Annotated in this window: 50 protein-coding genes and 2 tRNA genes (1 of these 52 running past the window's edge); 14 read left to right on the top strand and 38 right to left on the bottom strand. The window is 65.0% G+C overall.

The features are described from left to right. Positions 1-115: 115 nt before the first annotated feature. Positions 116-511 (bottom strand): type II toxin-antitoxin system HicB family antitoxin, encoded by a 396-nt coding sequence (locus CFB24_RS14695; RefSeq protein WP_088521383.1) that lies wholly within the window; start codon positions 509-511, stop codon positions 116-118. 28 nt (positions 512-539) lie between these two features. Continuing rightward, complete coding sequence (locus tag CFB24_RS14690) at positions 540-734, bottom strand: type II toxin-antitoxin system HicA family toxin (RefSeq protein ID WP_088521382.1); 195 nt, start codon at positions 732-734, stop codon at positions 540-542. A gap of 523 nt (positions 735-1,257) precedes the next feature. On the opposite strand from CFB24_RS14690, the gene CFB24_RS14685 reads away from it, so the two are divergent. The 3 genes from CFB24_RS14685 to CFB24_RS14675 all read left to right on the top strand — a co-directional run bounded on the left by CFB24_RS14685 (position 1,258) and on the right by CFB24_RS14675 (position 2,880). Then, positions 1,258-1,569, top strand: a complete 312-nt coding sequence (locus tag CFB24_RS14685; RefSeq protein WP_141098456.1) for a hypothetical protein — start codon at positions 1,258-1,260, stop codon at positions 1,567-1,569. 326 nt (positions 1,570-1,895) lie between these two features. Further along, positions 1,896-2,057 (top strand): Flp family type IVb pilin, encoded by a 162-nt coding sequence (locus CFB24_RS14680; RefSeq protein ID WP_088521380.1) that lies wholly within the window; start codon positions 1,896-1,898, stop codon positions 2,055-2,057. Between the two features lie 382 nt (positions 2,058-2,439). Next, entirely contained in the window at positions 2,440-2,880 is a 441-nt protein-coding gene (locus CFB24_RS14675; RefSeq protein ID WP_158255258.1) for a BLUF domain-containing protein, read from the top strand. 11 nt (positions 2,881-2,891) lie between these two features. Here CFB24_RS14675 and CFB24_RS14670 read toward each other — a convergent pair whose 3' ends face one another. Next, on the bottom strand, positions 2,892-3,677 hold the full coding sequence (locus CFB24_RS14670) for an SDR family oxidoreductase (protein WP_088521378.1): 786 nt from the start codon (positions 3,675-3,677) through the stop codon (positions 2,892-2,894). 152 nt (positions 3,678-3,829) lie between these two features. On the opposite strand from CFB24_RS14670, the gene rnd reads away from it, so the two are divergent. Further along, the gene (rnd, locus tag CFB24_RS14665; protein ID WP_088521377.1) at positions 3,830-4,987 is read left to right on the top strand and encodes a ribonuclease D; all 1,158 of its coding nucleotides are present in this window, start codon (positions 3,830-3,832) and stop codon (positions 4,985-4,987) included. Positions 4,988-5,017: 30 nt separating this feature from the next. Here the strand turns inward: rnd and CFB24_RS14660 are convergent, their stop codons facing one another. The 10 genes from CFB24_RS14660 to pufB all read right to left on the bottom strand — a co-directional run bounded on the left by CFB24_RS14660 (position 5,018) and on the right by pufB (position 15,147). Beyond that, on the bottom strand, positions 5,018-6,025 hold the full coding sequence (locus tag CFB24_RS14660; protein ID WP_088521376.1) for a zinc-dependent alcohol dehydrogenase family protein: 1,008 nt from the start codon (positions 6,023-6,025) through the stop codon (positions 5,018-5,020). Between the two features lie 37 nt (positions 6,026-6,062). Then, positions 6,063-6,962, bottom strand: a complete 900-nt coding sequence (locus CFB24_RS14655) for an EamA family transporter (protein WP_088521375.1) — start codon at positions 6,960-6,962, stop codon at positions 6,063-6,065. Further along, entirely contained in the window at positions 6,959-8,461 is a 1,503-nt protein-coding gene (ppx, locus tag CFB24_RS14650) for an exopolyphosphatase (protein WP_088521374.1), read from the bottom strand. Before ppx ends, CFB24_RS14655 begins: the two co-directional genes overlap by 4 nt. Before the next feature lies 1 nt (position 8,462). Beyond that, positions 8,463-10,730 carry an RNA degradosome polyphosphate kinase gene (locus CFB24_RS14645; protein WP_088521373.1) on the bottom strand — a complete coding sequence of 756 codons (2,268 nt, stop codon included), beginning with the start codon at positions 10,728-10,730 and terminating at the stop codon, positions 8,463-8,465. Positions 10,731-10,758: 28 nt separating this feature from the next. Continuing rightward, a complete protein-coding gene (locus tag CFB24_RS14640; RefSeq protein ID WP_088521372.1) occupies positions 10,759-11,445 on the bottom strand; it encodes a P-loop NTPase family protein in 687 nt (228 codons plus the stop codon). Next, a complete protein-coding gene (locus CFB24_RS14635) occupies positions 11,442-12,548 on the bottom strand; it encodes an AI-2E family transporter (protein WP_088521371.1) in 1,107 nt (368 codons plus the stop codon). The genes CFB24_RS14640 and CFB24_RS14635 overlap by 4 nt, the downstream gene beginning before the upstream one ends. Positions 12,549-12,572: 24 nt before the next feature. Next, entirely contained in the window at positions 12,573-13,118 is a 546-nt protein-coding gene (locus CFB24_RS14630) for a CDP-alcohol phosphatidyltransferase family protein (protein ID WP_088521370.1), read from the bottom strand. A gap of 83 nt (positions 13,119-13,201) precedes the next feature. Then, positions 13,202-14,599 carry a PucC family protein gene (locus tag CFB24_RS14625; RefSeq protein WP_088521369.1) on the bottom strand — a complete coding sequence of 466 codons (1,398 nt, stop codon included), beginning with the start codon at positions 14,597-14,599 and terminating at the stop codon, positions 13,202-13,204. A gap of 200 nt (positions 14,600-14,799) precedes the next feature. Beyond that, positions 14,800-14,985, bottom strand: coding sequence for a light-harvesting protein (gene pufA, locus CFB24_RS14620; RefSeq protein ID WP_088521368.1), 186 nt, complete (start codon positions 14,983-14,985; stop codon positions 14,800-14,802). Positions 14,986-14,997: 12 nt separating this feature from the next. Then, complete coding sequence (gene pufB, locus CFB24_RS14615) at positions 14,998-15,147, bottom strand: light-harvesting antenna LH1, beta subunit (RefSeq protein WP_088521367.1); 150 nt, start codon at positions 15,145-15,147, stop codon at positions 14,998-15,000. A 433-nt stretch (positions 15,148-15,580) separates the two neighbouring features. Here pufB and CFB24_RS14610 point away from each other — a divergent pair, with 433 nt between their 5' ends. Then, positions 15,581-16,738: a hypothetical protein gene (locus tag CFB24_RS14610; RefSeq protein WP_088521366.1), complete on the top strand. Its 1,158-nt coding sequence runs from the start codon at positions 15,581-15,583 to the stop codon at positions 16,736-16,738. A gap of 108 nt (positions 16,739-16,846) precedes the next feature. On the opposite strand, the gene CFB24_RS14605 is transcribed toward CFB24_RS14610, so the two are convergent. Both CFB24_RS14605 and CFB24_RS14600 read right to left on the bottom strand, forming a co-directional pair. After that, positions 16,847-17,845 (bottom strand): NAD(P)H-binding protein, encoded by a 999-nt coding sequence (locus CFB24_RS14605; RefSeq protein ID WP_088521365.1) that lies wholly within the window; start codon positions 17,843-17,845, stop codon positions 16,847-16,849. A gap of 80 nt (positions 17,846-17,925) precedes the next feature. Continuing rightward, on the bottom strand, positions 17,926-18,147 hold the full coding sequence (locus CFB24_RS14600) for a Flp family type IVb pilin (protein ID WP_088521364.1): 222 nt from the start codon (positions 18,145-18,147) through the stop codon (positions 17,926-17,928). A gap of 313 nt (positions 18,148-18,460) precedes the next feature. On the opposite strand from CFB24_RS14600, the gene purM reads away from it, so the two are divergent. Both purM and purN read left to right on the top strand, forming a co-directional pair. Beyond that, positions 18,461-19,534, top strand: a complete 1,074-nt coding sequence (gene purM / locus CFB24_RS14595) for a phosphoribosylformylglycinamidine cyclo-ligase (protein ID WP_088521363.1) — start codon at positions 18,461-18,463, stop codon at positions 19,532-19,534. Beyond that, positions 19,531-20,193, top strand: coding sequence for a phosphoribosylglycinamide formyltransferase (gene purN, locus CFB24_RS14590; protein ID WP_088521362.1), 663 nt, complete (start codon positions 19,531-19,533; stop codon positions 20,191-20,193). The genes purM and purN overlap by 4 nt, the downstream gene beginning before the upstream one ends. Positions 20,194-20,204: 11 nt before the next feature. Here purN and CFB24_RS14585 read toward each other — a convergent pair whose 3' ends face one another. Continuing rightward, positions 20,205-20,999 (bottom strand): SDR family NAD(P)-dependent oxidoreductase, encoded by a 795-nt coding sequence (locus tag CFB24_RS14585; RefSeq protein WP_088521361.1) that lies wholly within the window; start codon positions 20,997-20,999, stop codon positions 20,205-20,207. Positions 21,000-21,151: 152 nt separating this feature from the next. Next, positions 21,152-23,200: a hypothetical protein gene (locus CFB24_RS14580; protein ID WP_088521360.1), complete on the bottom strand. Its 2,049-nt coding sequence runs from the start codon at positions 23,198-23,200 to the stop codon at positions 21,152-21,154. 73 nt (positions 23,201-23,273) lie between these two features. Between CFB24_RS14580 and CFB24_RS14575 the strand changes: the two genes are divergently transcribed. After that, entirely contained in the window at positions 23,274-23,591 is a 318-nt protein-coding gene (locus CFB24_RS14575; protein WP_141098455.1) for a hypothetical protein, read from the top strand. Positions 23,592-23,723: 132 nt separating this feature from the next. Here CFB24_RS14575 and CFB24_RS14570 read toward each other — a convergent pair whose 3' ends face one another. Further along, positions 23,724-25,652 carry a methyl-accepting chemotaxis protein gene (locus tag CFB24_RS14570; protein ID WP_158255259.1) on the bottom strand — a complete coding sequence of 643 codons (1,929 nt, stop codon included), beginning with the start codon at positions 25,650-25,652 and terminating at the stop codon, positions 23,724-23,726. Positions 25,653-25,779: 127 nt separating this feature from the next. Here CFB24_RS14570 and CFB24_RS14565 point away from each other — a divergent pair, with 127 nt between their 5' ends. Next, a complete protein-coding gene (locus tag CFB24_RS14565; protein WP_206605482.1) occupies positions 25,780-26,289 on the top strand; it encodes a hypothetical protein in 510 nt (169 codons plus the stop codon). 15 nt (positions 26,290-26,304) lie between these two features. On the opposite strand, the gene CFB24_RS14560 is transcribed toward CFB24_RS14565, so the two are convergent. The 11 genes from CFB24_RS14560 to CFB24_RS14510 form a co-directional block, all read right to left on the bottom strand. Further along, positions 26,305-26,661, bottom strand: a complete 357-nt coding sequence (locus tag CFB24_RS14560; protein WP_276556651.1) for a septal ring lytic transglycosylase RlpA family protein — start codon at positions 26,659-26,661, stop codon at positions 26,305-26,307. Between the two features lie 349 nt (positions 26,662-27,010). Continuing rightward, positions 27,011-27,433 (bottom strand): nucleoside-diphosphate kinase, encoded by a 423-nt coding sequence (ndk, locus tag CFB24_RS14555; protein ID WP_088521356.1) that lies wholly within the window; start codon positions 27,431-27,433, stop codon positions 27,011-27,013. Between the two features lie 71 nt (positions 27,434-27,504). Beyond that, the gene (locus tag CFB24_RS14550) at positions 27,505-28,608 is read right to left on the bottom strand and encodes an amino acid ABC transporter permease (protein ID WP_088521355.1); all 1,104 of its coding nucleotides are present in this window, start codon (positions 28,606-28,608) and stop codon (positions 27,505-27,507) included. Beyond that, positions 28,605-29,552 (bottom strand): ABC transporter permease subunit, encoded by a 948-nt coding sequence (locus CFB24_RS14545; protein ID WP_170068167.1) that lies wholly within the window; start codon positions 29,550-29,552, stop codon positions 28,605-28,607. Before CFB24_RS14545 ends, CFB24_RS14550 begins: the two co-directional genes overlap by 4 nt. Before the next feature lie 4 nt (positions 29,553-29,556). Next, on the bottom strand, positions 29,557-30,582 hold the full coding sequence (locus CFB24_RS14540) for an amino acid ABC transporter substrate-binding protein (protein WP_088521354.1): 1,026 nt from the start codon (positions 30,580-30,582) through the stop codon (positions 29,557-29,559). A 97-nt stretch (positions 30,583-30,679) separates the two neighbouring features. After that, positions 30,680-31,990 carry a Hint domain-containing protein gene (locus tag CFB24_RS14535; RefSeq protein WP_088521353.1) on the bottom strand — a complete coding sequence of 437 codons (1,311 nt, stop codon included), beginning with the start codon at positions 31,988-31,990 and terminating at the stop codon, positions 30,680-30,682. Between the two features lie 214 nt (positions 31,991-32,204). Continuing rightward, a tRNA-Pro gene (locus CFB24_RS14530) sits at positions 32,205-32,281 on the bottom strand. Positions 32,282-32,356: 75 nt separating this feature from the next. Next, positions 32,357-32,830 carry a DUF192 domain-containing protein gene (locus tag CFB24_RS14525; protein WP_088521352.1) on the bottom strand — a complete coding sequence of 158 codons (474 nt, stop codon included), beginning with the start codon at positions 32,828-32,830 and terminating at the stop codon, positions 32,357-32,359. Between the two features lie 52 nt (positions 32,831-32,882). Next, positions 32,883-33,464 carry a cold-shock protein gene (locus CFB24_RS14520; protein ID WP_088521351.1) on the bottom strand — a complete coding sequence of 194 codons (582 nt, stop codon included), beginning with the start codon at positions 33,462-33,464 and terminating at the stop codon, positions 32,883-32,885. Between the two features lie 239 nt (positions 33,465-33,703). Further along, positions 33,704-34,789 carry a hypothetical protein gene (locus tag CFB24_RS14515; RefSeq protein ID WP_088521350.1) on the bottom strand — a complete coding sequence of 362 codons (1,086 nt, stop codon included), beginning with the start codon at positions 34,787-34,789 and terminating at the stop codon, positions 33,704-33,706. 10 nt (positions 34,790-34,799) lie between these two features. After that, a complete protein-coding gene (locus tag CFB24_RS14510; RefSeq protein ID WP_104469667.1) occupies positions 34,800-36,008 on the bottom strand; it encodes an OmpA family protein in 1,209 nt (402 codons plus the stop codon). 205 nt (positions 36,009-36,213) lie between these two features. Between CFB24_RS14510 and CFB24_RS14505 the strand changes: the two genes are divergently transcribed. Then, a tRNA-Ser gene (locus CFB24_RS14505) sits at positions 36,214-36,307 on the top strand. 105 nt (positions 36,308-36,412) lie between these two features. After that, positions 36,413-36,754: a hypothetical protein gene (locus CFB24_RS14500; RefSeq protein ID WP_088521348.1), complete on the top strand. Its 342-nt coding sequence runs from the start codon at positions 36,413-36,415 to the stop codon at positions 36,752-36,754. Between the two features lie 49 nt (positions 36,755-36,803). Here the strand turns inward: CFB24_RS14500 and CFB24_RS23395 are convergent, their stop codons facing one another. Beyond that, on the bottom strand, positions 36,804-37,637 hold the full coding sequence (locus tag CFB24_RS23395) for a transcriptional regulator (RefSeq protein WP_088521347.1): 834 nt from the start codon (positions 37,635-37,637) through the stop codon (positions 36,804-36,806). Between CFB24_RS23395 and CFB24_RS14490 the strand changes: the two genes are divergently transcribed. After that, on the top strand, positions 37,606-38,454 hold the full coding sequence (locus tag CFB24_RS14490) for a hypothetical protein (protein ID WP_088521346.1): 849 nt from the start codon (positions 37,606-37,608) through the stop codon (positions 38,452-38,454). The two genes, CFB24_RS23395 and CFB24_RS14490, sit on opposite strands and share 32 nt — an antisense overlap. Before the next feature lie 400 nt (positions 38,455-38,854). Here the strand turns inward: CFB24_RS14490 and gatB are convergent, their stop codons facing one another. The 5 genes from gatB to CFB24_RS14465 form a co-directional block, all read right to left on the bottom strand. Beyond that, the gene (gene gatB, locus CFB24_RS14485) at positions 38,855-40,324 is read right to left on the bottom strand and encodes an Asp-tRNA(Asn)/Glu-tRNA(Gln) amidotransferase subunit GatB (protein WP_088521345.1); all 1,470 of its coding nucleotides are present in this window, start codon (positions 40,322-40,324) and stop codon (positions 38,855-38,857) included. Further along, complete coding sequence (locus CFB24_RS14480) at positions 40,321-40,635, bottom strand: chorismate mutase (protein ID WP_244593250.1); 315 nt, start codon at positions 40,633-40,635, stop codon at positions 40,321-40,323. Before CFB24_RS14480 ends, gatB begins: the two co-directional genes overlap by 4 nt. A gap of 5 nt (positions 40,636-40,640) precedes the next feature. Continuing rightward, positions 40,641-42,122 (bottom strand): Asp-tRNA(Asn)/Glu-tRNA(Gln) amidotransferase subunit GatA, encoded by a 1,482-nt coding sequence (gene gatA / locus CFB24_RS14475; protein WP_088521344.1) that lies wholly within the window; start codon positions 42,120-42,122, stop codon positions 40,641-40,643. A gap of 11 nt (positions 42,123-42,133) precedes the next feature. Continuing rightward, positions 42,134-42,421, bottom strand: coding sequence for an Asp-tRNA(Asn)/Glu-tRNA(Gln) amidotransferase subunit GatC (gene gatC, locus CFB24_RS14470; protein ID WP_088521343.1), 288 nt, complete (start codon positions 42,419-42,421; stop codon positions 42,134-42,136). Positions 42,422-42,528: 107 nt separating this feature from the next. Then, a complete protein-coding gene (locus CFB24_RS14465) occupies positions 42,529-43,227 on the bottom strand; it encodes a metal-dependent hydrolase (protein WP_088521342.1) in 699 nt (232 codons plus the stop codon). 60 nt (positions 43,228-43,287) lie between these two features. Here CFB24_RS14465 and ruvX point away from each other — a divergent pair, with 60 nt between their 5' ends. Together ruvX and CFB24_RS14455 are read left to right on the top strand one after the other, a co-directional pair. After that, the gene (ruvX, locus tag CFB24_RS14460; RefSeq protein WP_088521341.1) at positions 43,288-43,773 is read left to right on the top strand and encodes a Holliday junction resolvase RuvX; all 486 of its coding nucleotides are present in this window, start codon (positions 43,288-43,290) and stop codon (positions 43,771-43,773) included. 360 nt (positions 43,774-44,133) lie between these two features. Next, positions 44,134-44,436 (top strand): hypothetical protein, encoded by a 303-nt coding sequence (locus CFB24_RS14455; protein ID WP_088521340.1) that lies wholly within the window; start codon positions 44,134-44,136, stop codon positions 44,434-44,436. Positions 44,437-44,465: 29 nt separating this feature from the next. Here CFB24_RS14455 and dprA read toward each other — a convergent pair whose 3' ends face one another. The 3 genes in view from dprA to pyrC are tightly spaced (each overlapping or abutting the next) and all read right to left on the bottom strand, a layout consistent with a single transcriptional unit that may run on beyond the window. Next, on the bottom strand, positions 44,466-45,659 hold the full coding sequence (gene dprA, locus CFB24_RS14450; protein WP_088521339.1) for a DNA-processing protein DprA: 1,194 nt from the start codon (positions 45,657-45,659) through the stop codon (positions 44,466-44,468). Continuing rightward, positions 45,656-46,246 (bottom strand): glycerol-3-phosphate 1-O-acyltransferase PlsY, encoded by a 591-nt coding sequence (gene plsY / locus CFB24_RS14445; protein ID WP_088521338.1) that lies wholly within the window; start codon positions 46,244-46,246, stop codon positions 45,656-45,658. Before plsY ends, dprA begins: the two co-directional genes overlap by 4 nt. Beyond that, positions 46,243-46,565, bottom strand: the 3' portion of a protein-coding gene (gene pyrC / locus CFB24_RS14440; RefSeq protein WP_088521337.1) for a dihydroorotase. Its footprint extends 994 nt past the window's final position; 323 of the gene's 1,317 nt are visible here — the last part of the coding sequence; its start codon lies beyond the right edge, outside the window; its stop codon occupies positions 46,243-46,245. Before pyrC ends, plsY begins: the two co-directional genes overlap by 4 nt.

Raw genomic sequence — 46,565 nt, 5'->3', positions numbered from 1 at the left:
CCGTCAAAGGGTTCGCGCCGCTTCCATCCTCCCGGAGGCTTACGCCGGCGCGAACTAGGGAGACTTGGCCCGGCGCTTCGGCGTCGGGCTTTTTTATTATATGCGCCGGCGATCTTCAGACGCGAGCCAGTTTCTCTCGCGCGGCGCTCGCAATGAAGGCGGAACGGGTGACGCCACCACGGGCGGCGGCATCGTCGATCGCCTCCAGGAGGCCAGCGTCCATGGTGAGATTGGCGCGCACACTCCGGCCGGCATCAAGCACGAGGGGCACGAGAACAGCGGTTTCGCCCTCGCCGATTTCGCCGCGCGCCAGCACATCCGCCACAGACGAGGGCGCGGGCACCGGATGATCGCCGTTTCTTTTGTAAGCGATGACGTCGCGCAGCGCGGCGATCACATCGGCCAGAGCGGCTTCTGGCGTTTCCCCAGCGCCGACGCAGCCGTCAATGTCCGCGATCCGCACGCCCCAATTATTCTCCGCGCCGTCGAGGATGCCGACGTAATAGGCCATTTTGCTCCTCCTTGAGCGATCTGGCGGGTCAGAACCAACCCGCCGCCTTGGCTATCGAGCGCGCCGTTCCGGGCGTCAGTTCACGGTGGCGGGGCACCGGGATCATGATGCCCGGCCGATCATCATGAACAAAACGATCATGGCTTCCGCCGCCGACGTTGTACCAGCCTTCAGCCTCAAGCCGAGCGATGATCTTGCGGGTGTTGGTCTCTGGCTTCGGCATGTCGCGCGCCCTTTCTGTGCAAATATATGCACGCATGTTCTGCGCGCGTCAAGGCAAAGCGTGCAAAATAATGCACGCTATTTGCGCCACGTTCGTTTGAGCGTTGCCGAAAAGAACCAGCTTTGAGCTTTAGCTCGTCAGGACAGCGGTGTTTTCGAACCCACTACCTCTGGCCCGCCAAGCAAGGCTGCTAATCGCCCTCCCCGCCGCCCTTCGCATCGTCAAAAGGTGCGGCGCGTCTCGAAAATTGCCATTACATTTCAATGAGGGAAAAAGCCGCCGCACCTTGACCTAAGGCTTTGAAATATATAGGCGCGTGGCACTTCTGTCGGGGTCGCCACCTCCCTCGAAAACTCTCGACGCCGTGCGCCCCCCGCGCGGAATGGACCTGATCAGCCCGCCTCGGCTTCGGCCGGCGCTGGTTTTTGCGTCTTCTATGTATTTTTCGGCGCCAAAACCCTCGCGGCATTGCGAAAAGCCCGGAGTTTTTCAGCAGCGCCTTTTGGCAGCCTCGGCGCAGGTCATGATTGGCCCCTTCGCGTTGGAGGGCGTTGTTTTGAATATCGCCGAAAAGTTTTTCAGGTCTCCGGATACGGTTCATATCATCGGCAAGAAACAGGTCGAGCCGTTCATCAAGACGATTGAAATGTGCCAACGCGCGGGCAAGAGCGATTTGCACTACGCCTATTATTACATGCGGAGCGTGAACGGCGGCGTGTGCCTCGACGACGCCGCCCTGAAATTCATCGAGGAAGGTTTTTGGGACTCCAATACCCTGGGCGATCCGCCGCAATCGCGAAATCCGCTCTACCGCATCTGCAATCGCAAGGCGTGACCGGCCGCCATCGTCCGGCTCGCAAGATTTGAGCGGCAATCGGCGCAGGCGTTCTTTCCGCGCCGCCGAGGCGCGCATCGTTTTCGCTCACTCGGCGCGGAATGAATAATCCCGCCTGCCCAAGGGTTGTAAAAAATGCCCATTCAACCTTTGATTTTATAAAATACGGCAGAAAGCCGGATTATAAGTGCTTTTGCCCATCGCATAAATACGTATGCCAATGTCCTGAAATTTATTCAATTTAAACATAATTTAAACCTATTTAATTCAATCTCGCTCCGTGTCGCAGCGCACTTTAAATTCGCGCATTAAAAAAGGAGCACCTCATGAAGACGCTGATGTCATTTTTCAAGGACGAATCCGGCGCGACCGCCATCGAATACGGCCTGATCGCCGCCCTTATCTCTGTTGTGGCCATCGCAACATTGACCACGGTCGGCACGAAGCTGAACGCCAAGTTCGAGGGCGTCTCGAACGGGCTCAACTGATCGCGACATTCAACGGCGACTCATGTCTTTTTCTTGATAATTCTGCTCGATCTCGCGCAGGATCCCGCCGGGGTCCGCGCGAGTTTTCGTCAGCATCAATCCAGGCGCGGGGGAGAAGGCGGCGTCCGCGCCGCAAAAATAAGAGCGCCCGCCAGTGCATCCGTGGCGAGCGCTCTCTCAAGTTCGCCGGCCGGGCCCTTAGCTCCCGACCGATCTGTTAACATTAATCGGTGAATCTTGCGCGAGCCTTGCCGGGCGACAGGCGCGCCGGACCGCAACCGCCGGCGCCCGAGCGATGGCTCCGCTTCGCCGCACGCCGTGCTTACGAATTGTTTATTCTGCTGCTTCAGCTTGGCGGCGCCCTCTCGAATCGGAACACCCCGTGCCGCCCGCGCAAAACTATGGCGAGCTTGTCCAGATCGTCTACATCAGCCGCAGCCTGGTCCGTGGAACGACGGCGGAGGTTGCGGCGGAGCTTGCCGATATTCTGGCGGTCTCGCGCCAACATAACCTGCGTGAGGATATTACCGGCGCGCTGTTCTTCAATGGGCGAGGCTTCGCGCAGACGCTCGAAGGCGCGCCGCTGGCCATCGCCGATTGCTACGCCAGAATCCTGAGGGACAAGCGCCACGAAGACGTGCGCCTGATCCAGCACGAATATATCGGCGCGCGCGGTTTCGCGGGCTGGGCCATGGCCTATTTCGCCGATGTCGGCGGCGCCGGCTTCACCCTTTCGCCCAATTTCCTGCATGAGATCATCGCCCGCAACGCCGACGCGGCCCCGGTGCTCGAACTGATGCGCCATCTGATGCGCGGCGCCTGAGGCCGCGACGCTTACGCGTCGTGACCCGCCGTCTCCATCATCGTGTTGAACTGGGCGAACAGCTCGTCGTAGCCGCCGCGGCGTTCGGCTTCGCGCAGGGGCAGCACGCGCTCGACCAGAATTTCCGGCGCGTCGGGATCGGCCTCCAGCGCGGCGAAGGTTTCGGCGACATAGTCCTCCAGCGCCATCGCCCGGGGATCGGCGGCCTGGCGCGCGCCGGTCAGCCCGGTGCGGACGTAGGGCGGCGCGATCTCGTGGACCTTGACCGGACTGGCGCGCAACTGCCAGCGCAGCGACTGGCTCCAGGAATGCAGAGCCGCCTTGGTGGCGCAATAGGTCGGCGTCTGCGCCAGCGGCAGGAAGCCCAGCCCCGAAGTGACATTGACCACGGCGGCCTCGGCCTGCGCCATCAACTGCGGCAGCAGCGCCAGCGTCAGCCGGATCGGACCGACCAGGTTGGTGGCGACGATGGCCTCGGCGGTCGCCAGCGCCGCCGCCGCGGCGGCGGGATCGCGCAGGTTTTCGGTCTGCATCATCCCGGCGTTGTTGATGAGCACGTTGAGGTCCGGCAGGATTTCTTTCGCCTGCGCCGCCAGACGCGCGATCGAATCGGGGTCGGTCACGTCGGCCGCCAGGATTTCGAGGCCGGGATGGGCGGCCGCCGCCTGCTCCAGGGTTTCGCGCTTGCGCCCGGCGATCAGCACGCGATTGCCCCGGTCGACAAAGCCCGTGGCGAGCCCGAGGCCGATCCCCGTTCCGCCGCCGGTGACGAGGATGGAATTGCCCGAAAGCTTCATCGCGAATTCTCCTATCGCAAACGCCCTTCATTTACGCTTTGACGCCGCAAAAGGTCCACCGTCCGTCCCACCGCAGCGTCTTCGCCAAATTGCTTACGTTTTCGGGCATTCAAGACTTGGCGGCGCCGGGTTGGCTGGATTAAAGAAGGCTCATGAGCCTTGTGACCGATTCCGGCGAACTTGCGGATCTCTGCCGCGAATTCGCCCAATATGAATTCGTGACGGTCGATACGGAGTTTCTCCGCGAGACGACCTTCTGGCCGAAAGTGTGCGTCATCCAGATGGCGTGCGACGCCAAAGCCGTCGCCATCGACGCGCTGGCGGACGGCCTCGACCTCTCGCCCTTCTTCGCCCTGATGGCCGACGAAAAGGTCACCAAGGTGTTTCACGCGGCGCGGCAGGATCTGGAAATCATCTGGAACCTCGCCAAGCTGATCCCGTCGCCGCTGTTCGACACCCAGGTCGCCGCCATGGTCTGCGGCTATGGCGACCAGATCGCTTATGGCGAACTGGCGCAGAGCCTGTGCAAGGTCACGCTCGACAAAAGTTCGCGTTTCACCGACTGGTCGCGGCGGCCGTTGTCGGAGGCGCAGGTGCATTACGCCATCGCCGACGTCACCCATTTGCGCGACATCTATCGCGCCTTGAAGCAGAAGCTGGAGAAGACCGGGCGTCTGCATTGGCTGACCGACGAAATGGCCACCCTGACCAACCAGGATTCCTATGAGATGCGGCCGGATCGCGCCTGGGAGCGCTACGCCCACCGCGCCCGCAAGCCGCGCGACCTCGCCGTGCTGATGGAGCTAGCGGCTTGGCGGGAGCAGGAGGCGCAGACCCGCGACGTGCCGCGCTCGCGCGTGCTCAAGGACGATATTCTGACCGAACTCGCGCTGGCGGCGCCCCGCACCGCCGACGCGCTCGGCAATCTGCGCGCCTTTCCGCGCGGCATGGAGCGTTCGCGCGCCGGCGCCGAGATTCTCGCGGCGATCGAACGCGGCCTCGAACGCGACCCCAAAACCCTGCCGAAGATCGACCGCGAGCGTCGCGGCAATGGCGCCGGCGCCACGGTCGAACTGTTAAAAGTGCTGTTGCGGCAGGTGGCGGAGGCGCAGGGCGTCGCCGCCAAGATGATCGCGACCACCGACGATCTCGAAGCGCTGGCCCATGACGACGACGCCGACATCGCCGCCCTCAAGGGCTGGCGGCGCGAGTTGTTCGGCGCCAAGGCCGTGCAATTGAAGCACGGCAAGCTGGCGTTGACCGTCGAGAACAACCGCGTGGTGACGCTGGAATATCACGACGGGGAATAGCCCCGTCGCGGCGGCGCGGGCGGCGCCGCGTCAAATCTCCAGGCAGATCTTGCCGAAATGCTTGTTGCTTTCCTGATGGCGGAAGGCCGCGACGATCTCCTCCAACGGAAACACCCGGTCGATCACCGGTTTTAGCCCGCTGGCGTCGATGGCGCGGATCATGTCTTGCTGCTGGCGGCGGCTGCCGACCAGCACCGCCTTCAGCTGCAACTGCCGAAGCAGCGCATTGACCAGCGGGAAATCCCCGGCGAGGCCGGTCAGAATGCCGATCACCGAAATATGGCCGTGCACGCGCGCGGCGATCATGCTCTGCGCCAGCGTCGCGGGTCCGCCGACCTCGATGACGTGATCGACGCCGCGCCCGTCGGTGAAATCGCGCACCTTCTCGCCCCATTCCGGCGTGACGCGATAGTTGATGAGGTGATCGGCGCCCAGCGCCTTCAACTTCTCCAGCTTGCGCTCGCTGGACGAGGTGGCGATCACCGTGGCGCCGGCCTGTTTGGCGAATTGCAGCGCGAAAATCGACACGCCGCCTGTCCCCTGCACCAGCACGGTGTCGCCGGCCTTGACGCGGCCTTCCTCATGCAGCGCGCGCCAGGCGGTCAGGCCCGCCGTGGTCAGTGTGGCGCTCTCCACCGCGCTCCAGCCTTTTGGCGCATGGGTGAAACCGCGCGCGGGCGCCGTGACGACTTCTCTTGCAAAGCCGTCGACGCCGTCGCCGGGGGTGGTGGCGAAGCCGTCCACCTCGGGCTCGCCGTCGAGCCAGGTCGGGAAGAACGTGCTGACCACGAGATCGCCAGCCTTGAATTCGGTCACGCCCGGGCCGACCGCCACGACCTCGCCGGCGCCGTCGGCCATGGGGATGCGCGGCTCGGTCGGCCCCCACATGCCGCTGACCACGGCGTAATCGTGATAATTGAGCGAGGAGCCGCGCAGCCGCACCTGGATGTCGCCGCATTGCGGCGTCGAGGCCGGACGCCGCTCCACGATCACGTTGTCGAAACCGCCGCCCGGCTGCACCACAATCGCTTTGGTCATAACGCCTCCCTGTTTTGTCGTATTTGACCGCAGATGTTCAATCGGCGCGAGTCGACGTTGGTACAGTCGCGCGGCGCGGAGCAAAAACGGCGATGGCGAGGCCCATCAGCACCACGGCGATGCCGGCGAGTGTCGCCGCGTTGAGGGTTTCCCCGAAGATCAACGCGGCGCTCGACAGGCCGAACACCGGAACCAGCAGCGAAAACGGCGCGACCAGCGCGACGGGGTGACGGCTGAGCAGCCAAGACCACAAGCCGTAGCCGACCATGGTGGGGCCATAGGCCAGGAACGCCGCCCCGCCCCACACAGTCAGGCTCGGATGCGTCACGGCGCGGACGATCGCGGAATGATCCTCCAGCGCCCAGGACAGCGCCAGCAGCGGCGCCGGCGAAAACAGGCTCGACCAGACGATGAAGCCGAGCATGTGGACCCGGCCCGCCCGGATCGAGAACAGGTTGCCCGCCGCCCAGAACGCGGCGGCGGCGACCACGGCGACGAAGGGCAGGACGGGAGAAGCGGCGCCGCGAGAAACCGCGATCAGCGCGACCCCGGCCAGGGCGACTCCGGCGCCGAGCATTTGCGCGGCGCGCGGCTTTTGCCGGAGAAACGCCCAGGCCAGCAGGATGGTGAAGACGGACTGGATCTGGATCACCAGCGAAGCCAGCCCCGCCGGCATCCCAAACTTGATCGCGGCGAACAGCAGGCCGAACTGGCCGACGCCAATGCACAGGCCATAGCCGGCGAGATCGAACAGCCGCGCCTTGGGCCGGGGAACGAACACCACCAAGGGAACGGCGGCGAGAAAAAACCGCAGCGCCGTAAACGCGAGCGGCGGCGCCTCGGCGACGCCCGCCTTGATGGCGATGAAGCTGAAGCCCCACAGCGCCGCGATCAGCACCGCGAGCGCCAAATCGCGCGGCGACAGCCTGTCCGTCACGCCACCGCCAGGATCGGCTTGCGCCCGAGCAGCCGCGCCAGCTGCTTGAGCCGGCCGTTCAGCCTTTCGCCGGCGAGATCGGCCAGGTCGGGCGGCAGGGTCAACAGCAGTTCGCCGCGCGCGCAGGTCAATTTTACACGGGGCAGCACTCCTGGGGTGGAGGCCGAAACGATATAGGCGACGCGTTGCAGCGCGCCCATGATGCGGGCGCGATCCATCAGGCGCGGCGTGGCCAGCCCCCGGATCAGCGGATTGACGTCCTCCTCCATGCCGATATGGCGATAGGCCACGGCCATGCCGAGATAGGCGCGTCCGGGATGATCGACGCCCATGGTCGGCGTGTTCGCCAGCAGATCCATGGCGAAATCGGCGCGATGATCCGGCGAGGTGCGCCAGCCGATGTCGCCGTACAGGCAGGCGGCGTGGCGCAGCCGTTTCTCCTCCGCCGTCTCGTTGAGCTGGCTCGACGCGAAAAAGGCGTCGGTCCAGTGAATCATGTCCTCTCCGTGTCCCGGAGCGCGCGAGCGCAACAGATTATACGTGCGCGCCGCCTCCAGCAGCGGGTCGAGCGCGCGGGTCGCGGCGTCGAGCTGGTTGTAAAGCAGGCCTTCGCGCACGCCGCCGATCGACACCACCACCCGCGCCGGCTTGCCGCGCCGGATGATCTCCTCCAGCGCCACCGCGCCATAGGCCAGCGACGGCCGGCGCTGCTGCGACACCACGCCGACGGCCACCAGCGCCTCGCAGTCCACGCGCTCGACCAGCGTGGCGAAATCCAGCGCGTCGCGCGCCGGAATTTCATAGCCGTGCATCACCCCGAGCGGATAATTACGCTGGTGCATGTGCAGCTTGGCCAGCGCCCGCCACGTGCCGCCCACGGCGTAAAAAGTTCGCCCGCGCAAACCTTCCAGCGGCGCCGCCTCCGCCAGCGCGGCGCGCGCGATCTTGGCCGCCGCCTTGGGCGAGGCGCCCGAGGCGTCCATCAGCGCGAGAGCGCCGAGCTTGAGCGACACGCCCGGGCCGGGCCGGCCGTCCTTGATGTCGATCAGCTCCAGCGAGCCGCCGCCGAGATCGCCGACCACGCCATCGGCTTGATGAATGGTCGAGATCACGCCGAGCGCCGAAAGCTCGGCCTCGCGGGCGCCCGAAATCAGCTCGATCGGCCGGCCGATGGCCTCGCCGGCGGCGGCGAGAAAGGCCGGGCCATTGGCGGCGTCGCGGGCGGCGGCGGTGGCGATCGGCCTGATGTCCTCGATCTTCATGATGTCGCACAGCTTGCGAAAGCGCCGCAGCGCCGCCAGCGCCCGGTCCATGCTTTCAGCCGCCAGTTCGCCGGTGGTGGCGACGCCGCGCCCCAGGCCGCACATCGCCTTTTCGTTGAAGATCGGCGACGGCGAGCGCGTCACGCCCTCATAGGCGACCAGACGCACCGAATTCGAGCCGATATCGACGATGGCCGCCGGCTTGACGCCCGGCAGCCTGCCTTGACCTTGAGACATTTCAGTTCCGCTCGCGCTTCTTGAACAAGGGCTTGGGGCTCGACTCGCGCAAGCTCTTGCCCCGTCCCGACAGCGACGGATTGGTCATGAAATATTTATGCAGGTTGAACGGCTCCTCGTTCGGCGCGCGCTCCAGATGCACCGAGGAGCCGTCGGGCAGAATCCGGTAGGATTGCTGGTTGTCCATCATATTGGCGACGAGAATCTGGTCGAGCACCTGCTCGTGCGTGGTGGGATTGGTCACCGGCAGCAACGATTCGACGCGGCGGTCGAGATTGCGCTGCATCAGGTCGGCCGAGGAAATGTAGACATAGGCCTTCTTGTGCGGCAGGCCGTGGCCGCCGCCGAAAGCGTAGATGCGGGTGTGCTCCAGGAAGCGCCCGATGATCGACTTGACCCTGATGTTTTCCGACAGCCCCGGCACGCCCGGCCGCAGACAACAAATGCCGCGCACCACGAAATCAATGGAGACGCCGGCCTGGCTGGCGTCATAAAGCGCGTCGATCATTTCCGGATCGACCAGGGCGTTGCACTTGCCCCAGATCGCCGCCGGGCGGCCCGCCTTGGCATGGGCGACCTCCTCGGCGATATGCTGCAGCAGCTTTTTCTTGAGCGAGATCGGCGACACCGCCATGCGCTCCAGCCCGACTGGCTCGGCGTAGCCGGTGATGAAGTTGAAGATGCGCGAGACGTCGCGGCCGACAGCGGGATCGGCGGTGAACAGCGAGACGTCGGTGTAAATCTTGGCGGTGATCGGATGATAATTGCCGGTGCCGATATGGCAATAAGTGGCGAGCCCGCCGCTCTCTCGCCGCACCACGATCGACAATTTGGCGTGGGTTTTCAGCTCGATGAAGCCGAACACCACCTGCGCGCCGGCGCGTTCGAGGTCGCGCGCCCAGCGGATGTTGGCCTCTTCGTCGAACCGCGCCTTGAGTTCGACCAGCGCCGTCACCGACTTGCCGGCCTCCGCCGCCTCCACCAGCGCGCGCACGATCGGGCTGTCGGAGGAGGTGCGGTAGAGCGTCTGCTTGATGGCGACGACATTGGGGTCGCGCGCCGCCTGCATCAGGAATTGCACCACCGCGTCGAAGCTCTCATAGGGGTGGTGGACGACGAGATCCTTCTGCTTGATCGCCAGCAGAATGTCGCCGCCGTTTTCGCGCACGCGCTCGGGAAAGCGCGGCGTGTACGGTTTGAACTTCAGGTCGACGCGCGGCAGGCTCACCACTTCGGACAAATCCTTCAGCGCCAGCATGCCGTCGAGCGCGATCACCTCGTCGGCCTCGACGTCCATCTCCTCCGCGACAAAAGCGCGCAGGTCGGCGGGCATTTGCGCATCGGTCTCCAGCCGGATCACCGAACCGCGCCGGCGCCGCTTCAGCGCGGTCTCGAACAGCCGCACGAGATCCTCGGCCTCTTCCTCGATTTCGATATCGCTGTCGCGGACGATGCGGAACAGGCCCTTGCCCTTCACCGCATAGCCCGGAAACAGTTTTTGGATATGGGTGAGGATCAGCGTCTCCATCGCCACCAGGCGGAACCCGCCGGGCAGATCCGGCAGGCGGACGAAGCGCTCGATGTTCTGCGGCACGCGCACCAAAGCCTTCATGCGCTCGACGCCGGCGCTGTCCTGGAAGGGATGGCCGCCGCCTTCCTCAAGGTCGAGCGCCAGCGACAGGCCAAGATTGGGAATGAACGGGAAGGGATGCGCCGGGTCGATGGCGAGCGGCGTCAGGATGGGAAAGACATGCTGGAAGAAATAGTCGTCCAGCCAGAGTTTTTCCGCCTTGTTCAGCTCGTCGGGATTGACGATGGCGATGCCCTCGCCGAACAGCTCCTCCTGCAGGTCGAGCCAGCGCCGGGTCTGCTCGCGGGCGAGCAGGCTGACGCGCGCGTGGATCAGCGGCAGGTTCTCGGCGGGGGTCAGGCCGTCGTCGGACGGGGTCTCCACCCCGCTGCGCAATTGGCCGCGCAGGCCGGCGACGCGCACCATGAAGAATTCGTCGAGATTGTTGGCGGAAATCGACACGAAGCGCACCCGCTCCAGCAGCGGATGGCCGGGATTGGAGGCCTCCAGCAGAACGCGGCGGTTGAATTCCAGCCAGGACAATTCGCGATTGATGAAGCGCTTGGGCGAAAGCCGGAGATTCTCGTCCGCCAGCGCGGCCTCGGCCGGCTCGGTCATGGCGGTTACGGGTTCCATCGCCTCGGTCATCTCACGCTCTTTCGGTTTGGCCTGGACGGCTGCGGCATAATGTCTCCCCATCCTTCGACGCGTCAATCGTTCACCTGTGTCATAATTCCTCGTCTTCGCCGCCAAATTGCGGATGGGCGCGCAAAAATTCGCCGGCGAAGGCGCGCGTCACCGCCCGCCCCCGCGCCAAAGCCTCGCGGTCGAGCGCGCACACCAGTTCGCCGCAGGCGGCGAGCGACCGCTCCATGCGCGCGGCCAGATAGGCGATGGTGGCGGCGTCGACGCGAATTTGCCGATCGTCGAACAGTTTGACCAGAATCGCGTGCAAAAACGCTTCGTCGGGCGCGGCGATCTGCGCCTGCGGCATCCGGCGCAGGCGCGACAGCAGATCCGGCGTCCGCACGCCCCAAAGATCGGGCGCGCGCGCCGCCGTCAGCATCAGCCCGGCGCCGCTTTCCATGAACAGGTTGAGCAGGTGGAACAGCTCCTTTTCCGGCGCGTTCTCGGCGTCCTCCAACAGCAGCGCCCCTTCTCCGGCGAGGAGCGGCGGGCTGGCGGCGTCCATGTCGCGGCCCTGAAAAATCCGCGCGCCCGCCCGCGCCGCCCAAATGGCGCCGAGATGGCTCTTGCCCGCGCCCGAAGGGCCGGTGAGGAGCAGCATCCGGCGCGGCCAGTCGGGCCACAGCCGCACCAGCGCCAGGGCCTCGGCGTTGCAGGGGCTTTCAAGGAAATCCTGTTCGCCGAACCGGGGCGACAGCGCCAGATCCAGCGGCAATTGGCGGGTCATGTCGGATCGAGATCCATGCCGTGAAACAGCGCGCTTTGCTTGTAGCGCCGCGCCGCGAAACGCACGAGAACGCCCGCGGCCGCCGCCGCGGGGACGGCGAGGATCATGCCGGCGAAGCCGAACAGGCTGCCAAACGCCAGCAAGGCGAAGATCAGCCAGACCGGATGCAGCCCGACCGACTCGCCGACCAGTTTGGGCGTGAGGAAATTGCCCTCGAGGAATTGGCCGACCACCACCACCGCCATGGCCTCGCCGAACAGCCCGACGCCCGGCCAGCCCTGGACGATGGCCACCACGGCGGAAAACACCAGCGCGGTGAGCGAGCCGACATAGGGAATGAAGCTGAGCAGGCCCGCCGACGTCCCGATCAGAAAGCCGAAATTGAGGCCGATCATCGACAGGCCGACGCCGTACCACAAGCCAAGGAACAGGCAGACCAGCGACTGCCCGCGCAGAAAACCGCTGAGGGCGCGGTCGATGTCGCCGGCGATCTCGATCACCGTGGCGCGATGGCGCGGCGGCACCAGACTGCGCAGCACGGCGATCATCTCGTCCCAATCCAGCAGCAGGTAGAAGGTGACGACCGGCGTGATCACCGTCAGCGTGACGATGCCGACCAGCGCCTGGCCGCCCGACCAGATGCTCTTGAGGAAATTGCCGGCCCATTGCACGCCCTGGCCGACGAAATTGCCCAGGGATTTCTGAATGGTTTCGGTGGCGCTGGCGCCGTCGACGCCGAACTTCTGCAGCCAGTCGCCGCCATATTTCTGCAAGAGGTCGGCGGCCTGCTCCGTGCTCAGGGTCTGAAGCCGCGCGGCATAGACCGGCAGACTTTCCGCGAAGCCGACCACCTGCCGCCCCAGCACGGGCGCCAGCACCAGCAGCACGATGGTCAGCACCACCACGAAGCCCGCCACGATCACCAGCGTCGCGCTGAGGCGGTTGAGGCCGAGTTTCTGCAACCGGTCGGCGACGGGGTCGAGCACATAGCCAAGGATCAGCGCGGCGACGAAGGGCGCCAGCACGCTGGCGAACATGTAGAGGCCGAGGCTGGCCAGCACCAGCATCAGCAACCAGAACGCCACCTGCCATTCAATGCGCATGAGTCAGCCCTCGACGAGCGGACGTCACGCAGTCATATGCGCGACCCACCTCCTGAAATAGGCCGCGAGCGAGGCCAAGGTCAATGCCGCCACCAGCCAGACGCCGGCGGCGAACCACGGCGTCGGCAACCCGAACGCCAGCGAGCCCAACAGCAGCGCGACAAAGGCGATCTGCGCCGCCGTATTGGCTTTGGACAGCACATGCGGGCTGATGGTCATCGGCTTGTCGAGCAGCCAGCACAGCAAAACGGCGCCCACTATCAACAGGTCGCGCGTCACCACCAGCAGCACCAGGAACAGCGGCGCCTGGCCGATCGACGCCAGCGTGATGTAATTGCACACCAACAGCGCCTTGTCGGCGAGGGCGTCGAGATAGGCGCCCAGTTCCGAGCGCAGGTCGAAGCGCCGGGCGATCCAGCCGTCCAGCGCGTCGGACAGACCGGCCACCACGAAGATCGCCAGCGCCTCCTGCCAGCGACGCTCGATGATCATCTCCACCGAGAGCGGCGCGAGCACCAGCCGCGCCAGGCTGATCAGGTTGGGAATGAAGGCGAACCAGGTCCGGGACATGGCGACTCGACGCAACGACACGGGCTCAATATGCGGCGGGCGCCGTTGCGTGACAAGAGCGGCGCCGACCAGGCTCGATCAGATCAGGCCGCGGCGGGGGCGCGCGGCGCCCGGCGCAGCAGCGGAATCATCACGATAATCGCCGCGATCAGGAACACGATCTCCAGAATATAGACCGTGTTGTAGGGCGTGGCGACGCCGAACGGCTGCGCGATCGGCAGGGCCGCGACCACGTCGCGGATCACGCCGCCGAGCGCGATGGCGACGCCCGCCGCCGAGGCCTGGACCGCGCCCCAGGCGCCCAGCGCCAATCCCGTCTGCTCCTCCGGGGCCAGCTGCATGGTCGCGGTCAGCGTGCCATGGCCGAACAGGCCGGCGCCGAAGCCGATCAGGGCCGTGCCGAAGGCGAACAAAGCCATGGAATGCAGCGGCGCCGCCAGAATGACCGAGAGGAAGGCGGGAATGCCGATCAGGGCGCCGTAAGTCGCCATGCGGAACGGATCGGCGCCGCGGCTGAGGACGCGCGAGGCCAGCGCGAAGCCGAACAGACCGCCGATCGCCAGCGCCGCCGTGAGCTTAGTGGTCTGCCCGACCGTCAAATGCAGCACCTGGCCGCCATAGGGTTCGAGCAGCACGTCCTCCATGCTGAAGGCCATGGTCCCCAGGCCGACCGCAACCAAGCGTCGCACGGCGCCGAGGCCGGAGGTGAAGCTCTGCCACGCCTCGCGGAACGACGGCATGCGCTGGACGACGCGTTCGACGTTTCCGGGCCGGCGCGTCTCCTGCTTCCACAGCGCGACGACATTGAGAACCAGGGTGGCGACGGCCGCGGTCTGGATGACCTGGATCAGCCGCGCCGGGGAGAAATCGGCCAGCGCGTAACCGAACAGCTGCGCGCAGACGATCATGCCGGCCAGCAGCGAGACATACATCAGCCCGACGACCTTGGGCTTGGATTCCTCGGGCGCGAGATCGGTGGCGAGGGCCAGGCCGACGGTCTGGATCATGTGCAGGCCGGCGCCGACCAGCAGAAACGCGACGCCGCCGCCGATATAGCCGATCCAGGCCGGCGCTTGATTGGAATGGCCCTGCCCGGTCAGCACCAGAATCGCGAAGGGCATGATCGACAGGCCGCCGAACTGCAGCAGGGCGCCCTTCCAGATGAACGGCACGCGTTTCCAGCCGAGGGCGGATTCGTGATTGTCCGAGCGAAATCCGATCAAGGCGCGCAGCGGCGCGAAGACGAGCGGCAGCGAGACCATCACGCCGACCAGCGAGGCCGGGGCGCCGAGCTCGACGATCATCACGCGGTTGAGCGTCCCGACCAGCAGGACCAGCGCCATGCCGACCGACACCTGGAACAGGGACAGGCGCAACAGCCTGGAAAGCGGCAGCTCCGGCGTGGCCGCATCCGCGAACGGGAGGTAGCGGGCGCCGCGCGCCACCCATGCCCGCATCACCTTCTCGCTGAATCGGTTCATGACGTGGAAACCCAAGGTTACGATGATTCGAACAACGGGCCGGCGCGGAACGACGTCGACGCCAAACGCCCGAGAGGCGGACGGATTTCCGACGCCGGACCCGCGACCGCCCCTAATGAAGAAACGACCGGCATCGCGCGACACCGGCCGTCAGAAAAGCCTTAACAGCTCATGCGGCGTCGGATGACGCCACGTTCAGCTTAGCCGACGATCGTGGTCTCGATCGCCGCAGCCTTCTTCAGGCCGCCCTGCCAGTAGGCCGGGAACCACGTGGTGTGCGACAGCACAGCAGCGTGGACGAGGATCGCGATAACGGTGACGGAGCCGAGCAGCAGCGGCAGGCCGACGCTCGGGTTGACAACGGTCCAAATCTTGCCCTGGTTCATATCAGAGACTCCTCAATGCAGCCAAGGGGAGAAAGCAAACGCGAGAACGTGCGCGAAGATCGCGATCACGAAGAACACGCGGGTGCCGTCGATGACATGCTTGTGCAGCTCTTCGGATTCGGCCGCGGTCAAACCCGTCAGCCCCTTTACATCATCAGCCATTGTCCACCTCTCATAAATGCCGCGGACTGTTTTAGACCTGCAAGCAGGCCTTCGTCCGTAGCCAGGAGGCCTGCATCGTTGCGAGGACCTCGCTTCGGTGCAGGCGACCGTCACTATATATTGACACTTGCCACTGTCAAGCTGCTGTGACATAAATTTCGGCGGAACACGGCTTCATTTCGGAACCGTTGGCGCGGTTGGGTTTCTCCTTCCTTTAGCTGGGTTTCCCGGCGAAACGGGACAATGCGACGGATCGTGTTGGGGCGCGTGCTGCGGCTTCCCGCATATGTCGGAAGCAAAGGCTGGTTTTATGTGGGAAGGGGCTGGTCCGCCCGGTCTGAAGGGCGCAAAGTCTAGGAGTTAAGGGCTTGCGTCGAAGAAAAGCTTGTTCGCCTGGCGCCGAAGCGCTTGTTCGGAAGAGAGGGAAGTTGGCATGACCACGATCATCACGCGGCTTTATGCCGCAGAGGAGCAGGCGATCGCCGCCGTCAATGCTCTGAAGCATAAGTTTGGGGACGATGAGATCAGCCTGGTCACGCGAAAGAGCGGCGGGGACGTCAAGGCCAAGATCGCGAAGGGCGGCGTCAAGGAAGCGCAGGCCGTCTCGCTCGCGGACGCCGTCCGCCGCGGCGGCGCCGTAGTGACCGTGCGGGCCGCCTGGGGCTTCGCGCATGACGCGATCAAGCAGTTGGAGGCGCATAAGCCGGTCGAGCGGACCGAACGCCACGTCGTCACCGCCGCCGCCGGCAAGTCCAACCCGGCGCCGCTCTCGGCCCTGCTGCGCATTCCGGTGATCGAGGATTTCGGCGCCGACATCCTGCTGATCGACGCCGCGGCGCCGCTGTCGGACGCCCTGAACATTCCGACGCTGCTGGACGTCAAGCCCAAGGCGACCCTGATCGACAAGCCGGCCCTGCTCTCCGACATCCTCAACGTGCCGACGATCATCCGCACCAAGCCGTTCTCCGCCCTGCTCCCGACCACGGCCGGCGTGGCGCTGCTGGACATCGCGGCCCCGCTGTCCGATCTGCTGAACCTGCCGACGATTCTGCGCTCGAAGCCGATGGCCACCCTGATCGACAAGGCCGCCCTGCTGTCCGACAGCCTGGGCCTGCCGACCGTCATCAGCACCAAGCCGTTCTCGAAGCTGCTGCCGAACAATGGCGGCGTGATGTTGCTCGACATCGCCGCGCCGCTGTCCAAGCTGCTCGGCCTGCCGACGACGATCGCCACCAAGTCGAACACCAAGCTGATCGATCAGGCGGCTCCGCTGTCCGACAGCCTGAGCCTGTCGACCGTCATTCAGACCAAGCCGTTCTCGAAGCTGCTGCCGACCCAGGCCGGCGTGACCCTGATCGACAATCCGGCGCCGCTGTCCAAGCTGCTCGGCCTGCCGACGACGATCGCCACCAAATCGAACACCAAGCTGATCGACAAGGCGGCCCCGCTGTCCGACGCGCTGAACATCCCGACCTCGGTCGAGACCAAGCGCGAAGACCTGCTGCCGTGCGGACCGTCGAAGACCGTCCTGCTCGACTGCGCCGACCCGATTTCGCGCCTGTTCTTCTTCCCGCTGAAGAAGAGAGACTGAGACGCGCCGCCGGCTTCGCTCGCAACGAGCGGAGCCGGTCGCTCTCGCGCCAGCCTTGGGCGTGAATCATGAAGGCCGATCCCCTCGGGGGACCGGCCCTTAGCCGTATCAGAACACCGCGTGATCGCCGCGATCGGGCGCAGCGTCCCCCGCGAGCACGCGCGCGTAAAAATCGGCCAGCGTTTCCGAGCCGGTCGAGGGAGTCGCCTCCGCATCGTAACGACCCGTTTCGGGGTCGAGCGCCAGCATGGATTCGACGGCGTAATAGCGGCCGATTCGAGCGAATTCGGCTTTTTCGGCCAGGCGCGACGACAAGGGCGCGAGCAGGCTGAGGACGCCGATGATCGCGTCGAGCAGCGCGACCGGAACTTTTTTAAACCGGGGCGGACGGCCCAGCAGCGAAAACAGGATCTCGCCCTGCCGCCGCGGCGTGATGGCTTCGCCCGGGCCGCCGATCGGCAGCACGCGGTTCCAGCGCGACTCGTCGTCGAGACATTCGGCCAGATAGGCGCCGAGATCGTCGTCGCTGATCGGCTTGCACGCCGTCAGCGTTCCATCGCCGAAAATCAGGAACGGCTTGCCCTTGCGGACGCGCTCGATCTGCCCCGACAGCGATTTGAAAAAGGCGGTGGGCCGCACGATCGAATAGGTCAGGCCCGATTCGATCAACGCCTTCTCAAAGGCGAGCTTGGCGTGCTGGAACGCCAGTTGCGGCTTTTGGACGCAGATGGCCGAAAGCTGGACGAACTGGCCGACGCCGGCCTGCCGCGCCGCCGCGAGCAGATTCACATGCGCCTGATAATCGATGGCCCAGGCGTCCCTGGGCGCGCCGGTGCGCGAGGCCATGCAGGATACAACCGCGTCGAAGGTCTCGCCCGAAAATCCCTCCGCCAGCGAAGCGGGGTCGGCGAAATCGACGTAGCGGACGGCGGCGCCCTCGATCTCCGTGCGTTCGGCGGCGCCCGGGCGGCGGCGCAGCAGGCAGACCACTTCGGCGCCGCGCCGCATCAGGGCGCGGGCGGTGGCGCGCCCGATGGTGCCGGTGGCGCCGGCGAGGCAAACTTTTCGCGCGCGGCGCGGCGGCGCGGCTTGTTCGGACTCGGTCATTGCATGCGATCCCCAGACCAGTCGGCGCCTCGCGCCGCCAGACCTCTTAACAGCCGCGCCCGCGCCGCCGCAAGCGGGGCTCAGTTGAGGCCGTTCGAGGCCGCCACGAACTTGCCGTTCAGCTTGGTTCCCGCGCCCTTCAGCGTCGCGATGGCCGTCACCGAAATCAGCGCGGCGATCAGGCCGTATTCGATCGCCGTCGCGCCGGAATCGTCGCGAACGAAGCGGGCGAGCGCGCCCTTGAGGCTGCGCAGCTTGCGTTCGATGGTCCCCTCGGGACCGCATGGGAGATGAAGCGGCATGTCCTGACCTTCCGTAGGTGAACGCGTTGATCTTAGGTCAGGGGTACACGCGTCAGCTTGACGCAGCGTTATATAGAAGGCCCGCAGAAAGTTAATGCGCGTTAACGATGACGCCGGCCGGCCATTTCCACATGACTGCGGCCGCCTTGCGTCGTCCCGCCTTGCCAGCCCCGCCCCAAGCCGCTAGAGCAAGGAGAGAACAAGGCAGCCGCCGGTTTTTCGCGAAAACATCGTGAAAATGAAGGAAGCTGGAGCCGCGGCGGTTCGACCGGACCGCCAGCTCCGGCGCAGGCGCGTAAGACGAGAGAGCCTCATGACCAAGCCCGGCGACAAGCCCGCGGGACTGACCTATGCCCAGGCCGGCGTCGATATCGACGCGGGCGCCCGCATGGTGGAACTGATCAAGCCGCTGGTGCGCGCCACGCGGCGGCGCGGCGCCGACGCCGAAATCGGCGGCTTCGGCGGCCTGTTCGACCTCAAGGCTGCCGGCTTTTCCGATCCGATCCTGGTCGCCGCCAACGACGGCGTCGGCACCAAGGTCAAGATCGCCATCGAATCCGGCATTCACGACACGGTCGGCATCGACCTCGTCGCCATGTGCGTCAACGACCTCGTGGTGCAGGGCGCCGAACCGCTGTTCTTCCTTGATTATTACGCCACCGGCCATCTGGAGCCGGAAACCGGCGCGCAGATCGTCAAGGGCATCGCGGCGGGCTGCCTCGAAGCCGGCGCGGCGCTGATCGGCGGCGAGACCGCCGAAATGCCCGGCGTTTACAGCGGCGGCGATTATGACCTCGCCGGCTTCGCCGTCGGCGCCGCCGAACGCGGCGACCTGTTGCCGCGCGCCAATGTTTCCGCGGGCGACCTCGTGTTCGGCCTGCGCTCGTCGGGCGTGCATTCCAACGGCTATTCGCTGGTGCGCAAGATCGTCGAGCGCGCCGGCCTGAAATGGGACGCGCCGGCGCCGTTCGCCGACGGCAAGACGCTGGCGCAGGCGCTGCTGGAGCCGACCCGAATCTACGTCAAGCCGATGCTGCAGGCGCTGCGCCAGACCACGGCGATCAAGGCGCTGGCCCATATCACCGGCGGCGGCTATCCCGAAAATGTGCCGCGCGTGCTGCCGGAGGGGCTGGGCGTGCGGATCGACCTCGGCGCGATCCCCGTCTTGCCGGTGTTCCGCTGGCTGGCCGAACAGGGCAATGTCGCCGAGCGGGAAATGCTGCGCACGTTCAACTGCGGCCTGGGCATGATCGTGGTCGGCGCCGCCGGCAAGGCGCGGGAGATCGAGGACGCGCTGCGCGCCTCCGGCGAAGACCCCGTGCTGCTGGGCGAAGTGATCCCGGCTCAGGGCGAGCGCGTGATCTATGAAGGAAAACTGGCGCTGTGAGTCGTCAACGCACCGCCGTGCTGATTTCCGGGCGCGGCTCCAACATGCGGTCGCTGGTCGCCGCCGCCAAGGCCGAGGATTTTCCGGCCGAGGTCGCGCTGGTCCTCTCCAATGTCGCCGACGCCGCCGGGCTGGATTTCGCCCGGTCCGAGGGCATCGCGACCAAGGTGGTGGACCACAAGGCGTTCGACTCGCGCGAAACTTTCGAGCGCGCCGTGCAGGCGGTGCTGGAGGCGCATGGGATCGAACTGGTGTGCCTCGCCGGCTTCATGCGGCTGCTGTCGCCCTGGTTCGTCGAAAGCTGGCGCGACCGGATGCTGAACGTCCACCCTGCCCTGCTGCCGTCCTATCGCGGCTTGCACACCCATGAGCGGGCGCTGGCCGACGGCGTGAAGATTCATGGCGCCACCGTGCATTTCGTCGTGCCGGAAATGGACGCCGGGCCGATCATCGCCCAGGCCGCCGTTGCGGTGCGCGGCGACGACACGCCGCAAACCCTCGGCGCCCGCGTGCTGGAGCAGGAGCATGTGATCTATCCGCGCGCGCTGGCGCTGGTGGCGTCGGGCGCGGCGCGGGTGGACGGCGCCCGCGTGGTCGTCGCCGGAGAGCCGGCGCCGGGGGCGGCGCTGGTTTCGCCCGGCGCGGGCTTGGCGCATTAGGGCGCGCCGACTCAGGCGATGAATTTCACTACGCCGCCATCGACGCGCAAAGCCGCGCCATTGGTGGCCGAGGCCTGCGGCGAACAGACGTAAACCACCATATTGGCGACTTCCTCGACCTCGGCGAGACGGCCCAGCAGCGACGTCGGCCGATGCTCGCGGACGAAGCGCGCCTCCATTTCGGGCTGCGGGACGCCAGCGTCGGCGGCCATTTTGCCGAAAAAGTCGGACACGCCCTCCGACCGCGTCGGCCCCGGCAGCACCGCATTGACGGTGACGCCGGTGCCGGCGGTCTCCTCGGCGACGCCGCGCGACACCGCGAGCTGCGCCGTTTTGGTCATGCCGTAATGGACCATCTCTTTCGGCGTATTGAGGCCGGATTCGCTGGAAATAAACACGATGCGGCCCCAATTGGCGGCGAGCATCTGCGGCAGATAGGCGCGGGCGGTGCGCACGCCGCTCAGCACGTTGACTTCAAAGAAGCGCAGCCAGTCGGCGTCGGGAATTTCCAAAAAAGGCTTGGGTTCGAACACGCCGAGATTGTTGACGAGAATGTCGGCGCGCGGTTGGGCGGCCACCAGCGTCTCCACGCCTTCGGCGGTTCCGAGATCCGCCGCCACGCCAAAAACCTCGGCGTCCGGAAATTCCGCCCGCAGCTTGCCAAGGGCCTCATCGACCCGTCGCTGGGTGCGTCCGCTCACCACCACCCGCGCCCCGGCCTGCGCCAGCCCTCGGACGATGGCAAAGCCGATGCCCGAGGTGGAGCCGGTGACGATGGCGGTCTTGCCGGTCAAATCAATGCGCATGAAAATGTTCTCCGTTGTTCCATGAACACTATAGACGGCAAGGAAACGCGGGACGCGCGCGGCATGTTCGCTCACGCCCCTGTGCGATTCCGCAAGCGAGAGGGTGCGAGGGCGTGCGCTTGGCTCGGCCGCATGAGCGACGGCGCCGCCGATCAGGGCGCGCGTTGTGCGAGGGCGACGCCGGGGGCGCGGGACTCCAGAGCCAAACCGTTCACGGAGAGGCGCGCCGCCGCGTCAAACAGATAGACGCGCACGTGCGGCGACGCGAACGCCGGAGATTTTTGCGTCACCCATGCGTTTGGCTTGTCGAAAACCGGATCATCCGCCGTGACGACGAATCCCGACAGCCTGTAGCGCGCCGCGAGGGTTTCCGCCTCGGCAATCGTCGTCGTCTCGCTGGAGAAAACCGGCGTCAGTTCGGCGATGCGGGCGTTAACGTCATGGTTCGCGGCTCCAAACAGACGCGCTTCATGATAGTCGGCGACCGCTGCGGAGAAGCGCCCGTACAGTCCGAAATTGAATGAGAAATCTTGTCTCGGCTGCGCCTGCATCCTTGCGCCGGCGGCCAAATTGGCGTCGAGCCACGTGAAGGCGCGGCGTTCCTCCAGGTTCAGGACTCGCGTCATGGCGTTGTCGGGAAAGGCGGTTCGGATCAGATAGAACGACAGCGGGATGTCGGCGTAGCCAATCATCAGGCAGATCGAGGCCACGGAGACCAGGCTTTTGCGGTCGAACAGCAGTCCGGCGCGGATCGCGGCCAGCGTCCAGATCAGCAGGGCCGTCTGTGCGAACAGCATGATGCGCCAGCCCAGATCATTGTTGATCATGGTCGAGCGCAGGAAGGACCCGATGAGGAAGGAAGCGGCGGCCGATAAAACGAGGATCAATCCGATGTCGGTCTTCAACCCGTTTCGTCCCGCCGCCCGCCAGAAGGCGACGCCGCCCAGTGCGAAGATTCCGAACTGGATCACATAGACCAGCGCCATGACCGTGAGATGCGCGAGCGCATCGAGCGCGGGATTCGCGAATTGGTAAGGCAGCATATGGGCGTTGCGCATGGCGAAAGCGATCGGCGCTTCTCCGGTCGCGCGCCCGACGACCGTTGCGAGCCACGGCGCCGCGAACACAGCCGCCAGCGCTCCCGCGGCAAGGAGTCCCGCCGCATCTCGGAAACGGCGGTTGACGAGAAGCGCCGCCAGCCAAAGCGCGGCGGTCGCCGCCGCGCCCATCGCAATATAGACCGACAGTCCCGCGGCGGAGGCGAAGGCGAGACCGGCCAGCAGAACTCGGCGCGGGTCGGGCGCCGCCGGCCGCGCCAGCGCGATGAATCCAACAAAGGCGGCGATGAGCGCGGCGGCGTGGTGAGGCGTCCAAAGCGCGGTGGAAACCCAGGTGGTGATTTGGTCGGCCCATGTTTCCGGCGTGTTCGGGGCTTGTCCGTCGAGCGCCATCCGGGTCCAGGGAATGAGATCGAGGCCTGCCGCCAAAAGCAGCCCGATCATCCAGACGATCGGGCTTTTCGACCCTGAACGGGACTTGACGGCTTCGTTGGCGCCGCTGCGTTTCCACAATTCAGCCATCAGCGCCAACAGAGCGAATGCGGCGACGCTGGCGCCGGCGTAGGCGGCGTGGCGCGCCTGCGCTCCGAACAGGTGGTGGCAAACGAGGTCGACGCAGGCGGTGAGCGTGTAGAAGAAGTAGTAATAGGCGGCCCTGTGTTCCGGCTCGTAAAACGCCGGATTCCATGGCGGCGTCGCCGATTGCGCGATCGCCCATGTCGACTCGGCGTGCTTGACGTAGTCGATGATGAGAAGGCTGTGCTTCAACCCGCCCGCCATCGGCCAGTCGATCAGAAGGACGATCGACACGACGACGCTTGCGAAGGCGACGGCGAGCCAAGCGGCGGCGCGTCGGTCGGGCCTGCCAATGCCGCGCATGAGCGCCGGCAGTCCGGCGAAGGCGATGACGCCGGCGAGCGACGCCATGGCGACGACGCCAAAACGTCCGGCGAGATCGAGCATGACGGGCAAACAGGCGAGCGCGCACAGCAGCGCGACGCCGGCGCGTTCAAAACCGCTGGCGTCGTCAAAGCCAGGGAATTTCAGTTCGCGCGCAAGAAACGATCCCGCGCCGAGCAGCATCAACAGGAATAGGCCAACGCAACCAAGCGTCGAGAAAAAATCCGACCAGAAAAGGGTCATGGCGGTCTATCGCTATAATAAATGGCGCAAACTGAATGTCGTCACGCCAGAGGCGCGACCGTTCGCCAAATGAATGGGAACCGCCACGCCCCTGACCTGTTCGCCAAGCCAGCTTGCCGCAAAGTCAACAACAACACGTGAACACGCGGGGGATTTGAATGGACATGGCGGCGCGACCGGCGTCGGCCTGCCGCGTTTGTCGAAATTTCTATCTTTGGTTGTAAGCCGCGCGATCAAAACCGCGAAAAAACGCGCGATTCCTGAAAATTTCAGGCGAATTCCTGTCAACATCCGTCAATTTTCGATCCTGCACGCGCGCGGTTGCGTACAGGATATGGGCGGCGACGGGCGCGGCCGGCGGCGGCGGCCTTCAAAAATTTTATTTTTATAGCAATTACTTAAGCGGCAAACAGACGGCGGCGCCAGGTTTCACGTGGAACAAACCACGTACAAAATCTTGCGGACGCCGGCTTTTCACTCCGGCGCCGCACACAACGCGCTTTCACTTTTTGCGGCGGCCGGATCACTCGATGCGGCGCAGCTTGGTGATTTCCTGCTGGATTTCGTTCGCCGCGATGCGCTGGGTCGAAACCAGTTGCGACAGGCCCGCCAGGGTGCGGTCGATCAGGCCGGATTGCGAGAACAGCGATTCGACCTGCTCGATGGTGCCGCGATAGCGTTTCTCCTCGGCCTCGAACCGCTCGCGCGTGCCGTCGATAATGCCGCCGAGCCGCGACAGCGATTGCTCCATTCCGGCGATTGAACCTTGCGTCTGCGCCAGGGTGGACTTGGTGTCGGTCGCGAGTTTCTTCACCTCCGAGGCCACCACCGAAAAGCCCCGGCCGGCCTCGCCGGCGCGCGCCGCCTCGATGGTGGCGTTGAGCGCCAGCAGATTGGTCTGTCCCGCGATGCTGTCGATCACCCGCAGCACGTTGCGCAGGCCCGACATCGAATCCGCCAGCGACTGGAACTGCTCCGACAATTGACCGGATTTGCCGTCGTCGGTGTAATCGGCCTTGGCGGAGGCGAAAATGGCGCTGCGCACGCGCTCCATCGCCTCGTGCATTTCGGCGGTCTTTTCCAGCGCGGTTTCGATCTCCTTGACGAAATCGAGCTGCTGCGCCATGCGCGAGATGATCGCGGAGCGGAACCGGTTAAGGATGCGCGCCTGTTTGAGCGCGCAAGTCGTGAAATAATTGACGTAGCGCGCATAATGCAGCGCGAAGCCGTCGAGGAAATCATCGCGGTAGCCGGACTGGTCCTCGAAGAAAGCGATCGCGCTCAGGGTTTCGTTGACATTGATGCCGAACAATTCGCCGAAGGTGGAAAATCCGGCGGCGGGCGCGCGCCACAGATTGTCGAGCGCGGACAGGTTGGCGCCGTTGTTGAGGCGGCGCAGGATGCAGTCGTTGAGGATCAGGCCGAGCGGCTCGGGCTTGCCGCGCAGGAACGCCTCATAGTCCGTGCGCGTCTGCGCCGCGAAATCATTGGCCTTGAGCAGCAGCAGCTCGTCGCCGGGATTGACGTCGGCGTAGAAACTCACCGAGCCTTTTTCGACGTCGATGCCGGACACGGAGCGGACAAAGATTTCGCCGTCGATCTCGACGCCGAACGTGTGGCCCGCCAGCCGCGCCGGGACGTCGGCGGCGCGCGCGTTGAAATGCGCCGCCAGCACCTCGACGAACGGATCGACGTCGACGCCATTGGCGGTCAGCGCGCCGCGCACCAGCCTTGAATCGGGGTCGGCGTCGAGAATGGTGAAACTCTTGCCGGTTTTGGCGAAATTCTGGGTCTTGAACACGCCGTAGCGCCGCCCCGGCGCCATGCGGACGAAGACGATCACGGCCTGGCCATGCAGGGTCTGGCCGCCGTCGAACAGCGCGGTTTCCTTGAAATCGAACTTGCCGCCGGCGGAGCCGCCGATGAACAGGCAGGGGAAGCGCCCGGAGCGGTACACCGCCTCCATCAGCACATCCTCGGCGCCGGACACGCCATCGACCAGGGTCAGCGCGAACACGCGGTCGGCCTCGATCTGGAACGGCGGCGCGACGCGGGCGAGATCGGCCGCGATTTTCTCGACGCGGGCGGCGCGGGGGCCCTCGCCCTTGTGCAAGGCGACCCGATGCGTCGACACGCCATCGAGCAGGTCGGGCGGGAAAATCTGCACGGTCAGGCTCGACCAGCGGTCGCCGGTCGGGCGGTAGAGGCCTGCGGCGTTCGAGCACAATTCGCCCGCGGTGGACGCGGCGATCAGCGGCGTCGAACCGGCCATCGCCTTCAGCCGCGCCGCCGTCTGCTCGAAATCGACGTGCGGCGAGATGAAGGCCAGCGCCATCGCGGCGGGGCGCCCGGAATAGGTAAAGTCTTCCGCCGACAGTCCGGCGAGAGAGGCGTCGGAGGTCTTGACCCGCATCGGCAAGACTGCGGCGGCGGCGGACGCGGTGCTGGGCATTGCCGAAGTCTGGCTGCGAGAAAACATTGTGTGTCTCTGTTTTCGGCCGCGACGGGATCTATCGTCCCTTCCGCGCAGGCCGGTCTCCCGTGACAATTGTGTCGCTTCGACCCTATCGTGAGAAAGCTTGCGCAAACCTGACTGCGGCGTGAGGGGCGATCCGATGGTCACGCTCGACAGTTTCGGGCCTTTTTTCGACCTGCCCGACGGCGGCCCCTTCGTGATGAAGTCGATGATCCCGTTGAAAATGGCCGGCGTTCCCTTCGTCGAAGATCGCGGCGGCCTGTTTCGCGCGCCGAAGGGAAAGTCGCCGTTTATCGATGAGTTCGGCGAGATCGTCGCGGTTTCCCCCCTGATCCGGCTGCATGTCGAACGCAAATATGGTTACGATTTCGACATGGGGCTGACGCCGGAGCAGAGGGCGATCGCCTGGGCCGCCGAGAAACTCTGCGAGGACCACATCTGCTGGCGCATCCTCTGCGACCGCTGGGGCGATGACGCCAATTTCGCGCAGGAGCCGGCGCGCCGGGCCATGTCGGCGCGCCGGTCGCCTGGTTTTCCTGAGAAAAAGCCCGCCAAATGGCGGGCCAAGGCTGCGTTTCGCGGGACCGTGCTCCACGGTTGTCAGGCCGTGTGAGCCGGCATCGCCTTGTTAGAGAGTCGAAATGCGGACCGGCGCCACGCCGCGGCCGCGCATGCCCAGATCGCCGGCGGCGCCATGGGACACATCGATGATGCGGCCGCGCACGAAGGGGCCGCGATCGTTGATGGTGACGACTGTCGAACGTCCGTTCGACAGGTTGGTGACGACCACCCGGGTTCCAAACGGAAGCGAGCGATGCGCCGCGGTGCGGACGCCAATACGGCCCCCGCTCGCCGTGCGGCCACGACCTGAATAATAAGAAGCTTTGCCCGACCAGCTTTGCGCTTTGGCCTCGGTCTCGGGCGCTATTGAAACAGCGGAAAAAACAATGCCAACGGAGAGGGTTTTGATCAGGATGCTCTTCAATAGGTCGTCCTTTCGCTTTTGTTCACAAATCCGTTATCGCGAAAGAATATGGCCCGATCAAGACGGGCATTTTCGGGCTTTACTGGTGCCATTCGTCATATAGGCGCTTTTACTTTGTCAATAATCCCCCCAAAGCATTGAGATACTAATTGTATCGGTGATTTCTATACATGTATCTATCGCTATGGTTACCGTAGAAGACGTTTTCATGTATTCGCGAATCTGCCTGACGCCGCGTGACGCGCCCAAGGGTTGCGCAATTATGTCCAGAATGTGACAGGCTCCGTCATACACATAAAAAAAGGGCCGGACTTGCGTCCGGCCCCGTTTGCGCGAAAGGGTTGTGAGATCAGCCGACGATTTCGTTGCCGGCGAACCATTGCGCGATTTCCTGCGCGGCGGTTTCCGGCGCGTCGGAACCATGGACGGAGTTCTCGCCCATGTTCAGCGCATATTCCTTGCGGATCGTGCCGGCGTCGGCCTTTTCCGGATTGGTGGCGCCCATGACTTCGCGATAGCGCAGGATGGCGTTTTCGCCTTCCAGCACCTGCACCACCACCGGCGCCGCCGACATCTGCTCGACGAGTTCGCCGAAGAAGGGGCGCTCCTTGTGGACGGCGTAGAAGGTTTCCGCCTGGGCGCGGGTCATGTGCACGCGCTTCTGGGCGACGATGCGCAGGCCGGCGGCCTCGATCTTGGCGTTGATGAGACCGGTCAGGTTGCGGCGGGTCGCATCGGGCTTGAGGATGGAAAACGTGCGTTCGAGAGCCATTCTGGCGCTTCCTTTTTTGCTGACGAAATGGGCTTGTGGCGCTTATAGACGCGGCGCCCGCCTGCCGCAAGCTACCGCCGGGCTGCCGCCAGTTTCTTCTCCAGGCGTCTTGCATAAGCCGACATGGCCAGACAGAAGCCGAGATAGAACGCCGCCGCGAAAATATAGCCGGTGAGCGCGATTTGGGGCCCCGCCCAGACCGGATCGAGCCGCGCGATCTCGATCGCATGGAGAAAATCGAACAGGCCGACAATCGCCACCAGCGTCGTGTCCTTGAACAGCGCGACGAAATTGTTGACGATTCCCGGGATCACCGCGCCCAAGGCCTGCGGCAGCACGATCAGCCGCAGCGTTTTCACGCGCGAGAGTCCCAGCGCCTGCGCCGCCTCGTCCTGCCCGCGCGGCACGGCGGCGAGCCCCCCGCGGACCACTTCGGCCATATAGGCAGAGGCGAACAGGGCGATGCCGAACAGCGGCCGCAGCAGCCGGTCCGGCGCCCAGTCGGGCGGCAAGAACAGCGGCAACAGCACATTGGCCATGAACAGAACGGCGATCAACGGCGCGCCGCGCACAAATTCTATAATTCCCACACACAGCCAGCGCAGCGCCGGCAGGTCCGAGCGCCGCCCCAAGGCGAGCAGAACGCCGCCGGGCAAAGCGGCCGCAATGCCGGCCAACGCCATGATCAGCGACACCAGCGCGCCGCCCCAAAGGTTTGTGCCCACGACCGGCAGGCCGAGCGCCGGCGCACCATACAACAGCACGAAGCCGGCGACCGGCAGACCAAGAAAAAAGCCCGCGAGCGCGTAGCCCTTCGCGCGTCCACGCGGATGCAGCAGCCAGACGATCAGGACGCCCGCCAGGGCAAACGTCAGGTTCACCCGCCATGGGTAGGGATAGGCGCCATAAAAGAAGAACGGGGCCTTCGCGGCGACATAGGCCCAGCACGCCCCCGCGCCCGGCGCGCGACAGAGGGCGCCATCCGGCGCGCGCCACACCGCATCGATGAACAGGTAGCGGACGACAGACGGTAAGAGCAGCGCCGCCCCAACGAGGAGGGACAGCGTGATCGCGGCGGCGCGCGCGTCGCCAAACAATTTCTCCCGCCAGCTTTGTTCACGGGACGGCGGCGGCGGGAGGGCGGGCAAGAAATCGGAGCGGAGAAAATCGGTCATCGCCCCCCCCAGTCCGAGCCGCGCTCGATGCGCCGCATCAGCGCCAGCGTCAACACCGACAGCCCGAAGTAGAGCGCCATATCCGCGGCGAGGGTCTGCAAAGCCGCGCCGGTCTGATTTAAGATCGTGCCGGAAACCTGCATCAGATCGGCGAAGCCGATGAAGGCGGCCAGCGAAGAATTTTTCGTCAGGGCCAGATATTGGCTGACCAGCGGCGGCAGCGCCACTCGCAGCGCCTGGGGCAGGACCACCAGCTTGCGCGTCTGCGCCGCCGACAACCCCAACGCCAGCGCCGCCTCGCTCTGCCCGCGCGCCACGGCCTGAACGCCGGCGCGGAGGATTTCCGCTATATAGCTGGAGGTGTAGAACGTCAGCCCGGCGATCATCGCGGCCGCCTCCGGCGCCAGCCTCAGGCCGCCCTCGACATTGAAGGCGTTGCGCGCCGGCTCGAACGCGGGCCAGCCCAGCAACGGGAAGGGAAAATAGATCCCTCGATTGTTGAGAACGATTCCGCCCAGGGAGACAGAATGTTCCGGCGCCGGCAGGGGCGCGAGCAGCACGATGTACCAGAACAGAAGATGCAGCAGCAGCGGGATGTTGCGCAGGCTCTCGACATAGAGCCCCGCCAGCCGCGCCAGGGCCCAGTGCGGCGACAGCCGCGCGAAGCCGACGGCGAAGCCGAACACGGTCGCAAGGGCGGAGGCGATCAGTGAGACGATCAGCGTGTTGAGCGCGCCCGACAGCAGCGCGCGCCCGTATGAATCGAGCGGCGAATAGGGGATGAGGCTCTGGTTGAGGCCGAAACCGGCCGTCTGCCAGAGAAAGGCGAAGGAGGTCGGGATATTGCGGGCTTCGAGATTAGCCTTGGCGTTCATGAAGGCCGCCCCGAATAATCCGGCGACGAGCAGCAGCAGCAGGATCTGGAGCGCGACGCGGCGGGTCATCGCGTCACCGCACCGGCGGCGCGTAATGCAGGCCGCCGTCGCGCCATTGGGCGTTGAGCCCGCGCGGGATTTTCAGCGGCGAGCCGTCGCCCAGATTGCGTGAAAAAATCTCGCCATAATTGCCGACCGCCTTGACGATGCGGACCACCCAATCGCGGGAGAGGCCCAGGCCGGCGCCGAAATCATTGTCCGCGCCCAGCAGGCGGCGGATCTCGGGATTGTCCGACTGGCGCAACGCATCCGCATTGGCGGCGGTCACGCCCAGTTCCTCGGCGTCGAGGAGCGCGAATTGGGTCCATTTCACCAGATTGAACCAGCGGTCGTCGCCCTGCCGCACCACGGGAGAAAACGGCTCCTTGGAAATGGTCTCGGCCAGGACCTCGTGATCGTCCGGCGCCGCCAGTTTCAATCGTTGCGCATAGAGCGCGGAGCCATCGGTGGTGTAGGCGTCGCAGCGCCCGCTCTCATAGGCCTTCAGCGCCTCGTCGCCACCGGAAAACACCACCGTCTCGGCCGAGATCCCGGCCTTGTGAAAATAATCCGCCAGATTGAGCTCGGTGGTGGTGCCCTGCTGTACGCAAATGCTGGCGCCCTTGAGATCGCGCGGCGATTGCAGCTTGCGCGCCTTGCGGACCATGAAAGACTGGCCGTCGTAATAATTGATTCCGGTGAACAGCAGCCCCTGCGCCGCCTCGCGCGACTGCGTCCAGGTGGTGTTACGCGACAACAGGTCGATCTCGCCCGATTGCAGCGCCGTGAACCTGTCCTTGCCCGAAAGCGGCGTGAACCGCACTTTTTGCGGATCGTCGAAAATCGCCGCCGCCACGGCGCGGCAGTAATCCACATCAAAGCCGCGCCAAAAACCGCGATCATCCGGCAGGCCGAAGCCGGCCAGCCCAATATTGACCCCGCACACCAAAACGCCGCGCGACAAAACCTGGTCGAGCGTGTCGGCCCGCGAGACCGTCGCCGTCAGGACGGCGGCGAGAGCGAGCGCCCCAAATGTTTGCGACTTGACGAAAAGGCCCATGCGCACACCCATCCGACGCCCAGCCTATGCGCTCCTCGCGGCGCACGCAAAGCAAAACGGCGGCGCAAGCGCCGCCGTTTCGATATGGGCGTTCGCCTCAGGCGACTGCGGCGTCCGCAATGACGGCGCCGATGGCCTCGGCGCGCGCAGCCAGGGCGACGCGGATCGCCACCGGAACCTGGCGGCGGGATTTCGCGCGAGGATAGGGCAGTTCCGCGACGATCTTGCCTTCAGGATAGAGCGCCTCGTACTCGTCCCAATTGTCGAAATGCAGCCGATCGACATTGTCCACGAAGGTTTCCGCCGGGGCGCCTTCGGCGAAAATCAGCGAATGATCCGCCACTTCGACGTGATAATAGGTGAAGACATTGGGAACGTCGGCTTCGCGCACAATCGACGTTCCGTTGACCAGCGCGCCGGCGTGGACCAGCACGCCATCGATGAACATGGCGTGATCGGGCGAAACCAGCAGGTCGCGCGCCGGGACCGTTTCGCCCAGCGCGCCCGCCTTGATGCGGATCGGCAGGATGCGCGTCTTGTCGCCGAAAATGGTCGACACGGTCTGGCGGCCCAGCCAGCAGACGGGAACCTCGCGTCCGTCATGGGTCAGCACGAGATCGCCGGGCTTCAGCGTCTCCACGGCGATCTCGCCAGCCGGCGTCCGAATCAACGTCCCCGCGTAGAAGCAGGTGATGTTGACGACCTCATCGACCACCGTCGTATTGCCCACACTGTCAGTGGCGGTGACCACCAGCTTGTCCTGAGCGCCCGCGTCGCCGTTGGTTTGATAGACGAGCCTGTTGTTGAGCAGCGAGGTGATGTTCGAACCGGTCCCGTAAAGAGTCACGGCGGTGTGGTCGGCGTTGTAGGCGACGGTGACGCCCGAGTTCGTTCCATTGATATTCAGCACGCCATGGCTGACCGCAAGCGTGACGTTCAGCTTGGCGGCGAAATTGTCGCCAATGATGATCCGGTTTCCGTGGGCGGCGCCGAAAATGACCTTGCCGCCAGCGGAAAGCGGATCGATCTGAGGCACAAGATTCGTGACGGCCGGCGCCGTCGTATCGATCCTCTCGCCCAAAGTGCTGGAGACCGTGTAGGCGCCGCCGGCGGAGTCCAGCGAATAAACATTACCGCTGAGATCCTTGATCGCGCCGTTGATCGACGTGATCGTGAGCCCCAGGACGGAGCTGTCCGCCGCGCTGACCGTGTAGGTGAATTTCAGCGCCGTCGTACCCGAACCGCTCGCCAGCGTGGCCTTGCCGCCATTGCTGAGCGTGAGGGAGGCATCCTTGGGAACGGTCACCCTTTCATCAAATCTCAAGGTAATCGTGAATGTGGCGCCGACGCCATAATAGCCACTGGCCTTGTCATCGCCTGAGGCCGTGATGTGAGGCTCTGTCGTCATAAATGCCCTCGCATGAAAATATTTCGGTTCGTCGTCGCCTCGGGCTCCCCCTGGCGACTTCGAACGAGACGATATCAAAACTTGACCATAGGTAAACAAGCTCGAACATAATGCAAACCTTTTGAGACGAAACGCAAATCCTGCATAACGAACGATTGCACCCAGGCCCCGCCACGACGGCGTGCAGCCCTCAAAACTTGCAAAGATGAAAATCTGGTCGGGGCAGCAGGATTCGAACCTGCGACCTGTAGTACCCAAAACTACCGCGCTACCAGGCTGCGCTATACCCCGTGGCGATTTCCGCTAGCATGACCGGCGCCCAGCGGCAAGCGGGGGGTGGAACGGAGAGACGTCACACATCGGCCCTCAGTGGGCGAACAATGGATGCCGAACCAGATCGCCCGCCTTCAGGCCGAGTTTCTTCGCCACCCCGGCATTGACCTCCAACACCGCGAAAGCCGGCCCTTGCGACGAAATGATCGCCTCCGACAACGGTTCGGTGTCAGCCTCGATATGCGTCACCTTGCCGTTCCGGCCGATAAAAATCATATCGAGCGGAATGTAGGTGTTTTTCATCCACATCAGCACGGTCTGCTCGTGATCGAAATCGAACAGCATGCCGCGATTTTCCGGCAGATGGCGTCGATACATCAAGCCGCGCTCTCGCGCGGCCGGATCGCGCGCCACCTCCACGTCGAGCGTCCTCGGTCCGTCCTTTGTCTCCAAAGTCAGCTTTTCCGTGGCGACCTGGATCGCCTCCAGCGCCCGCGCGCCAATAGACTCCACCGGCGCGGTCGCTAAGACCAGCGCCGCCAATACCAGACAAACCGGGATACGCATCGCAAACTCCCTCCGGCGGCGCAGCGCCGACCGGACGTCCAACAGGCGGCGTTCAATGGGCGCTGGGCAACCGTGTCTCCAGCGGCCGAACTTCCGTCGCCATCAACCCCTTGGGGCCATCGCCGAATCGGGCCAGCAGCGAATCTCCCGGCCTGAGGTCGGCCACACCGTAGCGGCGCAATGTCTCCATATGGATGAAAATGTCCTGAGTTCCATCGCCGCGAGTGAGAAAGCCAAAGCCTTTCACGCGATTGAACCACTTCACCACGACAATTTCATAGCCGCTGACCGAGTGCACCTCCGCATGGACGCGCGCCATCGGAAGTTGCGCCGGATGCACCGCAGTGGATTCGTCGAGCGACAACACACGGAACACCTGTAGACCGCGCGAGCGGTTCTGCGCCTGACACACCACGGTCGCGCCTTCCGGCGCGCTCTGGAAACCGTCGCGGCGCAACACGGTGACGTGCAGCAGAACATCGGCGAGGCCGTTGTCCGGGACGACAAAGCCAAAGCCCTTGGCCATGTCGAACCATTTAATTCGGCCGCGGATCTCAATGATATCCGCCGCAGCTTCCGTAGTAAAATCAACGCCCGCGACCTGCGCGAGATCCGCCGGTTCTTTGGCTCCCAATGAACCTGCTCCCAAACTAATGTACGAGCTCTATTGCTTAGGGCGACAACCCGAAGCACCGACTCGTCTACCGAGAATCACAACGCTAACCATAGCATCGGCCCGAGTCGGGAAAAGGCCATTTTTGAGGCCTCGCACAGCCACGCACAAGTTTCCCGCCAGCTGTCATGCAAAAAGCACGGCTTACCTACGTAAGATCAACATTTTCCTAACGAAATCGAGCGAAAAATTCGCGAAACTCAAAGTTTCGTCTCCCCCGCCCGCGCGGCCGCGACGAGCGCCCGCGCTGCGCCGATCCAGTCCTCACGCTCGGGCGCGCCGGGACGCGCGAGCCAAGCGCCGATCCAGCGCGCGTTCTCGGCGCTCCAATGCGCAATTTGCCGCCAGGTCCATACACCGAGCCCATTCAAACGTAGCGCGATCGCGCCATCCACCCCAGAAATCCGCGTCAGATCGTCCTGCGCGCCGAAGGGCGGCTCCACAAAGCCAGGAGGACGCACGCCTGCATAAAATTCGTCGGCCGCACCGCTCGGCGCCAAGGCCGGCAACCTCGCCACCCACTCCGCCAACGCCTGCGTGTCCCCACCGTCGTCGGACGCCTTGCCCTCGAGCACAGCGCGCGCGTAGTCGGTCAGCGCGCCGGCGGCCAGCACCCGCGCTTGCGGCGGCCAAAATTTCAGCGAAACCGGCGGCTGGCGCAACTGATTCGCAATCCAGTCGAGATGCTCCTGGCGCCAGGCGGCGATCTGTTCAAAACGCCACACGCCCATCGCATGCAACATCTCCGATAAACCGGCGTCCACGCCGCGAATCAGACGCAAGTCGTCCTCCTGCCCCGCTTCGGGACGCGCAAGCGCGGGGGGCGGCGCGCCAATCGCCGGCTGCGCCGGCTCCATCAACGCCTGAAGCTCTCTTGCGACAATGACCGCCGCCGCCTCGGCGGCCAGCGGATTCACGGCGGCAGGCGATTCCGCGGGCGTCTCGCGATCGGCGGCTTCTGCGCGAGGCGGAATATCGAAGACGGGAGCGAGCGGCGCGGCGGCAGGAGATTCGGCTGGAACGGCGAAGGGCGCGCCGAGCGCCGCGCCGCACCAGCAACCGAGCGTATAAGCGACGCTGGCCAGGACCGCCGTTTCGAGCCAGAGACCGGCTCGGCCGGGAACAATATTCAAAACGACCGCGACCACGCCAATAGCGGCCGCCAACAGTGCGACGCGCCCCGCGCGTCCGGTTCCTTCGGAGCGCGACGGGACGAGGCCGAAGGCAAGGCCCAGCACGAAGGCCGCGAGCCACCAGAGAAACAGCGTCTGCGAAAGATAAATCATGGCCGCCGCCCTATTTCACGGTGAACTCAATACGGCGATTCTTCGCCCTGTTGTCATCGTTGTCATTCGGGACCAGCGGCCGGCTCTCGCCGTAACCGACCGCCGTCAACCGCTGTGGCGCGACGCCGGCTGAGACCAGATAAACCAGAACCGCCTCGGCGCGCCGGCGCGACAACGCGACATTCTCGCTGACATAGCCAATATCGTCGGTATGGCCGCCCACTTGGAACGCGACGCCGGGACAATATTTCGCCTCCGCCGCCACCGCCTCGAGCGTGGCCGCGGATTCTGGCGCGAGCCGGGAGCTGCCGACGCGAAACACGATCGGATGCTCCGCGACCAGAGCAGCCATGCGCGCCTGGCATCGGCTCGCATCCACAGGGCCGGATTCCGCAGGCTGGTCGGCGGGCGGCGCCGCCACGAGCTTATCGACGCGCGGGCCGCCCGCCTTTTCTTTCGTCGACGGCTCACGATCCGGCCCCGTCAATTGCGGCCGCGCGGAAAAGCCGCCCGGCAGCGCCGCGACAAATGTCGCGCGAATGTCGTCGGCGAGTTCGGCGCTCGCCGCCTCGCCGCTCAAACGCGCGGCGCGATCGCGCAATTGCAGCGCCCCCTCGCGCAGCCGAACGAGTTGGCCGAGCCCGGCCACAGCCGCTTCGACAAAATCTTTCGGGGCGCCGACGCCAGCCTGCATTCGATCGACAAGGTCCCGGCCAGGTCCCGAAGCCGCCAGCGCGATCCTGGCGTGTGATTCGGCGTCCGGGTAAAAGCCCGTCAGCGTCAGCTTGCCGGCGGCGATTTCTGCTTGAAAGAGATAGGGAGCGACGCGCGCCGCCTCAACGCCGGCCTTGCCGCGCGTCGCGGCCTGAGCCGGCGCCTCGGGCTGGACGGGGGCGGCGACAGGATTGGTCGGCTCCTCCGGCTTCGGCTCGGGCGCAGGAACTCTCGGCGCGACCGACGACGCAACCACGACCTTGCGCACACCCGGCGCGGCCGCCGCCGCCAGAGCCGCCCCGCCTGAATCGTCGCCAAGAATCGCGCCCGTGAGCCTCACGTCGCGTCCCTCGACCTGCGGCGCGGCCTCCTTAAAACCTCGAGCCTCCAACGCGCGCCGCGCGCGGTCCGCCAGATCGGCCTCGATCCGTCCGGTCTCCAGGCCGTTGGCGGCCAGCCACAAGACGGCCAGCGGCAGCAGGCCGTAACGCCATTGTCCCGCCATACAAACTCTCCGCGTCCGTTCGAGCAACGCGGGAGGTCGGCGTCTCCCGCGCATTGGGCAGTTCTAGACGCAACGGCGCCGCAAGACCAGCGCGGGTAGCCCGCGACATCGACGCGAAGTGCTTGCCAAGCGGCTCAACGTCGGGCATATGTTTGGATAAGTGAGCTGCTTCGACGCACAATCTGCGAATCGGTTCACTGACGCTGGAGACGTGGCCGAGAGGCTGAAGGCGGCGGTTTGCTAAACCGTTATAGGGTTGTAAAGCCCTATCGAGGGTTCGAATCCCTCCGTCTCCGCCATTGCCCTGCTCCAAGGCGCTCAATTCCCGTCTGGATACGCGAGCGCCAACTGCGGCGATTCGAAAATCCTCGCATCCGAAGTCATCGCCAGCCGGCGGAACCATCATGAAACGACAGCTGTTTTCGATCCCAATTGTTGCGATCATCCCTTTCGGCCTGGCGGCCGCGGCCCTCGCGGCGCCGCCGCGCCCGGGCGATTCGGTTAAAGCCGTCGCACCCGACGCCGCTGCGAAGACCTGCGCGCAAAATCCCTGCCCGCCCGGCGGAGGCGAGAGTAGACGACAGCCCGTCGATGTCGATGTTCAGACTCTGCAGCCGTACAATCTGCCGCCGGCCTCGCGTGAGAAAATGCGCGCGTGCGGAGAGGAATGGCGCACGCTAAAACTCGCCGGACAGGCGACCGGACTCACCTGGCGAAGCTTCGCCGAGAAATGCCTGGTGAAATGACCAAATGAAAAGGCGCGCCGTCCGGGCGCGCCTTGTTGTCTGTCTGCTCTCACCCTTCTGTCTGTTCCGGCTCCGGCTCGGCCGGCGGCGGAGCGACGGGTTCGGGCGCAGCAGGTTCGGGCGTGTCGGGTTCGGGCGTGGCGGGGGCCTCCGGCTCAACGGCTGCCGGAGCGGGAGCGGCCTCGGCCTTGGGTTTGCGGGGCGCACGAGGCTTGGCCGGCGTCTTTGGCTTGGCCGCCGCCTGAAGCTGTTCCGGCGCCTCGCCCGTTTCCGGCTGCGCGACGGCGAGCGCAGCGGCTTCAGTCACCTTCTTGCTCACGCGGCGCGACGCAGCGGCGGTGCGCGCCGACGGCTTGACCTCGGTCTTGACCACAGCCTTCTTTGCAGCCGGCGCAACCACGGCCGCTTCCGTCTTGGCGGCGGCGGTCTTTCGCGGCGCGGCCTTCGCCGCCGACGCCTTCGATACGGCAGGCATTTTTGCGGTCTTCTTGGCGGCGATCTTGCGGCCGGCGGTTTCGCCCTTCTCCGTCGCGACGGCCTTGGTTCGGGCATTCAGATTGGCGGCGCCCCTGACGCTGGTCTTGGCGGACGTTTTGGCGGGCGCCTTGCCGACGGCCTTGGCGGGACTGGTCGCGGCGGCGGCTTTTGCGGCCGCAGACTTGGATGGCCCCTTGGCGACCGTCTTGGCGCTGGCCTTGGTCGCGCTCTTGGCGGTCTTTGCGGTGATCTTGGCGGCGGTCTTGGATGAACTCTTGGAGACAGGCGCGGTCTTGGAGGCCGTCGAGCTTTTCGCCGCGCTCTTGGAGGCGCCCTTGGCTGCGCTGTTCGCGGCGGTCTTGGAAGCGGTCTTCTTGGCGGCCGCGGCCCTGCCCGAAGATTTCACGCTGGTCGTTTCCGCAGCGGACCTGCTGGCCGTCGCGGACTTGCCGCCCGCAGCCTTCTTGGCCGAGGAGCTCTTCACGGCGGAGGCTTTGGCGGCGGAGGCCTTGGAGCTTGACTTCTTAGCGGCGGACATTTTGGCGGTCGACGCCTTGGACGCAGAAGTTTTGGCGGCGACCTTCCCGGTCGAAGACTTCTTCGCGGCAGAGCCCCTTCCGGTCGAGGTCTTCGCGGCGGAAGCCTTCGCGCTCGATGTCTTCGCTGCGGACGTCTTGGCGCTCAACGTTTTGGCGCTCGACGTTTTGGCGGCGGGCTTCTTGGCGGTCTTGCGGGTTGAGGTCGGAGCGGCGGCGGAAGCCTTCGCGGCGGATTTCCGCGTGGACGTCTTGGCGGCTATCGTCTTGCCGACGGCTTTCTTGGCGGCGGAGGTTTTGGCGGTCGAAGTCTTGGCCGTCGAAGTTTTGGCTGTCGAAGTCTTGGCGGCGGCGGTTCGGGCGCCGCTCGATTTGGCGCTGGTCGTCTTCTTGGCGGCGGTCTTTTCGGGAGCCGTCTTCGTCGTCGCCTTCTTCGCTCCGGCGGTCTTGCCGACCGAGGCTGTCTTCTTGGTCGCTGCGGCCTTCTTGCCTGCGGCGGCTTTGGAGGGCTTGCTGTCCGTCTTCGCCCCGGCGGCCTTCTTCTTGGTGTCTGCAGACGCTTCCGACGCCTTCGCGGATTTGCGCGCCGGCGATTTGGCGGCGGCGGATTTTTTTCTTGGTGCTTGCGCCATGTCAGTCCCCCTTGGCAGCCGGCGCTCTCAAGCCGGAATGGCGGAATTAGCCTAAACCTGTTAACGCGGTGTGCAAGTGTTCACCGTGCGAAGACTTGCACAAGACTTGCCTTTTCAGCCCGACCACAGTTACGAACGCCCGCTCTGTCGCAACTGTCGTCCATCACCTTCGTCGGCGCGGCGCGGGCGTTCGCCTTGCGGCCGCGCGCATCGCGCATCAATACAAAATATCCTTTGTTTTCATCGACTTAAAGTGACTTTGCATGGCGTGTCGAGACGCGCGCCGCGCCGTCGCGCGCGGGCCGGCCCCACGCAAAAACGCGCGCGCGGCCCGCGCCGTTCGCCCCCGCCGCGCGCGACAAAACTTTTTTACGCATAACGAAAAACGCGCGCCGAAGACGACGCGCGTTCGCATGGGCTCATGTCCTGCGCCCGCCGGCGCGAAAGCCGCCGAATCAGATTCCGAGCTTGCTTTTCAGCAACTCGTTGACGGCCTGCGGATTGGCCTTGCCGCCAGTCGCCTTCATCACCTGCCCGACGAACCAGCCGAGCATGGTGGGTTTGGCTTTCGCCTGCTCCACCTTGTCGGGATTCTTCGCGATGATTTCGTCCACCGCCGCCTCGATGGCTCCGGTGTCCGTGACCTGCTTCATGCCGCGCTTTTCGACAATGTCCGCTGGGTCGCCGCCCTCGCTCCACACGATCTCGAACAGATCTTTCGCGATCTTGCCAGAGATGACGTCGGACGAGATCAAATCGACGATGCCGCCGATCTGCGCCGCCGTAACCGGAGATTCTTCAATGCCCTTGCCTTCCTTGTTGAGACGGCCGAACAGTTCGTTGATCACCCAGTTGGCGACGAGCTTGGCGTCGCGGCCCTTCGTCGCTTCTTCAAAGTAATCGCCGAAGGCGCGCTCAAGCACCAGCACGCCCGCGTCATAGGGCGTGAGACCATATTGCGCGATGAAACGCGCTTTCTTCTCGTCCGGCAATTCCGGCAAATCGGCCGCCAGCACATCGACATAGGCCTGGTCGAATTCCAGCGGCAGCAGGTCGGGGTCGGGGAAGTAGCGATAGTCGTGCGCCTCTTCCTTCGAGCGCATCGAGCGCGTCTCGCCCTTGGAGGGATCGTAGAGCCGCGTCTCCTGGTCGATCTTGCCGCCGTCCTCGATGATGCCGATCTGGCGCCGCGCCTCGACCTCGATGGCCTGACCGATAAAGCGGATCGAATTGACGTTCTTGATCTCGCAGCGCGTGCCGAAGGGATCGCCCGGCTTGCGCACGGAGACGTTGACGTCGGCGCGCAAGGATCCCTGCTCCATATTGCCGTCGCAGGTTCCCGCATACCGCACGATAGTGCGCAGCTTGGAAACATAAGCCTTGGCTTCCTCCGCGCTGCGCATGTCGGGTTTCGACACGATTTCCATCAGCGCCACGCCGGAGCGGTTGAGATCGACATGGGAATCGTTGGGGCTGAGATCGTGCAGCGATTTGCCGGCGTCCTGCTCCAGATGCAGACGCTCGATGCCGACCTTGATCTGCTCGGTCGGCGACAGGTCGACCAACACCTCGCCCTCGCCGACGATCGGATGCTTGTACTGGCTGATCTGATAGCCCTGCGGCAGATCCGGGTAGAAATAGTTCTTCCGGTCGAACACCGAACGATGGTTGATCTGCGCCTTCAGCGCGAGTCCCGTGCGGATCGCCTGCTTGACGCATTCCTCGTTGATGACCGGCAGCATGCCCGGCATGGCCGCGTCCACCAGCGACACATGCGTGTTCGGTTCGCCGCCGAATTCGGTGCTGGCGCCGGAAAACAACTTGGATTTGCTCGTCACCTGGGCGTGGATTTCCAGACCGATGACGACTTCCCAGTCGCCGGTCGCGCCCGCGATCAATTTTGAGGGTTTGGCTTGCGTGTTCATGCGCGATCCTTCGAGCGCATCAAGCGCTCCTCATAGCCAATCGACCATTCCACCAGCGTGGTCCAGATCGACCGCGCCAACTCTTCATCCAGCTTCTTTTCCCGCGCGCGGACGCCGACGCGATCCAGCACCTCGGCGACTCGCGGCGGGATGCGCGCGGGCCAGCCGATGCGGGTCTTGATCTCCGCCGCGCTTTCGATGCAGCGCTGGCGTTCGGCCAGCAAATCGACCAGCTCGACATCGAGCGCGTCGATCTTCTGGCGCAGCGCCGCCATTTCGGGATTGGGCGCCAAAGTCTCGTCCGCGCTCATGGCGTTCAGTCCCACCACGGTTCGGGCAGAACCATTTTCGGCGCCGCCTGCTCGATGGCCTCGCCCAGCGAGAACAAGGTTTCTTCCTCGAACGGGCGCCCGATCAATTGCAGGCCGAGCGGCAGACCATCCGACGACAGGCCGGCGGGAACCACCAGCCCCGGCAAACCCGCCATGTTCACCGTCACGGTGAAGACGTCGTTGAGATACATTTCCACCGGATCGGCCGATCCCTTTTCGCCTTGCGCGAAGGCCGGCGAGGGCGTCGCCGGCGTCAGAATCGCGTCGACGCCCGCCTCATAGGCGAGGTCGAAATCGCGCTTGATCAGCGAACGGATTTTCTGCGCGCGCAAATAATAAGCGTCGTAATAGCCGGCCGACAGCACATAGGTGCCGATCATGATGCGGCGGCGCACTTCCTTGCCGAACCCTTCCGCGCGGGTCTTCTCATAGAGATCGACGATGTCCTTGCCGGTCTTGCGCAGGCCGTAGCGAATGCCGTCGTAGCGCGCGAGATTGGACGAGGCTTCCGCCGGCGCGACAATGTAATAAGCTGGCAGCGCGTGTCGCGTATGCGGCAGCGAAATGTCGCGAATCTCAGCGCCCGCGGCGCGCAGCCAGTCGATGCCCCGATCCCACAGCGCGGCGATTTCCGGCGACAGGCCGTCGAGCCTGTACTCCCTGGGAATGCCGATCACCTTGCCCTTCACGGAGGCGCCCACCGCCTTCTCGTAATCCGGCACGGGCGCGTCGACAGAGGTGGTGTCCTTAAGATCGTGCCCCGCCATGGAGCGCAGCATGATGGCGCAATCGCGCACGTTGCGGGTGATCGGTCCCGCCTGATCCAGCGAGGAGGCGAAAGCGACGATGCCCCAGCGCGAGCAACGGCCGTAGGTCGGCTTGATGCCGACCGTGCCGGTGAACGCGGCGGGCTGGCGAATCGAGCCGCCGGTGTCGGTCGCCGTGGCGCCCAGGCAAAGATGCGCCGCAACCGCCGCGGAAGAACCACCCGAGGAGCCGCCGGGGACGATCTTGGCGTCGGAACCGTTACGGCGCCAGGGCGAGACCACCGGGCCGAAATAGGAGGTCTCGTTGGACGAGCCCATGGCGAATTCGTCGAGATTGAGCTTGCCCAGCATCACCGCGCCGTCGCGCCACAGGTTTGACGTGACGGTCGATTCGTAGCGCGGCACGAAGCCCTCGAGAATGTGGCTGGCGGCGGTGGTTTGCACGCCATCGGTGCAATACAGATCCTTGATGCCGAGCGGCAGGCCTTCCAGCGCGCCGCCCTCGCCTCGCGCCAAGCGCGCGTCGGCCGCTTTCGCCATGTCGAGCGCCTTTTCCGGCGTCTCGACAATATAGCAATTGAGCTGTTTCGCGCGCGTCACCGCGTCGACATGGGCCTGCGTCAGCTCGACGGAGGTGAATTTCTTGGCCTTGAGGCCGTCGCGCGCTTCGGCCAGGGTCAGGCGGGTCAGATCAGTCATGAGCGGCGGACCTATTCGATCACTTTGGGCACGACGAAGAAACCGTCCTCGCGGGCGGGGGCGTTGGCGAGCACCTTATCTTGGATATAGCCGTCGGTGATCTCGTCGACGCGTTTCTTCATGCGCATCGGCAGCACGGAGGTCATCGGTTCGACGCCCTCGACATTGACGCTGCTCAATTCCTCGACGAAGCCGAGAATGGCGTTGAGCTCGTTTTGCAGATGCGGCGCCTCATCCGCGCTCACGCTGATGCGCGCGAGATGGGCGATGCGACGCACCGTCGCCAGATCGACCGACATATTGGCTCCGTGCTGTTTCAGGGACTGAAGCAGGCTATACAGAAGGCGGCGGCGCGGCGCAACGAGGGCGGGTGTGCGAGCCCGCCTTCGCCCGCCCGAATCGCCGGTTAAAACGTCAGCGTTTCGCCGATCGCCGGGGTGTGAACGCGGGCGCCGGCGCCCTGCATCGCCGTGACGAATGTCTCGGGCGTCGGATCGATGACCGGAAACGAGCCGTAATGCATGGGAATGACGTCGCCGAATTCGAAATAACGGCGCGCCGCCAGCGCCGCCGTCGCGCCGTCCATGGTGAAGCGGCCGCCCACGGGGACAAGGCCGATCCGCGGCCTATACAACTCGTGAATCAGCGCCATATCGGAGAAAATTGCGGTGTCGCCGGCATGATAGATCGGCGCGCCCCGATCCGGCAGAATCACGACGCCATTGGCGCCGCCGAGCGCGACCAACTTGCCGTCGACGGTTGCGGCGGCGGAATGCAGCGCCGGCGTCAGCGCCACGCCGAAATTCTCTCCCCGCAGCGTCCCCCCGGTGTTGCCGGGATTCACGTTCTGCACGCCCCTCTCGGCCAGATACATGCAGATCTCGAAATTCGCGATCGCTTGCGCGCCGGTTTTTTGCGCGATTTCGGCGGCGTCGCCGATATGATCGTCATGGCCGTGGGTGATGACCACATGAGTGGCGCCGGCGATGGCGGCGTCGAAATCGAGCGTGAATTTGGGATTGCCCCTGAGAAAGGGGTCGATCAGGATTTTGGCCGCGTCGAAAGCGATGCAAAAGGCCGAATGGCCGAGCCATGTCACTTGCATGAAATCCCCCGTCGTTGCTACGGACATCTAAGCCCGCGCCACACCAAGGGAAAGCGCCCGATGGGAGAAAACGCCGCCGTCCTAAATCTCGACGAACTCAACCTCCGCCTGCCGGCCAAGGCGCGGCTGATGGGAATCGATCTGGGGACGAAGACCATCGGCCTCGCCCTGTCCGACGTCGAGCGCCGGCTGGCCTCGCCGCTTGAAACCATCCGGCGGACCAAATTCACCGCCGATGTGACCAAAATGCTCGAACTCGCGCGCAAGCACGAAGTTGCAGCTTTCGTCATCGGCTTGCCGCTCAACATGGATGGCGGCGAAGGCCCGCGCGCCCAATCGACCCGCGCCTTCGTGCGACAAACCGCGCTTTTAACGCCACTTCCTTTCGTCTTTTGGGACGAGCGGCTGTCGACCGCCGCCGTGACGCGCGAGTTGATCGCGCAGGACGCCAGCCGCGCCAAACGCGCAGAGGTTGTGGATCGCATGGCCGCCGCCTACATATTACAGGGGGGCCTCGACCGGCTCGCCCGACTGCAGGCGAGTTGAGGACTTCTCAAAAACAACCACTTAACGCGGAATGCCTCCGCCGTCTGGCGCCAAGGGCGATCAAATCCCCCGCGCGGACGCGAACTCGCCAAAGGTTGAATGCCGGCGGAAATATCTTGCTCGACGGCTTCCAATTTACCCGATATTCTTGAAATTAGTGCTATCGCAGCAAAGGTTCCTCTCTGTTGAGGGCCTTGGAACTTTCCGCCGGGTAAGGAAATTATCGTTTGTCAGCTGGACGGCTTTAGAGCTATGGTAAACAACCATTGGTTGTGTTTTTTCCGGGCAGCGATTGGTCCTGGCGCGCGAGGCTCCAGAGTGATCGCGCAATGACAACGCATTAGGCTGGGTTGAGGCGAAATGTTCAAGAAAGGCAAAAGCAGCGCGTCCCCTGCTCTAACCCATACCGTCATTCCCGAAGACGACGGCCGCGAATCGCTGGCCGCCGCAGAGGCGGAGTTGCGCTATGACGAGCCCGAGACGGACGCCGATTCAGCCGGTTCGGCGGAGGACACGGCCCGTTACATCGCCGACATGGTCGGCGCTCTCGCGGCCATGGCCGGCGAGGCCAAGCTCGATCTTCTCACTTATCTTCTGAACATGGCGCGGGTTGAAGCGGAATTGCAGGCGCGCCAGAGCGAGGACGAGCCGACGGACGATTAGTCCTCGCTGGCGAGGGCTGATCGGGCGCTCTATATCTCAGGACGCAGCGACACGCGGTCTCCGCTGTGGCGCTCGATGCGATTTTCCAACTCAAGCTCCTGGAGGCGAAGCCGGATTTCCGCTGGCGGCCAGCCGGAGAGCCGCGCGAGATCGTCGACGGACATCGGGGTCGGGCTAAGAAACTGCTCGACGGTCCCCTGTGGCGTCACCGGCGCAGCTTCGGCGCGGCGCGCCCGAACCTGTCGCGGCTCGGGTTCGGCGACGACAGCGCCGGGTTCGTCATATTCGTCCCACAGCGGTTCGTGGACATAGGTGGCGCCGGGCTCCGCGAGCAGGCCATAGCCTCCGCCCCTGCGCGCCAACGGCGCCAGACGCTCTGTCACATCCGCCGCGCTCCGGCACATGAAGGCGCCCTCGTTGAGCAGGTCATTGGTCCCCTCCGCGCGCGGATCGAGCGGGGAGCCGGGCACGGCGAACAATTCTCGCGCCTGCTCGCGCGCGAAACGGGCGGTGATCAGCGTGCCCGAACGCCGCTCCGCCTCCACCACCACCACGCCCAGCGCCAGCCCAGACACCAGGCGGTTGCGCCGGGGAAAATCCCGGCCGCGCGGCTCGCAGCCGAGCGGCATTTCGGAGAGAATCGCCCCGCGCGCCGCGATATCCTCAATCAGGCCGGCGTTTTCCGGCGGATAGACGCGGTCGATCCCGCCAGCCAGCACGCCGAGCGTGCCCGTCGCCAGCGCCGCCTTGTGGGCGCAAGCGTCCACGCCGCGCGCGAGGCCGGAAACCACCACATAGCCTGCTGCGCCAAGCCCCCGCGTCAGCCGTTCGGTGAAGGCGAGACCAGCGGCCGAGGCGTTGCGGGCGCCGACCACGGCCACGATCGGCTTCTTGAACAGGCTGGCGTCGCCGCGCAGGCAGATCAACGGCGGCGGCGCTTCGATATGTCTGAGGCCGTCGGGATAATCGGCCTCGCCCAACGCGATATAGCGGGCGCCAAACTTGTGCGCCGCCTCCAGTTCGCGCGCCGCAGCCTCGCGCGAGGCGATGACGATCTTGCGGCCGCCCCCTTGCCGAATCAGCGCCGGCAAAGCCGCCAAGGCCTCCGTCGCCGACCCGTAGCGAATCATGAGCTTGTGAAAACTGCGCGGCCCGATGTTTTCGCAGCGAATCAGCTGCAGCCAATCCAGCCGCTGCGAATCGCTGAGGGCCGCGGCCCTCATGATTTCTGGCCGATGCGCCCTTCCGTTCCGGCGCGCAGGCGAGCGATGTTTTCGCGGTGCTTGACCCAGAGAATTCCCGTCATGAGCGCCGCCGCAACGGCGGCCGCATTCTGGCCCATGGCCAGCAACACCAGCGGAGAAGCCGCGCTGGCGACCAGGGCGGACAGCGAGGAATAGCGGCTGAGCTTGGCCGTCGTCAGCCAGATGGCGGCGAAAGCGAACGCCGCCGGCCAGACCACGCCAAGCAGAAAGCCGATATAGGTCGCGACGCCCTTGCCGCCCTTGAACTTGAGCCAGACCGGGAAAATATGGCCAAGAAAGGCGAAAAAGCCGGCGATCACCGCCGCATCGGCGGAGAAACGCGCGAAGATCAGCGCGGCGGCGGTCGCCTTGAGCGCATCGAGAACCAAAGTGGCGGCGGCGATGTCCTTGCGGCCGGTGCGCAGCACATTGGTCGCGCCAATATTGCCGGAACCTATGGCGCGCACGTCGCCCAGCCCCGCCGCCTTGGTCAGCAGCAGGCCGAACGGAATGGAGCCAAGCAGATAACCCAGGGCCGCCGCGCCCGGCAGGAGCAGGCCGTTCATGCTGAAACCCTCGTGTCGGAATCATGGACCACGGCGCCGGCGACCATGGTGATCTTCACCACGCCTTGCAGCCGCGCCTCGTCAAAAGGCGTATTCTTGCAGCGCGATTTCAGCCGGTCCTTGTTCAGGACGAAAGGCTCGTCCGAATCGAACACGATCAGATCGGCCGGCGCTCCCTTTTTCAGCCGTCCTTGAGGCAGGCCGAGAATCTCCGCGGGACGCGAAGTCATGGCGCGCAGGATTTGCGCCAGCGAAAGATGGCCGGAATGAACGAGGCGCAGCGCGGCCGGCAGCAGGGTTTCCAGCCCCACGGCGCCGA

Source organism: Rhodoblastus acidophilus (genome assembly GCF_900187365.1).
GTDB lineage: Bacteria > Pseudomonadota > Alphaproteobacteria > Rhizobiales > Beijerinckiaceae > Rhodoblastus > Rhodoblastus acidophilus.
This window is presented reverse-complemented; position numbering and strand designations above follow the sequence as displayed.

Bases quoted from the DNA above. Each gene is read 5' to 3' on its own strand.
- CFB24_RS14640 (WP_088521372.1), bottom strand. From the start codon at position 11,445: ATGACCCGCCAATTGCCGCTGGATCTGGCGCTGTCGCCCCGGTTCGGC.
- CFB24_RS14500 (WP_088521348.1), top strand. From the start codon at position 36,413: ATGAAACGACAGCTGTTTTCGATCCCAATTGTTGCGATCATCCCTTTC.
- CFB24_RS14625 (WP_088521369.1), bottom strand. From the start codon at position 14,599: ATGAACCGATTCAGCGAGAAGGTGATGCGGGCATGGGTGGCGCGCGGC.
- CFB24_RS14685 (WP_141098456.1), top strand. From the start codon at position 1,258: ATGATTGGCCCCTTCGCGTTGGAGGGCGTTGTTTTGAATATCGCCGAA.
- gatC (WP_088521343.1), bottom strand. From the start codon at position 42,421: ATGTCGGTCGATCTGGCGACGGTGCGTCGCATCGCCCATCTCGCGCGC.
- plsY (WP_088521338.1), bottom strand. From the start codon at position 46,246: ATGAACGGCCTGCTCCTGCCGGGCGCGGCGGCCCTGGGTTATCTGCTT.
- CFB24_RS14645 (WP_088521373.1), bottom strand. From the start codon at position 10,730: ATGGGGAGACATTATGCCGCAGCCGTCCAGGCCAAACCGAAAGAGCGT.
- CFB24_RS14670 (WP_088521378.1), bottom strand. From the start codon at position 3,677: ATGAAGCTTTCGGGCAATTCCATCCTCGTCACCGGCGGCGGAACGGGG.
- ruvX (WP_088521341.1), top strand. From the start codon at position 43,288: ATGGGAGAAAACGCCGCCGTCCTAAATCTCGACGAACTCAACCTCCGC.
- CFB24_RS14535 (WP_088521353.1), bottom strand. From the start codon at position 31,990: ATGACGACAGAGCCTCACATCACGGCCTCAGGCGATGACAAGGCCAGT.
- dprA (WP_088521339.1), bottom strand. From the start codon at position 45,659: ATGAGGGCCGCGGCCCTCAGCGATTCGCAGCGGCTGGATTGGCTGCAG.
- ndk (WP_088521356.1), bottom strand. From the start codon at position 27,433: ATGGCTCTCGAACGCACGTTTTCCATCCTCAAGCCCGATGCGACCCGC.
- CFB24_RS14680 (WP_088521380.1), top strand. From the start codon at position 1,896: ATGAAGACGCTGATGTCATTTTTCAAGGACGAATCCGGCGCGACCGCC.
- CFB24_RS14580 (WP_088521360.1), bottom strand. From the start codon at position 23,200: ATGACCCTTTTCTGGTCGGATTTTTTCTCGACGCTTGGTTGCGTTGGC.
- CFB24_RS14540 (WP_088521354.1), bottom strand. From the start codon at position 30,582: ATGGGCCTTTTCGTCAAGTCGCAAACATTTGGGGCGCTCGCTCTCGCC.
- CFB24_RS14600 (WP_088521364.1), bottom strand. From the start codon at position 18,147: ATGCCGCTTCATCTCCCATGCGGTCCCGAGGGGACCATCGAACGCAAG.
- gatA (WP_088521344.1), bottom strand. From the start codon at position 42,122: ATGACTGATCTGACCCGCCTGACCCTGGCCGAAGCGCGCGACGGCCTC.
- CFB24_RS14525 (WP_088521352.1), bottom strand. From the start codon at position 32,830: ATGCGTATCCCGGTTTGTCTGGTATTGGCGGCGCTGGTCTTAGCGACC.
- CFB24_RS14635 (WP_088521371.1), bottom strand. From the start codon at position 12,548: ATGCGCATTGAATGGCAGGTGGCGTTCTGGTTGCTGATGCTGGTGCTG.
- CFB24_RS14465 (WP_088521342.1), bottom strand. From the start codon at position 43,227: ATGCAAGTGACATGGCTCGGCCATTCGGCCTTTTGCATCGCTTTCGAC.
- CFB24_RS14585 (WP_088521361.1), bottom strand. From the start codon at position 20,999: ATGCGCATTGATTTGACCGGCAAGACCGCCATCGTCACCGGCTCCACC.
- CFB24_RS14545 (WP_170068167.1), bottom strand. From the start codon at position 29,552: ATGACCCGCCGCGTCGCGCTCCAGATCCTGCTGCTGCTGCTCGTCGCC.
- CFB24_RS14690 (WP_088521382.1), bottom strand. From the start codon at position 734: ATGCCGAAGCCAGAGACCAACACCCGCAAGATCATCGCTCGGCTTGAG.
- CFB24_RS14515 (WP_088521350.1), bottom strand. From the start codon at position 34,789: ATGATTTATCTTTCGCAGACGCTGTTTCTCTGGTGGCTCGCGGCCTTC.
- pufA (WP_088521368.1), bottom strand. From the start codon at position 14,985: ATGAACCAGGGCAAGATTTGGACCGTTGTCAACCCGAGCGTCGGCCTG.
- CFB24_RS14605 (WP_088521365.1), bottom strand. From the start codon at position 17,845: ATGACCGAGTCCGAACAAGCCGCGCCGCCGCGCCGCGCGCGAAAAGTT.
- CFB24_RS14455 (WP_088521340.1), top strand. From the start codon at position 44,134: ATGTTCAAGAAAGGCAAAAGCAGCGCGTCCCCTGCTCTAACCCATACC.
- purM (WP_088521363.1), top strand. From the start codon at position 18,461: ATGACCAAGCCCGGCGACAAGCCCGCGGGACTGACCTATGCCCAGGCC.
- gatB (WP_088521345.1), bottom strand. From the start codon at position 40,324: ATGAACACGCAAGCCAAACCCTCAAAATTGATCGCGGGCGCGACCGGC.
- rnd (WP_088521377.1), top strand. From the start codon at position 3,830: ATGAGCCTTGTGACCGATTCCGGCGAACTTGCGGATCTCTGCCGCGAA.
- CFB24_RS14570 (WP_158255259.1), bottom strand. From the start codon at position 25,652: ATGCCCAGCACCGCGTCCGCCGCCGCCGCAGTCTTGCCGATGCGGGTC.
- CFB24_RS14510 (WP_104469667.1), bottom strand. From the start codon at position 36,008: ATGGCGGGACAATGGCGTTACGGCCTGCTGCCGCTGGCCGTCTTGTGG.
- ppx (WP_088521374.1), bottom strand. From the start codon at position 8,461: ATGTCTCAAGGTCAAGGCAGGCTGCCGGGCGTCAAGCCGGCGGCCATC.
- CFB24_RS14550 (WP_088521355.1), bottom strand. From the start codon at position 28,608: ATGACCGATTTTCTCCGCTCCGATTTCTTGCCCGCCCTCCCGCCGCCG.
- CFB24_RS14660 (WP_088521376.1), bottom strand. From the start codon at position 6,025: ATGACCAAAGCGATTGTGGTGCAGCCGGGCGGCGGTTTCGACAACGTG.
- CFB24_RS14575 (WP_141098455.1), top strand. From the start codon at position 23,274: ATGGGAACCGCCACGCCCCTGACCTGTTCGCCAAGCCAGCTTGCCGCA.
- CFB24_RS14630 (WP_088521370.1), bottom strand. From the start codon at position 13,118: ATGTCCCGGACCTGGTTCGCCTTCATTCCCAACCTGATCAGCCTGGCG.
- CFB24_RS14610 (WP_088521366.1), top strand. From the start codon at position 15,581: ATGACCACGATCATCACGCGGCTTTATGCCGCAGAGGAGCAGGCGATC.
- CFB24_RS14480 (WP_244593250.1), bottom strand. From the start codon at position 40,635: ATGAGCGCGGACGAGACTTTGGCGCCCAATCCCGAAATGGCGGCGCTG.
- pufB (WP_088521367.1), bottom strand. From the start codon at position 15,147: ATGGCTGATGATGTAAAGGGGCTGACGGGTTTGACCGCGGCCGAATCC.
- CFB24_RS14695 (WP_088521383.1), bottom strand. From the start codon at position 511: ATGGCCTATTACGTCGGCATCCTCGACGGCGCGGAGAATAATTGGGGC.